At 43.0% G+C, this 57671-nt stretch carries 55 protein-coding genes and 1 riboswitch; of the genes, 41 read left to right on the top strand and 14 right to left on the bottom strand.

What is annotated here, in order from left to right; all coding sequences use genetic code 11:
• Positions 1-170 precede the first annotated feature (170 nt).
• The 3 genes from yjbH to HPK16_RS00015 form a co-directional block, all read right to left on the bottom strand.
• Positions 171-974: a protease adaptor protein YjbH gene (gene yjbH, locus HPK16_RS00005; protein ID WP_181674979.1), complete on the bottom strand. Its 804-nt coding sequence runs from the start codon at positions 972-974 to the stop codon at positions 171-173.
• A 274-nt stretch (positions 975-1248) separates the two neighbouring features.
• Positions 1249-1830 (bottom strand): CYTH domain-containing protein, encoded by a 582-nt coding sequence (locus HPK16_RS00010; protein ID WP_181674980.1) that lies wholly within the window; start codon positions 1828-1830, stop codon positions 1249-1251.
• 19 nt (positions 1831-1849) lie between these two features.
• Positions 1850-2332 carry a tetratricopeptide repeat protein gene (locus HPK16_RS00015; protein WP_181674981.1) on the bottom strand — a complete coding sequence of 161 codons (483 nt, stop codon included), beginning with the start codon at positions 2330-2332 and terminating at the stop codon, positions 1850-1852.
• A gap of 166 nt (positions 2333-2498) precedes the next feature.
• On the opposite strand from HPK16_RS00015, the gene yjbM reads away from it, so the two are divergent.
• The 4 genes from yjbM to fabI all read left to right on the top strand — a co-directional run bounded on the left by yjbM (position 2499) and on the right by fabI (position 6150).
• Positions 2499-3161 carry a GTP diphosphokinase gene (gene yjbM, locus HPK16_RS00020; protein ID WP_036091480.1) on the top strand — a complete coding sequence of 221 codons (663 nt, stop codon included), beginning with the start codon at positions 2499-2501 and terminating at the stop codon, positions 3159-3161.
• A gap of 48 nt (positions 3162-3209) precedes the next feature.
• Positions 3210-4001 (top strand): NAD kinase, encoded by a 792-nt coding sequence (locus HPK16_RS00025; RefSeq protein ID WP_181675312.1) that lies wholly within the window; start codon positions 3210-3212, stop codon positions 3999-4001.
• Positions 4002-4398: 397 nt separating this feature from the next.
• Positions 4399-5289, top strand: a complete 891-nt coding sequence (locus HPK16_RS00030; RefSeq protein ID WP_181674982.1) for an RluA family pseudouridine synthase — start codon at positions 4399-4401, stop codon at positions 5287-5289.
• A 72-nt stretch (positions 5290-5361) separates the two neighbouring features.
• Positions 5362-6150 (top strand): enoyl-ACP reductase FabI, encoded by a 789-nt coding sequence (fabI, locus tag HPK16_RS00035; protein WP_181674983.1) that lies wholly within the window; start codon positions 5362-5364, stop codon positions 6148-6150.
• Between the two features lie 682 nt (positions 6151-6832).
• Here the strand turns inward: fabI and HPK16_RS00040 are convergent.
• The 3 genes from HPK16_RS00040 to HPK16_RS00050 form a co-directional block, all read right to left on the bottom strand.
• On the bottom strand, positions 6833-8983 hold the full coding sequence (locus tag HPK16_RS00040; RefSeq protein ID WP_181674984.1) for an ATP-dependent Clp protease ATP-binding subunit: 2151 nt from the start codon (positions 8981-8983) through the stop codon (positions 6833-6835).
• Between the two features lie 140 nt (positions 8984-9123).
• The gene (locus HPK16_RS00045) at positions 9124-9558 is read right to left on the bottom strand and encodes a GNAT family N-acetyltransferase (RefSeq protein ID WP_181674985.1); all 435 of its coding nucleotides are present in this window, start codon (positions 9556-9558) and stop codon (positions 9124-9126) included.
• A 15-nt stretch (positions 9559-9573) separates the two neighbouring features.
• Positions 9574-10323, bottom strand: a complete 750-nt coding sequence (locus HPK16_RS00050) for an alpha/beta hydrolase (RefSeq protein WP_181674986.1) — start codon at positions 10321-10323, stop codon at positions 9574-9576.
• Positions 10324-10560: 237 nt separating this feature from the next.
• Between HPK16_RS00050 and HPK16_RS00055 the strand changes: the two genes are divergently transcribed.
• A complete protein-coding gene (locus tag HPK16_RS00055; RefSeq protein WP_181674987.1) occupies positions 10561-11583 on the top strand; it encodes a branched-chain amino acid aminotransferase in 1023 nt (340 codons plus the stop codon).
• A 129-nt stretch (positions 11584-11712) separates the two neighbouring features.
• Here HPK16_RS00055 and HPK16_RS00060 read toward each other — a convergent pair whose 3' ends face one another.
• Both HPK16_RS00060 and HPK16_RS00065 read right to left on the bottom strand, forming a co-directional pair.
• Positions 11713-11814, bottom strand: a complete 102-nt coding sequence (locus HPK16_RS00060; RefSeq protein WP_181674988.1) for a type I toxin-antitoxin system Fst family toxin — start codon at positions 11812-11814, stop codon at positions 11713-11715.
• 518 nt (positions 11815-12332) lie between these two features.
• Entirely contained in the window at positions 12333-13808 is a 1476-nt protein-coding gene (locus tag HPK16_RS00065; RefSeq protein WP_181674989.1) for an LM6179_1298 family efflux MFS transporter, read from the bottom strand.
• 131 nt (positions 13809-13939) lie between these two features.
• Between HPK16_RS00065 and HPK16_RS00070 the strand changes: the two genes are divergently transcribed.
• From HPK16_RS00070 to HPK16_RS00110, 9 genes are all read left to right on the top strand, one after another.
• The gene (locus HPK16_RS00070; RefSeq protein ID WP_181674990.1) at positions 13940-14992 is read left to right on the top strand and encodes a M42 family metallopeptidase; all 1053 of its coding nucleotides are present in this window, start codon (positions 13940-13942) and stop codon (positions 14990-14992) included.
• A 12-nt stretch (positions 14993-15004) separates the two neighbouring features.
• Entirely contained in the window at positions 15005-15478 is a 474-nt protein-coding gene (locus HPK16_RS00075; RefSeq protein WP_181674991.1) for a glutathione peroxidase, read from the top strand.
• Between the two features lie 351 nt (positions 15479-15829).
• Complete coding sequence (locus HPK16_RS00080; RefSeq protein ID WP_181674992.1) at positions 15830-16372, top strand: NfeD family membrane protein; 543 nt, start codon at positions 15830-15832, stop codon at positions 16370-16372.
• 75 nt (positions 16373-16447) lie between these two features.
• Positions 16448-17992, top strand: a complete 1545-nt coding sequence (gene floT / locus HPK16_RS00085) for a flotillin lipid rafts scaffold protein FloT (RefSeq protein WP_425487906.1) — start codon at positions 16448-16450, stop codon at positions 17990-17992.
• A gap of 161 nt (positions 17993-18153) precedes the next feature.
• The gene (locus tag HPK16_RS00090) at positions 18154-18939 is read left to right on the top strand and encodes a hypothetical protein (protein WP_181674994.1); all 786 of its coding nucleotides are present in this window, start codon (positions 18154-18156) and stop codon (positions 18937-18939) included.
• Positions 18936-20027 (top strand): S8 family serine peptidase, encoded by a 1092-nt coding sequence (locus tag HPK16_RS00095; RefSeq protein WP_181674995.1) that lies wholly within the window; start codon positions 18936-18938, stop codon positions 20025-20027. The genes HPK16_RS00090 and HPK16_RS00095 overlap by 4 nt, the downstream gene beginning before the upstream one ends.
• 205 nt (positions 20028-20232) lie before the next feature.
• Positions 20233-24057, top strand: coding sequence for a type I pullulanase (gene pulA / locus HPK16_RS00100; protein ID WP_246369199.1), 3825 nt, complete (start codon positions 20233-20235; stop codon positions 24055-24057).
• A 145-nt stretch (positions 24058-24202) separates the two neighbouring features.
• Positions 24203-25771 (top strand): peptide chain release factor 3, encoded by a 1569-nt coding sequence (locus HPK16_RS00105; RefSeq protein ID WP_181674997.1) that lies wholly within the window; start codon positions 24203-24205, stop codon positions 25769-25771.
• Positions 25772-25858: 87 nt separating this feature from the next.
• Positions 25859-27238, top strand: a complete 1380-nt coding sequence (locus tag HPK16_RS00110) for a collagen binding domain-containing protein (protein WP_181674998.1) — start codon at positions 25859-25861, stop codon at positions 27236-27238.
• A gap of 46 nt (positions 27239-27284) precedes the next feature.
• Here the strand turns inward: HPK16_RS00110 and HPK16_RS00115 are convergent, their stop codons facing one another.
• Entirely contained in the window at positions 27285-28247 is a 963-nt protein-coding gene (locus HPK16_RS00115) for a hypothetical protein (RefSeq protein WP_220132206.1), read from the bottom strand.
• 161 nt (positions 28248-28408) lie between these two features.
• Positions 28409-28581: riboswitch (yybP-ykoY riboswitch) on the top strand.
• 33 nt (positions 28582-28614) lie between these two features.
• On the opposite strand from HPK16_RS00115, the gene HPK16_RS00120 reads away from it, so the two are divergent.
• The 4 genes from HPK16_RS00120 (at position 28615) to HPK16_RS00135 (ending at position 32751) form a co-directional block, all read left to right on the top strand.
• Positions 28615-29373, top strand: a complete 759-nt coding sequence (locus tag HPK16_RS00120; protein WP_181674999.1) for a TerC family protein — start codon at positions 28615-28617, stop codon at positions 29371-29373.
• 538 nt (positions 29374-29911) lie between these two features.
• Positions 29912-30673: a TerC family protein gene (locus HPK16_RS00125; RefSeq protein WP_181675000.1), complete on the top strand. Its 762-nt coding sequence runs from the start codon at positions 29912-29914 to the stop codon at positions 30671-30673.
• A 46-nt stretch (positions 30674-30719) separates the two neighbouring features.
• Entirely contained in the window at positions 30720-32057 is a 1338-nt protein-coding gene (locus HPK16_RS00130; protein ID WP_181675001.1) for a TrkH family potassium uptake protein, read from the top strand.
• Between the two features lie 181 nt (positions 32058-32238).
• Complete coding sequence (locus tag HPK16_RS00135) at positions 32239-32751, top strand: VanZ family protein (RefSeq protein ID WP_246369185.1); 513 nt, start codon at positions 32239-32241, stop codon at positions 32749-32751.
• Here the strand turns inward: HPK16_RS00135 and HPK16_RS00140 are convergent.
• Positions 32741-33904: a VanZ family protein gene (locus tag HPK16_RS00140; protein ID WP_181675002.1), complete on the bottom strand. Its 1164-nt coding sequence runs from the start codon at positions 33902-33904 to the stop codon at positions 32741-32743. The two genes, HPK16_RS00135 and HPK16_RS00140, sit on opposite strands and share 11 nt — an antisense overlap.
• Positions 33905-34053: 149 nt before the next feature.
• On the bottom strand, positions 34054-34413 hold the full coding sequence (locus HPK16_RS00145; RefSeq protein WP_181675003.1) for a DUF4064 domain-containing protein: 360 nt from the start codon (positions 34411-34413) through the stop codon (positions 34054-34056).
• A 238-nt stretch (positions 34414-34651) separates the two neighbouring features.
• Between HPK16_RS00145 and HPK16_RS00150 the strand changes: the two genes are divergently transcribed.
• Both HPK16_RS00150 and HPK16_RS00155 read left to right on the top strand, forming a co-directional pair.
• The gene (locus tag HPK16_RS00150; RefSeq protein WP_246369187.1) at positions 34652-35131 is read left to right on the top strand and encodes a methylated-DNA--[protein]-cysteine S-methyltransferase; all 480 of its coding nucleotides are present in this window, start codon (positions 34652-34654) and stop codon (positions 35129-35131) included.
• Between the two features lie 85 nt (positions 35132-35216).
• Positions 35217-35555, top strand: coding sequence for a hypothetical protein (locus HPK16_RS00155; RefSeq protein WP_181675004.1), 339 nt, complete (start codon positions 35217-35219; stop codon positions 35553-35555).
• A 40-nt stretch (positions 35556-35595) separates the two neighbouring features.
• Here the strand turns inward: HPK16_RS00155 and HPK16_RS00160 are convergent, their stop codons facing one another.
• The gene (locus HPK16_RS00160; RefSeq protein ID WP_181675005.1) at positions 35596-36294 is read right to left on the bottom strand and encodes a DsbA family oxidoreductase; all 699 of its coding nucleotides are present in this window, start codon (positions 36292-36294) and stop codon (positions 35596-35598) included.
• 163 nt (positions 36295-36457) lie between these two features.
• On the opposite strand from HPK16_RS00160, the gene HPK16_RS00165 reads away from it, so the two are divergent.
• The 19 genes from HPK16_RS00165 (at position 36458) to HPK16_RS00255 (ending at position 53731) form a co-directional block, all read left to right on the top strand.
• Positions 36458-37216: an adenylyltransferase/cytidyltransferase family protein gene (locus HPK16_RS00165; protein WP_181675006.1), complete on the top strand. Its 759-nt coding sequence runs from the start codon at positions 36458-36460 to the stop codon at positions 37214-37216.
• A 388-nt stretch (positions 37217-37604) separates the two neighbouring features.
• On the top strand, positions 37605-38084 hold the full coding sequence (locus tag HPK16_RS00170) for a DUF6530 family protein (RefSeq protein WP_181675007.1): 480 nt from the start codon (positions 37605-37607) through the stop codon (positions 38082-38084).
• 79 nt (positions 38085-38163) lie between these two features.
• Positions 38164-38517: a GIY-YIG nuclease family protein gene (locus HPK16_RS00175; RefSeq protein WP_181675008.1), complete on the top strand. Its 354-nt coding sequence runs from the start codon at positions 38164-38166 to the stop codon at positions 38515-38517.
• 138 nt (positions 38518-38655) lie between these two features.
• Entirely contained in the window at positions 38656-39480 is an 825-nt protein-coding gene (locus HPK16_RS00180) for a hypothetical protein (RefSeq protein WP_181675009.1), read from the top strand.
• Complete coding sequence (locus tag HPK16_RS00185) at positions 39477-40271, top strand: SGNH/GDSL hydrolase family protein (protein WP_181675010.1); 795 nt, start codon at positions 39477-39479, stop codon at positions 40269-40271. Before HPK16_RS00180 ends, HPK16_RS00185 begins: the two co-directional genes overlap by 4 nt.
• Positions 40268-41173: an ABC transporter ATP-binding protein gene (locus HPK16_RS00190; protein WP_181675011.1), complete on the top strand. Its 906-nt coding sequence runs from the start codon at positions 40268-40270 to the stop codon at positions 41171-41173. Before HPK16_RS00185 ends, HPK16_RS00190 begins: the two co-directional genes overlap by 4 nt.
• On the top strand, positions 41166-42146 hold the full coding sequence (locus HPK16_RS00195) for an ABC transporter permease (protein ID WP_181675012.1): 981 nt from the start codon (positions 41166-41168) through the stop codon (positions 42144-42146). The genes HPK16_RS00190 and HPK16_RS00195 overlap by 8 nt, the downstream gene beginning before the upstream one ends.
• A gap of 449 nt (positions 42147-42595) precedes the next feature.
• Positions 42596-43462: a VOC family protein gene (locus HPK16_RS00200; protein WP_181675013.1), complete on the top strand. Its 867-nt coding sequence runs from the start codon at positions 42596-42598 to the stop codon at positions 43460-43462.
• Positions 43459-44415 carry a ring-cleaving dioxygenase gene (locus HPK16_RS00205; RefSeq protein ID WP_181675014.1) on the top strand — a complete coding sequence of 319 codons (957 nt, stop codon included), beginning with the start codon at positions 43459-43461 and terminating at the stop codon, positions 44413-44415. The genes HPK16_RS00200 and HPK16_RS00205 overlap by 4 nt, the downstream gene beginning before the upstream one ends.
• Positions 44416-44422: 7 nt before the next feature.
• Positions 44423-45031 (top strand): alpha/beta hydrolase, encoded by a 609-nt coding sequence (locus HPK16_RS00210; protein ID WP_181675015.1) that lies wholly within the window; start codon positions 44423-44425, stop codon positions 45029-45031.
• Positions 45024-45641 carry a flavin reductase family protein gene (locus HPK16_RS00215; protein WP_181675016.1) on the top strand — a complete coding sequence of 206 codons (618 nt, stop codon included), beginning with the start codon at positions 45024-45026 and terminating at the stop codon, positions 45639-45641. Before HPK16_RS00210 ends, HPK16_RS00215 begins: the two co-directional genes overlap by 8 nt.
• 93 nt (positions 45642-45734) lie before the next feature.
• Positions 45735-46244 carry a GNAT family N-acetyltransferase gene (locus HPK16_RS00220; protein ID WP_181675017.1) on the top strand — a complete coding sequence of 170 codons (510 nt, stop codon included), beginning with the start codon at positions 45735-45737 and terminating at the stop codon, positions 46242-46244.
• Between the two features lie 457 nt (positions 46245-46701).
• Complete coding sequence (hflX, locus tag HPK16_RS00225) at positions 46702-47973, top strand: GTPase HflX (protein ID WP_181675018.1); 1272 nt, start codon at positions 46702-46704, stop codon at positions 47971-47973.
• A gap of 50 nt (positions 47974-48023) precedes the next feature.
• Entirely contained in the window at positions 48024-48893 is an 870-nt protein-coding gene (locus HPK16_RS00230; RefSeq protein ID WP_181675019.1) for a metallophosphoesterase, read from the top strand.
• A 67-nt stretch (positions 48894-48960) separates the two neighbouring features.
• On the top strand, positions 48961-49950 hold the full coding sequence (lplA, locus tag HPK16_RS00235) for a lipoate--protein ligase (RefSeq protein WP_181675020.1): 990 nt from the start codon (positions 48961-48963) through the stop codon (positions 49948-49950).
• A gap of 90 nt (positions 49951-50040) precedes the next feature.
• The gene (locus HPK16_RS00240; protein WP_181675021.1) at positions 50041-50661 is read left to right on the top strand and encodes a PepSY domain-containing protein; all 621 of its coding nucleotides are present in this window, start codon (positions 50041-50043) and stop codon (positions 50659-50661) included.
• An 815-nt stretch (positions 50662-51476) separates the two neighbouring features.
• Positions 51477-52226, top strand: a complete 750-nt coding sequence (locus HPK16_RS00245; RefSeq protein WP_181675022.1) for a hypothetical protein — start codon at positions 51477-51479, stop codon at positions 52224-52226.
• A 22-nt stretch (positions 52227-52248) separates the two neighbouring features.
• Positions 52249-52896, top strand: a complete 648-nt coding sequence (locus tag HPK16_RS00250; protein WP_181675023.1) for a GntR family transcriptional regulator — start codon at positions 52249-52251, stop codon at positions 52894-52896.
• 22 nt (positions 52897-52918) lie between these two features.
• Complete coding sequence (locus tag HPK16_RS00255) at positions 52919-53731, top strand: polysaccharide deacetylase family protein (protein ID WP_181675024.1); 813 nt, start codon at positions 52919-52921, stop codon at positions 53729-53731.
• A 494-nt stretch (positions 53732-54225) separates the two neighbouring features.
• On the opposite strand, the gene HPK16_RS00260 is transcribed toward HPK16_RS00255, so the two are convergent.
• The gene (locus HPK16_RS00260) at positions 54226-54987 is read right to left on the bottom strand and encodes an alpha/beta hydrolase (protein WP_181675025.1); all 762 of its coding nucleotides are present in this window, start codon (positions 54985-54987) and stop codon (positions 54226-54228) included.
• 166 nt (positions 54988-55153) lie between these two features.
• Between HPK16_RS00260 and HPK16_RS00265 the strand changes: the two genes are divergently transcribed.
• On the top strand, positions 55154-56041 hold the full coding sequence (locus tag HPK16_RS00265; RefSeq protein ID WP_181675026.1) for a diacylglycerol/lipid kinase family protein: 888 nt from the start codon (positions 55154-55156) through the stop codon (positions 56039-56041).
• Positions 56042-56360: 319 nt separating this feature from the next.
• Here the strand turns inward: HPK16_RS00265 and HPK16_RS00270 are convergent, their stop codons facing one another.
• A complete protein-coding gene (locus tag HPK16_RS00270) occupies positions 56361-57092 on the bottom strand; it encodes a sirohydrochlorin chelatase (protein ID WP_181675027.1) in 732 nt (243 codons plus the stop codon).
• A gap of 215 nt (positions 57093-57307) precedes the next feature.
• On the opposite strand from HPK16_RS00270, the gene HPK16_RS00275 reads away from it, so the two are divergent.
• The gene (locus tag HPK16_RS00275; RefSeq protein WP_181675028.1) at positions 57308-57649 is read left to right on the top strand and encodes a GRAM domain-containing protein; all 342 of its coding nucleotides are present in this window, start codon (positions 57308-57310) and stop codon (positions 57647-57649) included.
• The last annotated feature ends 22 nt before the right edge of the window (positions 57650-57671 follow it).

Raw genomic sequence — 57671 nt, forward strand, 5'->3', positions numbered from 1 at the left:
CGAGCCAAAATACTAGCCCAACACTTTATCAAAGATTTTGACATCTCTGTAGGTTAAGAAAAGGCACGAGCTATTGACTCCCTAGCTCGCACCTTGATATTTCACCCCAACAATTGACATAGAGCCAGAAAAAAGCTGCTCCGATAAAGAACAGCTCACAAAATGGTTAATTATAAGGCGACATATTTCCAAAGCGTTTGACCATCTTTAGAGTCCACCATCGTGACTTTTTGCTGTAAACGCCATTTCTTCATTTGTCGTTCTACTTGTTTCTCAGGCAAAGCATACAAATTTGCTATCTCTTTCGTTGTAGAAATTTGGACTTCTTCCATGTATTCTTCAAGCGTTGGCGTTTCTTTCGGTTCTGGGAAATGATTGAGTAATTCGGAAAGAATGTGCACGTAAACATCATAACGATGCAACCCGCTAATCTTAAGGCCCTCATCTTCAATATTTCGATTGAAAAAGACAACGGTTGGATTCTCATCAATTTCCATCTCATGCGCTACTTTTTGATCACCAATATAGGCCCGTTTGGCAAGGTTAGATTGTAAATCGTTTTTGAATTCAATCAAATCAAGGCCAACTATTTTGGCTGTTTCATATAGAACGCTAGATTCAGAAATATCCTTTTCGTCGATGAAATGGGATTCTTGGAGTTTGCGCAAGAAATCAATGCCTTGTTTCTTTCCTTGGAGTTCGGCAGCTTTCACTGCTAGACAGGAAATGTAAGACATATGAGCCATTTCAGGTTGGGGAATCGTACAGGCATTTCGCTTCTGTCGATTCATCACCGTTTGTAGGTTATTATGCAGGACATAGCGCAACTTAAAGTAGTTGCCATATTCCATCTGCAACCTCCGTATAGTATGTTCCATGTTCCAACAATCCGTACAAGCCGGGTCGAAAAATAGATAAATCTCAATAGGCTTGCTATTACAGACCGATTGAAGATATAGATTTTGGTTTATCATTGCTATCACCTGTTTTTCAGATTCTAATCTCTCTTTTGATTAGACAAAGTATATGCGAATGGTTCCATTTTTCTAAGGGGCATTTGCTAGACATGTCATGACACATTCATACTACCATAACTATATTTTAGCAGTGGAAGGGTAAATTAACAAATGATTGCAATCAAAAATATAAAACTTCCTTACCTAAATTTGACGAAACTGTAACATTTTATGCGAATTCCTATGTGTGTGTATTTCAATGAGTACGCTAACATCAAGCCATATCAAGGCTTTATTTATCTTTGTAAACAGCTTCATAAAAACGTAATATTTTATTCTTTGTCGGGCGCTGCGGAATCTGTCGGTCCTCTAAAAAACGATGGAAAACTAATTTTCCTTTTTCAAAATTAGCGACTTCGTATTCTAATTCAAAATCATGTGTGTCGCCATAGAAGCTTTTATCGAAAACAAGCAGTCCTTTTTTATACTCTTTTTCAGCGCGGGTAGTTGTTAAGGAGCCAAACATGACAAGTTCTTCGTGGTCGATGCCAAGCGTATGTAGTGCGTCACGAACGTGTCCGACTGGGATATTAGCGCCGTCTAGAATCGCTGTGACTTGCTCTTCTGCTAGTATTTGTGTTGTTTCGAGTAAACCGATTTGTTCGGGTGTTTTTAGGGTGAGCTCATAATGTAATTCCCGTTTTCGGATTCTTAAAGCGGCTAAACGTGCTTTCAACTGAAAATCGGTAGTATCAAAATAATAATTCGTTTGCGTGAAGAAATCAGATTCCTCCAAACGGAATTCATTAATTAGTAAATCATATTCGCTTGCAGTTAACATATTTTTAAATTCAATTTCTAATTCCTGGCTCATGGACAAGCCCTCCTTTTTATTAATCCCAGACAGCATCTAAGTCTTCTGAGTAGTTGATAATCGCTTTTTTGTAAGCAATAATGGTTGGATCGTTCGATGTTTCGCCAATAATTTTGATCGCGAGTTGCATCGCTTCTTTATAATGCTTCTCGTTATAGAGGGCCATACTTGCAAAAACGGTAATTGCTCGATTTTCTGGGAAGGCGACGCGAGCTTTTTGAAAAGTTTCGTTTGCTTTTTCGTAGTTACCGATGGCGCGATAGGTGCTACCAAGACCAATGTAAGCATCGGCTAAGTCATCTTCTGGAAGGCCAATTTCGAGTGCTTTTTCATAGTAGGAAATAGCTTCGGTTTCATCGCTTAAACCATCGCAACTCCAAGCGGCATAGTAGTTTAAGAGGGCATTTTCTGGCTCTGATAGTAAGGCCTTTTTGGCGGATTCTTTGGCATCTTGATAGTGTCCATTTTCGAGCAATGCAAGAATTTCTGCTGTTTTCATCATCGTTCTCCTCCTTGGATTGTATATTCATTCATTTTAACATAAGAAGGCAGAATAAATGAAATCAAAAAAGATAGATGTAAATAGGAGAGAAAGGCGTGCGAATATGCTAAAATAGAAGGCGAGCAAGTTTATCACATAATGAAAATCGACATATGAGGTGAGTGTTTTGAATCATTGGGAAGATTTTTTAGCGCCATATAAACAAGCAGTGGAAGAACTGAAAATTAAATTAAAAGGGATGCGTTCGCAATTTCAGCTTGCAAATAACCATTCGCCGATTGAGTTTGTGACCGGCCGTGTGAAGCCAGTTTCGAGTATTTTAGATAAGGCGAACAAGAAGGATATTCCGCTGGACAGACTCGTTGAAGAAATGCAGGATATTGCGGGACTTCGGATGATGTGCCAGTTTGTGGACGATATTAATGTGGTCGTGTCGCTTCTGCGTCAACGCAACGATTTCCGAATTATTGAAGAGCGCGATTACATTACGAATAAAAAACCAAGCGGCTACCGTTCGTACCATGTAGTGATCGAGTATCCTGTTGAGACGGTGCAAGGCGAGAGAAAAATCTTAGCTGAGATTCAAATCCGAACGTTGGCGATGAATTTTTGGGCGACGATTGAGCACTCGTTGAACTATAAATATCAAGGAGAATTTCCTGAGGACATCAACGTTCGACTGAAACGCGCGGCTGAAGCGGCCTTTCGTTTAGATGAAGAAATGAGCGAGATTCGTGAGGAAGTACAGGAAGCGCAAGTGTACTTTACCAAAAATAAAGAAGTGCCAAAAGACAAGAATGCGAACCACCATACATTGCCGAAGAATTAGGTTATCGTGGTGGAATTTGCGTGCACATAGGATAGGGGAGAAGTAATGATGAAGTATGCAGTCACTTCTAGAGGGGATGAAAAATCCAATCTGTTACGGCTCAAAATGATTGGCTATTTCGATGATTTTGATATGGTATATGACGAATCCGAGCCAGAGATTGTGATTTCTATCGGTGGAGATGGCACATTACTAGCGGCTTTTCATGATTATCAACACCGATTAGACAAAGTAACATTCGTCGGCATCCACACAGGCCATTTAGGTTTTTATGCGGATTGGCGCCCATCCGAGGCGGAAAAACTGGTTTTCGCTATTGTGGAAGGGAAATACGATACAGCAGCATATCCACTTTTAAAAACGACGATTAAATACGGTGGGAATAAGGAGAAGATTTACCTAGCCTTGAACGAATCAACTATCAAAAGTTCGGGTGGACCGTTTGTTGTCGATGTTGCGATTAATGACGCCCACTTTGAGCGATTTCGAGGGGATGGCTTGTGCATGTCGACACCATCAGGCACAACGGCGTACAATAAAGCGCTTGGTGGTGCGTTGATGCATCCATCGATTGAAGCGATGCAATTAACCGAGATGGCATCGATTAATAACCGTGTGTACCGAACGATTGGCTCCCCACTTATTTTACCAAAACATCATTCCGTGACATTGAAGCCGGTAAACGATAAAGATTTCCAAGTATCGATGGATCATTTGAGCATCCTACACCGCGACGTCCGCGAAATCCGTTACGACGTCGCCCAACAAAAAGTAATGTTCGCACGCTTCCGCTCCTTCCCATTTTGGAAGAGGGTACATGATTCTTTTATTGAAGAATGAAAAGCTGAAAGAGCCCGTTTAGCCTCGACAGAAATTGTTAGAGGGCGCAGGGAAAAACCGTTCTTGTTTTTTTCGGAGGTCACGAAATTTCCGAGAGGCTGGCTCTTGAAGCTAGATCGCGAAAAGATGATACGTCGAAACCCGTAGCGTTCCCGCAAGCAAGATTGCGAGTCAACGAACAAATAGAAGACTAAGATTAGCCGCTAAACCAATCTTTAAAACAGGGATTAGTACGCTTTCGCTCGATTTGTTGGTAGCAGAATTTAGAGCTTACGCCAAAGAGATAAAAACAAAACATAAAAGCAAAACATAAAAGCAAAACATAAAAGCAAAACATAAAAGCAAAACATAAAAGCAAAACATAAACATTAGTGCAGGACATGTGAGGTATATAAGTATGTATTTAGAATGGAATGTCGCGGTGGATGAGGAGAATCTGATGCTGCGTACTTTTTTGCGAGGGAAATTTGTTTCGAAATTGTTGCTTACTTCGGTGAAATTTTCGGAGGATGGTAAGATTGAAGTGAATGGGAATGAGGAGAATGTGCTTTATCGTGTGAAAGCGGGGGATCATGTTCGGATTACTTTTCCGAGAGAGCAGGAGAATGAGCGGTTGATTGCGGAATATGGCGAGCTGCCGATTGTTTTTGAGGATGATTTTATTTTGGTGTTGGATAAGCCGGCGGGGATGACGAGTATTCCGTCGCAGTATCATCCGAGTGGATCGGTCGCGAATCATTTGAAGGGTCACTATTTGCGGAATAATATTGATTCGGCAATTCATATTGTGACGCGACTGGATAAGGAGACGTCTGGCTTGATGCTGATTGCGAAGACGCGTTATGCGCATGGCAGGCTCAGCACGCTGCATCAGACGGGGCACGTGACGCGTAAATATCAGGCGCTTGTTTCGGGTAATATGGAGACGAGGTCGGGAAGTATTGTGGCGCCAATTGGTCGGAATCCGAATAGCCTCATTGAACGCGCAGTTGTTGCGGACGGAAAATATGCGAAGACAAACTATGACGTTTTGGCAAGCTATCCGACATTCGATCATGTGAAAATTCAACTGGAAACTGGTCGTACGCATCAAATTCGTGTTCATTTTGCGCACGTTGGGCATCCGCTGATTGGCGATAGCATGTATGGCGGTCCGACAGAATTGGTGCAGCGACATGCCCTACATTCCTGTCATCTCGAGTTAATCCACCCATTCACCGAAGAAAAGATGGCTTGGGATAGCGAACTGGCACCAGATTTGGCGGCAATTTTGGCACAGTATAAATAATAACGGTTTTAAAATGGCAAGCATTCGTGTAAAATGAAAATAAGCGCGTAATTTTAAGGAGGAAATGAACAGATGAATTTATCTTTAGAGGGAAAAAACTATGTCGTGATGGGCGTAGCAAATAAAAGAAGTATTGCATGGGCGATTGCTCGTTCCTTGAATGAAGCAGGGGCTAATCTGATTTTTACATACGCAGATGATCGTTCGAAGCGTAGTATCGAGGAGCTTGTTGGTTCTTTAAATGAAAATAACCAAAACCCACTTATTATTGAATGCGATGTGAATAAAGAAGAGGCGATTGTAGCTACTTTTGAAACGATTAAAGCGAAAGTTGGACAAATTTCTGGGATTGCGCATTGTATCGCGTTTGCTAATAAAGACTTTTTGGCGGGCGATTACTTGGAAGTGAACCGTGAAAGTTTCCTACAAGCGCATGAAGTTAGCGCGTACTCATTCACAGCGATTGCGCGTACGGCGAAGCATTTGGAAATGTTAACAGACGATGCGAGTTTAGTGACATTGACATATCTTGGCGGCGAGCGTGTTGTGAAAAATTACAACATCATGGGCGTTGCAAAAGCAGCACTTGATGCAAGTGTGAAATATTTAGCGATGGATCTTGGGAAGCACGGCGTTCGTGTTAATGCGATTTCGGCAGGCCCAATCCGTACTGTTTCCGCGCGTGGCGTTGGAAGCTTCAGTGAATCGTTAGCGGTAGTAGAAGAAAAAGCGCCATTAAAACGCGCAACACAAGCCGAAGAAGTGGGCGATACAGCACTATTTCTATTCAGTGGTTTATCTCGCGGCGTGACTGGCGAAATGATTCATGTGGATAGCGGCTACCACATTATCGGATTTTAAAAAAGGATAGAGTTTTGGCCAGATAAATCGGCGACAAGCGTTCGCACTGTTGGGGCTGTTCGAAACAAAGTGAGTTACAGACCCAATATGCCTGTGCGTAGCGCGAATAGGCGGTCATTCAGAGTTTGTAGAACCAAGGATTGTGCTACCTACATCTTTAAGGTTCTGCTACAAAAGAGTAGTTTCGCTTAACTTCTCGCATGGCCGGGGATACGACTCCCTTCTTACTTTTGTTGTGGTTCTTTGAAGCAAAGCGAATTAGAACCTCAATATGCAGAGGAACGCAGTGAGTCTGCCTTCTCTCCTCTGTTCCACCGAGTCTCCTGAATACAAACGCTTTCGCTCGATTGGTTTAAAGCAGGATTCGTGTCTTATCCAAAGAAACGACAACAAAAAAAGGAGCGTTGTCATTCATGCTTTTAGGGATATCTGTCGGAGTATATGTTTTAGCTTCAGCGTTCGTACTACTATTTTGCAAGAAGTATGGATTTCGAATGGTCATAGCTCTAAGCTTGATTATGTTGTTTTTATTCGATGCAGCACCTTTTAACAGTGCGCTAAGTATCGGGCTTTCGATGTTAAAGACACTGATCTTAATTGGAATTGTGTTACTAATCGTTTCATACTCTAAGAAGCGACAACAGAAAAAATCGCCCTGAAAAAATTTTCAAGGCGATTTTTATTATGCTTTGGCTTGGACAGAAATCACGTCATCCTCCAGAATGGCAACGAGTGCTTTTGCTTCTGGTCGTTCAATCATGAAGTCAGCGATCGCGTCCTCTAGTTGCGCTTGAATCGTTCTGCGTAATGGTCTTGCGCCAAAATTAGGGTCATAACCGATCTCGGCAAGTTTTTCTTTTACGGCTGTATCCACTGTCAAATCGATTTCTTGTGGTGCTAGCATGTTGTTTAAATCAGCGAGCATCAAGTCCACGATAACAAGCAGATGTTTTTTATCCAAACTTTGGAACGTCACGATTGCGTCCAACCGATTTAGAAACTCTGGTTTGAAGTAATCGCCTAGTTTATCAAGGATTTCGGATTCTTTTTTCACCGCTTCGGCAGCAGTTGTTGCAAACCCGACGGAAGCCTCAGATAGCGTCGCACCAGCATTACTCGTCATAATAATCACGGTATCTTTGAAACTCACCGTACGACCTTGACTATCCGTTAAGCGTCCATCCTCTAAAATTTGCAGGAACATATGCTGCACATCAGGGTGGGCTTTTTCCATTTCATCGAGCAAAATAATGCTGTATGGATTGCGGCGAACTTTTTCCGTTAATTGGCCAGCTTCTTCATGGCCAACGTAGCCAGGAGGGGAACCGATGAGTTTGGAAACGCTGTGTTTTTCCATGTATTCACTCATATCCAGGCGAATCATCGCGTCTTCTGAGCCAAACATTTCAGAGGCAAGTGTCCGACCGAGTTCTGTTTTGCCGACGCCTGTTGGACCGACGAACAAGAAGGAACCGATAGGACGATCTTTTTGCTTCAATCCAACACGGCTACGGCGAATCGCTTTTGCAACCTTGGTAACAGCTTCTTCTTGACCGATAACCTTTGATTTCAAATTCGCTTCAAGGTTCTTCATCTTAGACTGCTCATCTTCTTGTAAACGACCAACTGGAATACCTGTTTTTTCTTCGATCAGGGCTTGAATATCAGCCGCATGAATGGTTGGTATATCGGATGACGTACCTTCTGTTTTGCGCTCTTTTAGCTTTGTAATCTCATCTCGAACCGACGCAGCTTCTTCATAATTTTCATGGCGAAGTGCCGCATCTTTTTGTTCTTCTAATTTAATAATGCGCTCATTAATCGTATTCGGATCGATGTGCTCCAATGTTAAATTATATTTAGAACCAATTTCATCCATCAAATCAATCGCTTTATCCGGCAAATGACGATCTTGAATATAGCGGTCACTTAGTTTCGCAGCCGCTTCTATCGCATCCTGTGCATAGTGAACGTGATGGAATTCCTCATATTTTGGCTGCAAACCTGCGAGAATCGTAAGCGTTTCATCAATCGTTGGCTCATCAACTAGTACCGGCTGGAAACGACGCTCTAAAGCCGCATCTTTTTCGATTTTGCGGTACTCTTTTAACGTTGTAGCGCCAATCATTTGAAGCTCCCCACGAGCAAGCGCGGGTTTTAAAATATTTCCGGCGTCCATCGAACCTTCCGCAGAGCCAGCTCCAACAATCGTATGCACTTCATCGATAAATAAAATCGTGTTTTCATCGGCTTGCAATTCGCTAATCAGTTGTTTCATACGCTCTTCAAATTGTCCGCGAATCCCAGTATTGGAAACGAGGGAAGCAACGTCGAGCAAAATAACTTCCTTGTTTTGGAGTTTTGCCGGTACATTTCCAGCGACAATCGCATTGGCCAAGCCTTCCACAACCGCCGTTTTACCGACACCAGGTTCCCCGATAAGCACAGGATTATTTTTATTACGCCGATTTAGAATTTCAATCATACGCTGAATTTCTTCATCACGACCGATGACAGGATCTAGTTTTGCGTCCCGAGCCATTGCCGTCAAATTCGTACCATATTCATCTAGTAAACCACCGCGTCCACCGCCAGCAGTTTGTGTTTTCACGGCTGTTTTGCGTTCAGGTTGCGCGTTTTGTTGGTCACCAGCGATATTCGCAAAGAAATTATCCATTTGTGAGTAAAAATCATTTTGGCCGCGAGGTGTTCCGGCAGATGCTCTGAATTGCGCATAACAATCGGGACAGAGTGGCATCTCCATTTTCTGACCATTCATGCTCATATATAGTTGGATTGTAGCTTCGTTTTGATTACAATTTTGACATTTCATTTGAAAACCTCCCATAAGTTTTGAGATTAGGTCTGACTTTGACTTTATTTGACCTTATGTCGTTATTATACTCTGACCAATATTGACTTTCAAGAATTATGCTCAAAAAAAGAATTCCGGTTAGGGAATTCTCATGGTCACTATTTTAACGTTTTCTGCATATCCTTATGCTCGATTCCTGCATCCATGAAGGTGTCAGAACACACTTCGTATCCTAGTTTCTCGTAGAAGGGAATAGCAGTTGTTTGTGCGCCGAGCTTCAATAAAGTAACGTTTTGTACGCGTGCTTCTTGCTCGATAGCTTCGATAATACGGCGGCCGCTTCCTTTTTTGCGGGCAATTTTGCGGGCGCAGATGCGTTCTACTTTCCCGTATTCTGGCAATGCGCGGAATCGCCCAGTCGCAAGTGCCGTGCCGTCTTCATCATAATCAACAAACATCACGGTAGAATCCAGCGCGTCGAACTCGTCCCATTCTAACGCTGGATCTACTTTCTGTTCGAGGACAAATACCTCATTTCGAATATCAAATGCATCTTGTTTCCCTTTTTTATCTGATACTTGCTTTACTGCCATGCTCCTTAATCCTCCTTAAACGGTCATATCTTCTGTTTCAAATTGCTCTTTATCTAACATAAATTGCAACGCTTCTTTGACGAATGGTTGCCAGTACTTCCAGCGATGTTTCCCTTCGAACTCTTGGAAATAATACTCAAACCCACGCGCTTCTAAAATGCGATGAAGTGCCAAATTAGGCTCTAGAAAATTCGCTACATCATTATCGGTCGTAGGAACTTCTGTTTCTTCACTGCCAATCACGTGGAAAACTTTAACGAGTGCAGGATTGGCTTTATTCGCAAGGTCCATCAGCTCGTCTGTCACAAGTGGGGAATGCAAAATCGCGTTGCCAAACGTGTGTGGATATTTCAGAGCAGCCTTCAAGGACACGCTGGCACCAAGGGAATCGCCCATTAAGAAACGACTTGCTCCCATATGATACGTCGGAAAATTAGCCTCGATATAAGGCACGAGTTCATGCGCCAAAAAGCGAATATAAGCCTCATTTTGATCCCCATTAGGATGGTACTTTGCCCGCCGATCTTCCACTGTTTTATAGGGAATCCCAACAAAAATAGCTTCCTGAATCTGTTTGCTTTCCGCCAATTCATCAGCGAAACGTGCTAACTTACCAAACTGAAAATAGTCTTTGCCATCTTGTACTAAGAAAAAAGGGTACTTCGAAAGTGGCGAAAACGTTGGCGGTAAATAAATTAATAAGTCCAATTCCTCGTTTAAAACATTACTCCAAATTTTCTGTTCCAACATTTTTGCGTCTGCCATATGTGTAGTCCCCCTTCTTTATTCGTTGTCCGAATTATTAGATAATAACTTATGAATAAGACAATGCGGCTATATTTCGATAACGTATTTATATTCTACCACAAAATGAAATCAATAGGGAAGCTTTTGCTTAAATAATCAGTTTTTTTTCAAAAGATTGCGTGTCTTTTTTCAAATCGCATAGAGTTATGATATAATGAACAAATCAAATAATAGAAGAAAAAGGGTGGGAATCGCATGAGTAATAAGGATATTGATTGGAGCACACTGGGTTTTGAATATATTAAAACGGATTTGCGCTATGTATCTATTTGGGAAAATGGCAAATGGGATGAAGGGACGTTAACAGAAGATAATGTCGTTCATATCGCAGAGGGCTCCACGGCGATTCACTACGGACAACAGTGTTTTGAAGGCTTAAAGGCATACCGCTGTCAGGATGGTTCAATCAATTTATTCCGTCCAGATCAGAATGCAAAACGGATGAAGCGTAGTTGTGATCGTTTATTGATGCCAGAATTTCCTGAGGATCGCTTTATTGAGGCGTGTAAACAGGTTATTGCGGCAAACGAAGACTATATGCCACCATACGGTTCAGGCGGCACGATGTATTTACGCCCTTATTTAATTGGAATTGGCGATAATTTAGGAGTTCGGACGGCGCCTAAGTTCATGTTCTCTGTATTTTGTTGCCCAGTTGGACCATATTTCAAAGGTGGCTTAAATCCAACAAACTTCATTATCTCCGAGTACGATCGCGCGGCGCCAAACGGTACCGGAGCTGCAAAAGTTGGCGGTAACTACGCAGCCAGCCTTTACCCAGGAAAAATAGCGAAAGATCGCGAGTTCAGCGATTGTATTTACCTCGATCCTGCGACGCACAAAAAAATTGAAGAAGTAGGAGCGGCGAATTTCTTCGGTATTACAAAGGATAATCGTTTTGTGACACCATTCTCGCCATCTATTTTGCCAAGTATTACGAAATATTCGTTGCTTTATTTGGCAGAACATCGCTTAGGAATGAAAGCGGAGGAAAGCGATGTCTACATTGATAAGTTGGATGAGTTTGCGGAAGCTGGTGCATGTGGAACAGCAGCTGTTATTTCTCCGATTGGTGGGATTCAAAACGGGGATGACTTCCATGTGTTTTATAGCGAGACGGAAGTTGGGCCGGTGACGAAGAAATTATATGATGAACTATGTGGTATCCAGTTTGGCGATGTGGAAGCGCCTGAGGGTTGGATTTATAAAGTGAAGTAAGTTATTTGAGGTTTACGAGAAGAGATAAGTATGTTACAATGAATTTGGAAATAGTATGAGCATGAGCTCACCAAAATCCCCACGTTGGCCTACAACATGGGGATTTTTTGACGGTGTTAGAGATGTCGCCTATTTGTTATCATTGCTCCGACTCTCTAACATGTGTTTGAACCATACAATGATACAGCCAGCCACAGCCGGTGCAATAATACTGGAGAATAGTATGAACATGGAACTCACCTCCTTCCAGCGAAGTATTCGCTTGAGGATAGGCGACGCTTCATTATAGCATGGTATGGTTTGTGGTGCAGATTGGGGAAAAGGGATTTTAAAGCTATTTTCAGAGGTTTTTAGATTGAAAAGTGCTGTAAAAATCATTTTTAGCCTCAAAATGTATTATAAAAAAGGAAAGTATACATTCAAAGAAGATTTGTAGGTGAATAGAGATGGGAAGTTATATGACACTAAAGGGAGCATCTTTAAGTTTAGTTTTACTGAGTGTACTAGCTTGGGTTCCAAATGTTGTATTTCAAATGGTGGGACTATGGTTTTTAATGAGTTTTCCGTTGGCGTTAATTGGTTTTTGTTTGGCATTGACGGTTAAATCGAAGGGCCTAATCATTGCTAATGCTGTGATGATTTTTAGTATACCGATTGTGATATATGGGGTGTATATATTGGAATGGATTGAATCTACATGAAAAAAGCGATACAAAATCTAACATAAGATTTTGTATCGCTTTTTTTGATTAGTTTCCTGAAATATGTTTTTTCGGTAAGATGAAGTGAATTGCGTAGCTGAGTAGGCAGCAGGCAAACATGGCCCAAAATACCATGTGGAGACCGCTGTATAGGACATCTCGCAGTGGTTCAATCATTGCTGCGTCCACGTTTCCTGAGGTTTGTGGACTAATAAGTTGATTTAGATTATCACGGTTCACACCAGTTGTGGCATTCTTAAATCCATTCGCTAAAACCGAGTTGAAAATCGTTCCGAATACAGCAACACCAATCGTTTGGCCGACTGTTCGAAATAGCGTGTTGGAAGCTGTCGCGATTCCGGTTTGATCTTTTCGCACGGCGTCTTGAACGGTGACAGTTGTAGTCGTGAAAATAATTCCGAATCCAAAGCCCATCAAGGCGCTGTCGAGATAGAAATAAAGGTCTGGCGTCGTGCTTGGAAATAGCGCCAAGAAAAGTCCGCTGACCGTTGCGATAATCACGCCAAGCCCAACCGTGTGGCGATTTCCAATCGACATTAGTAGCCGTCCGCCGATAAAGGAACCGATAATCCAGCTTACCGATAATGGCGCAATCATCAGACCGGCAATCATGGCGCCGTGCCCCATCATGCCTTGCGCCCACATCGGAATGTACACGTTGATACCAATCAAGAAGGCGCTCACGAGAAAGCCAATTAGGTTTCCAATCAGCACGACTGGATTTTTAAAAAGGACGAAAGGCATAATTGGATCTTGCGCGCGTTTTTCGGCGTAGTAAAAACCGACAAATAACGCAATCGATACGATGAGTAACACGACAACGAGTGGCCCCAGCCAATTTAGCGTTTCGCCAGCGCGCTGCAAAGCGAATAATAGGCTCAAAAGTGCGACCGTGAATAGCGTTGTTCCTAAGTAATCGATAGGCAGTTTGACTCGGACGAGATGTTCCTTTAAGTACATCGAAATCAGGATAATCGTCGCGATTCCAACAGGTACGTTGATGAAGAAAATCCAATGCCATGAAAGCTGATCGACTAAAAAACCACCAAGTAATGGTCCGAAAACGCCAGCTATTCCCCATGCGGCTCCCATAAAACCAAGCACTTTTGCACGTTTTTCGAAAGGATACACATCGGCGATAATCGTCATCGTTGTTGGTAAAATTCCGCCAGCCCCGATACCCTGGATTGCTCTAAAGATAATTAACTGCTCCATCGTTTGCGCAAAACCACAAAGGGAGGAACCGATAATGAAAATAATGGTCGCGATGATAAATATTTTTTTGCGGCCGAATAAATCGGATAATTTTCCGTAAATTGGGACAGTAACGGCCGAAGTAAGCAAATAAATCGAGAAAATCCAGTTCATGAGCTCAATGCCCTCTAAGGCGCTGACGATCGTAGGCATTGCCGTACTAACAATCGTTCCCTCAATTGCAGCCATAAAAGTAGCCACAAAAACAGCAATTGTGACGGCTGTTCTTTTTGTATTCGTTGTTTCCATTTTGATAAAAACTCCTTTCACACATCGTTAAAATTATAACATAACTCGAAATGGAAAGCAGGATAGCCGTCATTATTTTGAAAAAGGGGTATAATGGAACGTGAGAAGAGAGTGTGAGGAGGAATAGAAGCATGGCGTTTGAACCAAATACGTTAGAGACGATGGAATTAATCAAGGAATTGACATCGATACCGAGCCCAACTGGGAACACGGAGCAGGTACTGGCCTTCGTCGAAAAATACTTAAAAGAGGCAGGAATTGCGAGCACGCGAAATAATAAAGGAGCCCTACTAGTTAGCGTTCCCGGAAAAGATGACACGAAACAGCGGATGTTGACAGCGCACGTGGATACGCTCGGTGCAATGATTAAAGAGGTGAAATCAGATGGTCGTTTGGCGATTAACCTCATTGGTGGATACCGTTTTAACGCGATTGAAGGCGAGTATTGTACGATTGAAACGAGCGCCGGCAAGCGTTATACGGGGACTATTTTGATGCACCAGACGTCGGTTCATGTGTATCAAGATGCTGGAACGGCGGCACGTGACGCGAAAAATATCGAAATTCGCTTGGATGCTAAAGTGTTTAACCGTGAAGATGTAGCCCAACTTGGAATCGGTGTTGGCGATTTTGTTTCGCTTGATCCGCGCGTGGAAATTATCAACGAAGAGTTCATTAAATCGCGTCATCTGGACGACAAGGCGAGCGTGGCAATTTTGTTAACGCTTTTGAAAAAATTACAAGAAGACGGCGCAGAGTTACCATATACGACTAATTTCTTGATTTCAAATAACGAAGAAATAGGCTATGGCGGGAATTCGAATATCCCACCAGAAACCATCGAATACCTGGCAATCGACATGGGCGCGCTTGGCGATGGTCAAGCATCCGACGAATACACTGTTTCGATTTGTGCCAAAGACGGTAGCGGTCCATATCATTATGGTTTACGCAAAAATTTAGTCAAGCTTTGCGAGGAGAATGGCATCGATTATAAAGTCGATATTTATCCATTTTACAGTTCTGACGCAAGCGCTGCAATCAAAGCCGGTTTTGATATCGTGCATGGCTTAATTGGACCAGGAATCGATGCGAGTCATGCGTACGAGCGGACACACCGAGATTCTTTATATCACACAGAAAAATTAGTATACGCGTATTTATTTTCTGAAATGGTGAAATAGGAGGAGAAGGATATGTCAATTTTTGAATTAGAACAAGAAACGCTTCACGGTGAAAAAGTATCATTAGACAAGTATAAAGGCGAGGTTGTCGTTGTCGTTAATACGGCGAGCAAATGTGGCTTTACCCCACAATACGAGGAATTGGAAAAACTCTATCAAGAATACAAAGATAAAGGATTCACCGTGTTAGGATTCCCATCGGACAGCTTTATGAACCAAGAACTCGATACATCCGGTGAAATCGAGGAATTTTGCAAAATTAATTACGGCGTGACCTTCCCACTTTTTGCAAAATCAAAAGTACGCGGCTCCGATATAAACCCCGTATTTGAAATCCTAACAAAGCAGAAAAAAGGCTTACTAGGCGGCGGAATCAAATGGAATTTCACGAAGTTCCTACTAGACCGCGACGGCAACATAGTAGAACGCTACGCCCCAAAAGCCAGCCCACTTGAAATGAAAGAAAAAATCGAGAAATTATTATAGCAAGTTTCGAGTCGAACTGTTCGTGGTTCGACTTTTTAATTTTAGGTTCAAAATCAATGAAAAATCACCATTCATGATTTCCCTGCTGAATCCAAGCGCCTCGGGAAATGCTTAATTCCTAAGGAAAAGCGAGTACCAGCGCGGAGTGTACGATTTGTACAAGAGCACTGGAATGGAGCTTTTTTAAGGATGGCAGACTCACTTTGTTCCTCTGCATATTGAGGCTTTAATTCGTTTCACGTCATAAGAGCCACAACAAAGTGAGCGTTTCTCGAGGTGCTTGTGACTATGGATATTATTTGGTAGAATGGTAATGAGGCTTTGTTCTCGTATTGGAATGGAGGTATGATGATGACACTATTTGGATATCCAATCGAGACGGTGTATTTCACAGTGCTGGTGGTTGTCGGGATTATTATTTTGATCGATGTTTTGACAGCGCTTATATTTTCTGTTGGAATAATCAGTTTTGTGCTGGATTTACTACCGATTCCAGGTTCGATATTACTTTATTTTCTGGGATTTGCAGCGGCGACGGGATATTGTGGTGAAAGGTATACGTCTTTTTCCAGCCTGAGTATTCTTATTGCAGCGATTGTGGTGGGAATTACTTTTTCATCGATTCTGTATTTCGGAATTCTTTTGCCACTTTCTAAAAAGAGCGACTCGATTGCGTATGAGACGAAGGATTTAGAAGGTAAAGTTGCAAAAGTGATTACACCTGTTCCAAAAGACGGTTTTGGCGAAGTGATTGTCGAAATGAATGCCGGCAATATTTCCAAGGCCGCCAAGAGTGATGAAAACGAGCCAATCGGACGGGATGAAACGGTGTTGATTATCGATGCCACGGATTCTTTTGTGACGGTTGTGCCGTATGAGCCATTTTTGAAGTAGAGAGAGCCTAGTTTTAAAAACAGAGACGACAAGGAGGAATTACTAAAAATGGATTTACTTACGAATGGTGTGACAATGATCGTCATTATTGCAGTCGCGATTCTGGTATTGTTTTTGATCGTATTTATTACGAAATACAAGACAGTTGGGCCAGATGAGGCGTTGATTGTTTCAGGGAGTTATTTAGGGAGAAAGAATGTTTTCACAGATGAGGGCGGCAAACGGGTGAAAATTGTGCGTGGTGGCGGTACGTTCGTTATGCCGGTTTTCCAGCAGTCTTCCCCATTAAGCTTACTATCGAGCAAGCTGGAAGTGCGGACGCCGGAAATTTACACGGAGCAAGGTGTTCCGGTGACGGCAGATGGAACGGCTATCATCAAAATTGGTGGTTCGATTTCGGAAATTGCGACAGCAGCCGAACAATTTTTAGGAAAAACAACGCAGGAGCGCGAAAATGAAGCAATTGAGGTCGTGGAAGGGCATCTGCGTGCGATTCTAGGTTCGATGACCGTGGAAGAAATATATAAAAATCGGGATAAATTTTCCCAAGAGGTACAAGGTGTGGCGACGCAGGATTTATCGAAAATGGGACTTATTATCGTATCGTTTACGCTGAAAGAAGTGCGTGACAACAATGGTTATTTGGACGCATTAGGGAAGCCTCGGATTGCGCAAGTGAAGCGTGATGCGGATGTTGCCGAAGCCGAAGCGACAAAAGAGACGCGGATGAAACGTGCGGAGGCGGAGAAGGAAGCTACGCGTGCGGAACTGGAGCGTAAGACAGAAATCGCGGAAGCCGAGAAGCAAAACCAATTGAAAGTTGCGGAATATCGTAGCGAACAAGAAACGGCGAAAGCGATTGCCGATCAGGCGTATGACTTGGAATCGGCACGTTCGAAACAAGAGGTTATCGAGCAACAAATGCAAGTGCAAATCATCGAGCGTGAGAAGCAAATCGAATTGGAAGATCGCGAAATTAAGCGTCGGGAACGTCAATATGACGCCGAAGTGAAGAAAAAAGCGGATGCGGATCGTTACTCGATTGAACAAGCCGCGGCTGCCCGTAAGAGTCAAGAGTATGCAGAGGCAGAAGCGAATCAATACAGAATCGAAACGTTGGCAAAAGCCGAAGCCGAGCAAGTACGTGTACAAGGTATTGCAAAAGCTGATTCGGAACGTGCGCAAGGGACAGCGGCGGCCGAAGTCATTAAACTGCAAGGTCTTGCCGAAGCCGAAGCAAAACGCAAAATTGCGGAAGCCTATGAGTTGTATGGCCAAGCAGCGATGCTCGACATGATTGTGAGCATGCTTCCTGAGTACGCGAAACAAGTGGCAGCTCCGATGGGGAATATCGATTCGATTACAGTTGTGGACACTGGTAGCAGTGAAAGTGGTGGTGGTGCGAATAAAGTCAGTGGGTATGCAACGAATTTGATGGCGACAGCGCAAGAAAGTTTGAAAGCAACGACAGGCCTTGATATCCGCGAATTGTTGGAGAATTTCTCGGGCAAAGGTAATGTGAAAAGCAGTATTGAAGATTTGACAGATGCTGTGAAGTCGCAGAAACCTGTGGAAGTTGTTGAGGTGGAAACGACGAAGGAGAAGGTAGAAGAAGTTTAAAATGAGATATCTAAGAATATCCTGATTATGTAGGATATTCTTAGATATTTTTTATTAGCGATTCCGTGTAAAAAGTTACATAAATAGGATAATACTTGTATTTTATGAGGTCATAAGATATGATTAGGCTATAAAAATAAAAAATGGGAGTGTGTAAAAAAATGAACGAGAAGAAAATGCGCTTTTTGAAGATTTTTTCGATAGCTTTAATTACTACGCAAGTTTTTTCTTTTTCACTGCATGTGTTTGCTAGTGAGCATGATGAACACAATAGTGAAACGGGGTCAATAAGTGAGGAGCAAGTAGAGCAATTAATTTCAAACTATGAACAGCAAGAAAATGAAGTAACAGAAGAAGTTGATACCGATGATAGGTATGTTAATGATATGGTTTTGAGACAAGAAGAAGCCATGGGAGAGATTGAGCAGATTATAGCTGAGGCTGAGGCGAATGGAGAAAAATTATACACGCAAGAAGAAATACTCAACTTAAGTGCAAAGAAAATAGGGATTTCAGAAGCAGATATGAAGCAAGTGAAAGAATCGATTGCGCAAGAACAGCAAGAATTAAATAACATAAAAGCAGTATTTGACGATATTGGGGAAAGTGAACATCCGATAGTACAGCAAATAATTGAAGAACAACAATCGTTTAGAATACCATTATCTCTTGTTTATATGGACCATGAACAAGATAACAAAGACGGCGTAATATCAGGTGGAGGATGGCCGTACTGTCTAGATGACAACGGTTATGGATACAGAAATTTTATTACATCAGATTGTTATAAGGCACTCGTTTTTGTTTTGGTATGTATGTTAGATTCTACAGCTGGGAAGAAATGGCCTCACCTAAGATATTGTAAAGCATATACAAAAAATTGCTCACCGCTAATTGGGCACAGTAAGTACAAACATTCGCATGCCTGGTGGCAACGGATCCCATGATGAAAATAGGAAAAAGAATAGTTATTACATTGTCCATTTTATGCATGACAGGAATTCTATTTCAGACGCCAATATTTGCGTCAAAAATAGTACAAACGGATAGGGAAATAAATCAATTAGACGAAGCTGGAAGTGTGAGTAAATATCACACAGAAGGTATTATGGGAAAAGGAATCAAAATTGCCATTTTAGATACGGGTGTCGATTTAAAGAATGAGGATATTACGTTTAAAAAAGGGATTAATTTCACATCGGGTGAAGCGACTGATTTTGCTGATAGAAATGGGCATGGAACGAAGGTTGCGGGGATTATTGGCGCGCGTAAAAATGGTGAGGGACTTATTGGAATCGCACCGGAATCGGACCTTTATATTTGTAAGGTCGCCAATGATAGTGGAAAAGTTAGCTTTGATGGGCTCATTAAAGGATTAGACTGGGCAGTGGAGCAAGAAGTGGATATTATAAACATTAGCTTGGAGTTTGGAGCAGGAGATAAGGCATTAAAGAAGGCGATAGATAAAGCAATGAATCAGCATATTATCGTCATCGCATCGTCTGGAAATATTCGAGCGGAAGGTGATACGTTTAAAGCTTATCCGGGTGCATATCCTGAGGTGATTTCTGTTGGAATGCTGAATCTGCAGGGGGAAATATACGCGGCTGAATTTAAGGAAAAGAAAGTGGATATGTATGCGCCAGGGGAGGATTTGACTAGTACTTACTTCCATAATAAGTTGACGCTCGATACAGGTGTTTCCTATGCTACGGCTTATGCTTCTGGTTTTGCGGCATTGGTTATTGAAGGAAAGCGAGCGGATGGAGATGTGGTTAATCGGGATAGTATTATTAAAACGATGAAAGCGGATTTAAATCAAGGAATTGATGGTGCGCCATGGTATATTTATACTGGTCTTGTTCTTAATATAGCAACGTTCGTCGGACTAATTTTACTAGGAATTTATAGTGTGATTTATTATCGTAAAACGTTACCGAGAGGGTGGCCGGTACGAATGATTTGGTCTATTTTGATTATCATCCTATTGGCGAATATCATCGGAAGGTTAATGGTGTATTTTTTAAGTAAATAAGTTTTTTCCCAGATGTGGTGTTCGCTATGTCTGGGCTTTTTGTCTGCCAAAAGGAGTGAAGAAAAATCTGAATTATAGGACGATGTTACAAGTTGTTATCGTTAACAGTTAAATTTAGGTTGATTTAAACAGCCCTGCTTGCTTATACTTTAGAATGAGTAAGCGCTTTCCAATAAAAAGAAAAGGGGTTTGGGATTTGAAAAACATGTGGTGTAAGTATTTAGTCTCCATCATGATTGTGTTGTTTGCTGTACAAAGTTTTAGTTTTGGTATTCAAGGATTTGCGGAAGAGACGGTAACGCCGAAATCGGACGCGACGCAACAGGCGGCATTAGCCAGTACCGTGAATGATAGTGTTTTATCGGAAAATAGGGAGAGTAAGACAAAGGTCATTGTGCACTATAATCCAAAAAGTCAAGCGAGTAAGGCTTGGCAAATGTGGGTGTGGAACAATGACGGTGTTGCTGGGCATGAGGTTGTTTTTGAGGATACGAATGCTTACGGTGATTATTCGAAAGTTGCGGTCATGGACGTGGATGGCGTGCAACCCGAGCTCGGTTTTCTTATTAAAAATGGCTCTGGTTGGGGCGGTGATCGTGATATTAGTGGCGACCGTTATATTTCCACAAAAGAGGGAATTACGGAGGTTTGGCTGAATTATGGCGAGGAGGAAATTGCGACAAAACCGGCGAATTTGGCGGTTTTACCGAGCCATGAGAATTTGGAAGTGACGTTTTATTATCACCGCGACGATCAGGATTATAGTAATTGGTTTGTTCACTCGTGGGCGGATGGCGCAACGGGAACGCAGACGGTTAATTTTTCGGATGGACAAACGGATGGTGATTGGCAGTCTGTGAAGGCGATTTTTGAGGCTACGAGTGGGGCGAGTCTGTCGAATCTGGGCTTTACTGTTGCGAATAATGCGAACGGGAACTGGGAAAAGGACGGGACGGAGGATGATCGTTTTGTTTACCTGTTTACGGATGATGGCAAAGCGGAGGTTTGGATTGTAAGTGGCGATTCTACTGGGTATCGGAATCCGAATTTTGCGGATGCGACGAAGCAGATAAAGACGGCGAGTTTGACTGGTTTTAAAGAGGTGAAGGTGACGCTGAATCGGGACGCGACGGGGCTTGATTTGACGGCGGACGTGACGCTTACTGAGGACGGGAATGCAGTTGCGATTTCAAATGTTAGACGGGACGCAACGAATCCGGCTGTTTTCTATATTGAAACGGCGCAAGATTTGCCGATTCAGGCGGCTTTGACGGTGAAGACGGCTGGTTTTGGCGAGAAACTAGTGGATACGACGAGCATTGTTCGAAATCCGGAATTTGATGCGAAATATGCGTACACGGGAACGGAGCCGCTTGGTGCAACGTATAACGCGGAACAAAGTGTGTGGCGACTGTGGGCACCGACGGCAGCGAGCGTGAAGTTGACGACGTATCAGGATAATTTACCGAACAGTCCTGTGGCACAAAGCTATGAAATGACGCCAAAAGCGCAAGGTATCTGGGAATTCAACGCAAAAATTCCTTCTGGAACGGCGTACACGTATGATCTTGTTTTTGCGGATGGGAAGAAAACGGTGTCTCAAGATCCGTATGCAAAAGCTGCGACGGCGAATGGGAATCGTTCGGTTATTTTGGATCCTGCCGTGATGGTTCCTGCGAATTGGGAGACGAACCGGATGCCAGCATTTACGAACCCGACGGATGCGATTATTTATGAAATGCACATTCGGGATTTCTCGATTGCAAACAAGGATACGGTGAATAAAGGGAAATACTTAGGCGTGATTCAAGAGGGAACAAAGACGGCAAATGGGAATGCAACGGGAATCGATTATTTGAAAAAACTTGGCATTACACACGTGCAAATTTTGCCAATGTTTGATTATGCGTCTTTAAATGAAGAAAACCATGAAAGCGCTTCGGAGCAGTTGGGCGCGTCGCCTTATAACTGGGGTTACGATCCGAAAAACTATGATGTTCCAGAGGGCAGCTACAGTACCAATCCGTACAATCCTGTGACGCGAATTCAAGAGGCGAAACAGATGGTACAAGGGCTTCATAGCAACGGTTTACGTGTGATTATGGATGTTGTGTATAATCACGTATTTGACGCGGGGGCTCATTCTTTTGAGAAGACGGTGCCTGGTTATTATTTCCGATATGGTGATGACGGCAAGCTTTCTAATGGAACGGGTGTCGGAAATGATACGGCGTCCGAACGCGCGATGATGCGTAAATATATGGTTGACAGTGTCGCTTATTGGGCGAAGGAATATCATATGGACGGCTTCCGCTTTGATTTAATGGGCATTCATGATGTGGATACGATGAACGCGATCAAAGCTGAGTTGAACAAAATTGATCCATCGATTATCGTGCTTGGCGAAGGCTGGGATTTAGGGACGCCGCTTGCAAGTGACGCGAAGGCAAATCAAAAAAATGCCTCCAAAATGCCAGAAATCGCCCATTTCAATGATTCAATTCGCGATGCTATCAAAGGCAGCACGTGGGGTGGTCAAGAGTCAGAGCCGGGTTTTGTGAATGGAGCGGCAGGAAAAGAATCGCTTATTGCGAAAAATTTACTTGCTGGGAGTCTCCGAGATCAGGGACAAGGTATTTACGATTTTGCGAAGCCGAGCCAAGTGATTCAGTACGCCGAGGCGCATGATAACCTGACACTTTGGGATAAGCTATCGTATTCGAATCCAAGTGATTCTGAGCAGGATAAAAAGAAAATGCAGAAAATGGCGACGAGTATGGTACTACTTTCGCAAGGTGTGCCGTTTATACATGCGGGACAAGAATTTTTTAGGACGAAGGATCGGGATGAGAACAGTTACCAATCTAGTGATGCCATTAACAAACTCGATTGGGATCGTTATGCGGAAAATATCGATTCGGTGCAAGCTATCGAAGCCGTTATGCAGCTCCGCAATTCCGAACCGCTTTTCCGATTGACAAATTATGCGGATATTAATCAAAAAATGAAGATTATCAAGCAAGATGAGAATGTGGTGGCGTATGAGCTAAAAGATGGTGCTACGTCCTATGTGGTCCTTTTTAACGCGAATAAAGCGGAAAAAGAAGTTGCGATTCCAACGAATAAATATTGGGCAAGAATCGGCGAAACAACGACGGATTTAACAGCAGAGACAGGCACGGTGAAGGTCGGCGCGCTATCGACACTTGTTTTGAAAAATGGCGAGGTGACGTTTGATATTGAGGCATCAGCAGGAGCTGGCGGAACAATTACGCCGAGCGGGAAACAGGCTTATGTGGCTGATGAAAAACCGAGTTACAAGGTGACCGCGGATGCCGGATATCGCGTGCAACAAGTGTTAGTGGATGGCAAAGCAGTGATGCTTTCAGGAGACAGCTATACATTCGAAGCGTTAGCGGCGGGACATACGATAGAGGCAACTTTTGAAGCGATACCGAAGCATAATGAGATTGAGAGTTTAGACAAAATTTCGTTGCCACTAACAGAACTAATAGCGCAACCTGGGCAAAGCGCGAAGGAATTCTACCTCTTACAAAAATTAGCGGCACGTGGCTATTATCAATTAGATGGCGATGCGCAACAACATGATTTGGACGTCGCGTTGACAGTTGCGAATTTGGATTGGGAATCACCGAAAGCTGGTGTCTATGAAGGCATGATCCAGTTTGCCAGCGAAATGCAGAGTAGAGTAGCAGGAACAACAAAGCCGGTTCAGATCACATTAACTGCAGCCGCGCCAGCACCAGGCGAAACCGAAGTAGTCAAACCGATAAAGCCAACCAACCCATCTGGGAATGTGGATGGCGGCGTAACAACGACACCACCGAAGAAAGATACAAATCAGCAGATAAATAAGATCGAAGCTAAGCCAGTACAAGAAGTGGTGAAACAAGAATTACCGGCAACTGGGGACAGTGACTTTTCGCTGTGGATTCTTTTACTCGGCAGCGCTTTTATTATTGGCAGTTTAATACTCATGACTGCTACACGTAGAAAACCGCATCACTAAAATCTGAAATGGAGCTAGGCAAAGTCAGTTTGTACTTCGTTGTCTAGCTCCATTTTCTACATATATTTTTCACCAAAAACTATCTCAAAAACGTCTGGATATGATATACTAAAGAAATGTGAGTATGTCTAGGAGGAATTTTAAAATGGTGCAGGATTTGAAAAAAGAGGTTGCTTCGCGCAAAACTTTTGCAATTATATCTCACCCCGATGCGGGAAAAACAACGATTACAGAACAATTACTGCTTTTTGGTGGTGCGATACGCTCGGCAGGAACAGTAAAAGGGAAGAAGTCGGGCAAGTTTGCGACAAGTGACTGGATGGAAATTGAGAAACAGCGTGGGATTTCGGTAACGAGTTCTGTGATGCAATTTGATTATGATGGTTCGCGAATTAATATTTTGGATACACCGGGTCACTCGGATTTCAGTGAGGATACGTACCGGACGTTAATGGCAGTAGATAGCGCCGTGATGGTTATCGATAGCGCGAAAGGAATCGAGGCGCAGACCTTGAAACTATTCAAAGTTTGTCGGATGCGCGGTATTCCGATTTTTACCTTTATTAATAAAATGGATCGCCAAGGAAAGGCACCGCTCGAGTTGCTTGCTGAATTGGAAGAAGTTTTGGGGATTGAATCGTATCCGATGAACTGGCCAATCGGGATGGGAAAAGAGCTTGGTGGTTTGTATGATCGCTATCACCGTCAAGTCGAACAATATCGTGTGGACGGGGATGAACGCTTCCTGCCACTTGGTGAAAATGGCGATTTAGCAGAACCTCACGCCATTCAAAATTCGAGCTATTATGAGCAGGCGCTCGACGAAATTATGTTGCTAGATGAGGCCGGCAATGATTTCAGCGAAGAGCGAATCGCAGCTGGTGAACTAACGCCCGTATTTTTTGGTAGTGCTTTGACGAATTTTGGCGTGGAAACATTCTTGAAAACATATGTAAACTTTGCGCCAGCACCACAACCGCGTCAATCGAATGAAGGCGAAGTAGATCCTTACATGGACAAATTCTCTGGATTTATCTTCAAAATTCAAGCGAACATGAACCCAGCCCATCGTGATAGAATCGCGTTTGTGCGTATTTGTTCAGGTGAATTTGAGCGTGGCATGTCTGTGAATTTAACGCGAACCGGTAAACCGATCAAGCTTGGTAATTCGACGCAATTTATGGCGGATGATCGGGAAACGGTGAATAGCGCTGTGGCGGGAGATATTATCGGTTTGTATGACACGGGGAACTATCAAATTGGAGACACGATTACAAATGTTAGCAAGACGCTTCAATATGAGAAATTACCGCAATTTACACCGGAGCTATTCATGAAAGTTTCCGCGAAAAACGTGATGAAACAAAAACATTTTCACAAAGGTGTCGAGCAACTTGTGCAAGAAGGCGCGATTCAACTTTTCAAAACGTGGCGCATGGAAGATTATATTATTGGCGCGGTTGGTCAACTACAATTTGAGGTATTTGAGCACCGGATGAACAACGAATATAATTCCGAAATACGCATGGAGCCAATCGGTTCTAAAATCGCGCGTTGGATTAAAGAAGAAGACGTGGACGAAAAACTTTCTTCCGCACGTAGTATGCTGGTAAAAGACCGTTTTGATAAACCACTATTCTTATTTGAAAATCAGTTTGCTTTGAACTGGTTCCACGATAAGAACCCAGATATTGAATTAACATCTCTACTATAAAAATACGAAGAGCCCGATTTTTGGGTTCTTTTTTTGTTTACTAAAAACAAATAAGGGAAAAAGAATGTCAGATTCAGAAGGGGTGAAATGAATGAAAAAAAGATGTATTTTTTGATGGGTTTGCTACTGCTCGGCGTTTCTTTAGTAGGACTAGGAGGACACGAGGCAAAAGCTGCGACGGATTATGGTTCGCAATTTTTTACACATGTGGAATTACAAAATAAAAATAATGTTGCATCTACAGATTTTAAAGAAAATGATCGCGTGAAAGTTGTTTATAATTGGGAGTTGACGCAAGCGGTACATAGTGGTGAGACGATGACAATACCGCTACCTGCAGAGCTTGAATATGTTAGTTTTGCGCCATTTTTATTGAAAGATAATAGTGGAAATACAGTGGCCGCGGCAGTTGTTGATCCGATTAATAATAAAATAACCCTGACTTTTACCACATTTGTCGATACACACACAGATATTAATGGATCGATGTTTTTCTATGCGGATTTTAATAAAGATAGCATTGTAACGGATCAGACGAACTCGATTGCTTTTCCAGTAGGTGGCGATTATACAACGCTTGGTGTGATGATTCATAAAGTGACAAGTGGTGGTGGCGGAACAGGTACGCCGACTGTTGTTTTTAAACAAGGACGAATCGACGCTAAGGATAGTAGTCTGATTAATTGGACGGTCACGCTGAATAATGCGCTTGTGGATATCGATAACGCGTATTATACGGACATTATGGGCGCTGGGCAGACGCTTACCGGGCCTGTGAAATTGAAATACCGCGATGCTGATAAAAAGGAACGTTTTTCGAGGAATGAGAATGTGGCACTGGACACGAATCGCAGTTTTCGCTTAGAGCTGGGCGACCTTCAAGATACTTCGGTCGTCATCACGTATCAGACAAAAATGGCAGGTGGTCAGTTTAGCTATAAAAATACAGCTAAGATCGGTGGTACAAACATCGAAGAGCAAACGCGAAACGCGACCGTTAATGATTATTCAGGTGGCGGGGAAGGGGAAGGCAATAATCCGCCACCAGTGGACCCTCCAACAACGCCTGATCCACCAGTAACTCCTGAGCCAGAAACGGATCCAATCGTTGTGACACCAGCAACGCCAGAAGTAAGCACGATGATAGATGGTGATAACGAAATACAAATCTACGTCGTCAAAAAAGGAGATACCCTTCCAAGCATTGCTGAAAAATTCGAAACAACGACACAACAATTAAAAATATGGAACAACCTCCCAAGCGACGACATCAAAGTCGGCCAAAAGCTAATCGTCAAAGTAACACCGAGAAAAGTAACTGTGACAAGTCAAAATAATGTAAGTGCGACTCCAACAACTACTATGAAAACCTTACCGCAAACAGGCGATACAACGAGTGGTGTTGCGGAATTAATTGGCGCACTATTAGCTTTAACATCGGGTGCCTTTTTAACCCGTAAAAAATAACAGAAACCTAGCAGCGAATCTGAATTTTGATTCACTGCTAGGTTTTTCATTTGCCCATTTCCATTTGAATTCGCTGTGCAAGTTTTTCATAGTTTTGAAAGCTTTCTGTATTCTGTTTTGGAACAGCAAGCAAATCTTGTGTTTTCAAAACCTGCTTTTCAACACCATCTGCGAATTTTACAAAGGAATCTGCTGTTTCTTTCCCATAATCAAGCGAGAAATACTTCGATTGGCGATAAAAAGCTTGGAGATTAGGATCTGTGATTTCCTGCTTTTGATCCGCGAATATTTCATCATATTTGACCGAAATAAGTTTACCTTTCTCTGTAATCACTTGAAGGCGTGCAGTTAAGCCATTTCCTAGCGGTTCCGCGAGGCCATAATAGTAAAATCCAAAGGGCTTCTTAACCCAGTCTTTCATTTCCTCTGCCAGGGGCATCATACCGTTTCGCGCGCTAGTAGAAGAACCTTTAACTGTTTCGAAATTACCATCTAACCGATTTTCTGCGAGCATTTGCCCCTCCAAAAACGTAATGCCATTCACCCAAGTCACAAGTGTATCATCCGTTCGCGTATTGCTAGCTTGGAAAAAAGCATAGTCAGAAAGGCGCTTCGATGCATTCGCGTACTTTGGTTCATAGTAGTTTGCCGAAGCCATTTCGTTAAATTCTACATGAATTAGTTTGCCAGCATCGTCTGTCACTAATTCCAAAATGCCACGATTTCCACCATCAAATTCATTTTCATTCTTATAGTAATTTCCTTTAATCAAGCCAGTCGGTGGTTGGACAGACCAGAACATGCGAGCTTCTTTTTCCGCTGTTGTATATTTTGCCTCAGGATGCGTGCCGAATGTCGTGGTCGTTGCAGAAGTTACCACATCATAATTATAATCATGCCCCCGCGACTCTACAGCTACTTTTTTCGCTTTCGGCTCGTCAGGTTGGCTATTCTCATTGGAGCAAGCAACTAATGCGAGCGATGCGAGTACCAATATTATTTTCTTCAAGTTGAATTCCCCCTCTACGCTTTCTAGTATCTCAAAAGAAAATAAAGTGCACATAAACAAAATATGAAAAAAAGATAAACATTCGAGATAATCAGCAAGTGTTGTTGACAGTTAACCCAGTTCTGTGATATTATTTCCCTATCAATCAAATATCACTTTTGACATTCGTCAAGGGGGAGTAGCGTTAGCCTTATTTGGAGGCTAAGATAAAGTCGTCATTACATGGATGCGAGTCCATCGGTTTTATCAACATTTTTTGTATGAAAATGTCAGCGAGACCTTTGCCAAACTACTGGCAGGGGTCTCGTTTTTTCGTGTTTAAAAAGAGGCGCTTTTGGACGGTTGAAAGATGAAGGAGGAATTTTATTTGGATACAGCAATGATTTTGGAGTATGGGTGGGTTTTACTTGTCCTGATTGGTTTGGAGGGGATTCTCGCTGCTGATAACGCGGTAGTTATGGCCGTTATGGTGAAACATTTACCTGACGAGCAACAGAAAAAAGCCTTATTTTATGGTCTAATAGGTGCATTCGTCTTCCGTTTTGCAGCCCTTTTCTTGATTTCCTTTTTGGCCGAAGTTTGGCAAGTACAGGCACTTGGAGCGGCGTACTTACTTTACATCTGTATTAGCCATATGTGGAAGCACGCAAAAGGCAAAGACGATGGGCACAAAGTCAAAGAAGGCAAAGGTTCAAGCTTTTGGATGACCGTTTTAAAAGTCGAAATTGCAGACATAGCATTTGCGATTGATTCGATGTTGGCAGCAGTAGCACTTGCGATCACACTTCCAGCAACAGGCTGGGGAACAATTGGCGGACTCGACACAGGGCAATTCAGCGTGATGTTCGTCGGTGGTCTGGTCGGACTAATCTGTATCCGTTTTGCCGCAACACAATTCGTAAAACTACTGAAAAAATATCCATCACTGGAAACAGCCGCTTTCTTAATCGTCGGTTGGGTCGGCGTGAAGCTAGTTGTTTACACATTAGCACATCCAGAATTAGGCGTTATTCCAGAACACTTCCCACATTCTACCGTTTGGAAATTAACATTCTGGGCAGTCATGATCGGAATTATTATTTGGGGATGGCTCGTATCAGTACGCGCTGCAAAGAAAGAAGCCTAAGCGATATAAATCGGCGGCAAGCGTTCGTATTGTTGGGGTTGTTCGAATGAAATGAGTTACAACCCCAATATGCATGAGAGCAGAGCGAGCATGTAATCCTTCCTGGTTGTTCGAATGAAAAGAGTTACAACCCCAATATGCCTATGAGCATCGCGAATAGGCATTCCTTCAGGAGATTTAGAACAAGGATGCGGTAAAACTTTGTGGTTCTGCTACACAAGAGCAGTTTCGCTTAACTTCTCGCATGGTCGAGGAAACTACCCCCTCCCTGTTTTTGTTATGATTCTTTGAAGCAAAGCGAAATTAGAACCTAAATATGCAGAGGAACACAATGAGTCTGCCTTCCGTCCTCGGTTCCACCGAATCTCCTGAATACAAACGCTTTCGCTCGATTTGTGGAAAGCCGAATGTACGTCTTACCCCTAGTAAGGGGTTAAGTGGACTTCGGCTTATTTTTCCGTTACATATAGTAACAAAATAATAGCAAATAGACTAGTAAATATGGTAGAGTGGAGAGTAAAGAAATGGTGGGGTGAAAATGGATATATCGATTTGGGGAGAATACATCTGGGTATTCTTAATTTTGATTGTGTTAGAGGGCGTGCTTTCTGCGGATAATGCTGTGGTTATGGCTGTCATCGTTAAAAAGTTGCCGCATGAACAACAGCGTAAAGCCCTATTTTATGGGTTAGTTGGAGCTTTTGTTTTCCGGCTGATTGCAATGCTTATTATTTCATACTTAGTTAATTTTTGGGAAATTCAAGCGATCGGCGCGTTGTACTTACTTTACTTGGCGGTCAAGCATATTTGGGATAAGAGAAAAGGCAAGGACAAAGTGGAGAAACAGGAGGCTGAGGCAAAACCAACGTCCTTCTGGGGAACAGTGGCGCGTGTGGAGTTAACTGATATCGCGTTTGCCTTAGATTCGATGTTAGCGGCTGCGGCCTTGGTTGTGTCATTGCCAGCGATTGGTACATTGGAGATTGGCGGTATGAATGCAGGTCAATTCACTGTCATGTTCCTAGGCGGTTTGGCAGGACTCGTCGTTATTCGTTTTGCAGCGACACAAGTTGTGAAATTGCTAGAGCGTTACCCTACGTTAGAAACAGCCGCCTTCTTAATTGTTGGTTGGGTTGGGGTGAAAATGGCCGTGCTTACAATGGCTAACCCGCAAGTAGGTATTTTACCAGAGAGTTTTCCGAATTCAGCAGCGTGGGAAATCACCTTCTGGGTTGTGATGATTGCTCTTGGTTTAGGTGGTTATATCATTGCTAGAAAAAAAGAGAAACAAAAGAGATAACTATATGATTGGCGGGAACTCGTGGCGTGGAAGAGCGCGCGCGAGAATGTCCAGGCTAACGCCGATTCAGGTCATTATCACGTTCTATTTCCTGTCAATCACATTTGCGACGGCGCTCCTGAGCATGCCATTTACACAAAAACCTGGCGTCAAAATTTCGTTCATCGACACATTATTTACAGCGGCGAGTTCGGTGAGTGTGACAGGGCTTGCGTCCGTCGATGTCGGAGAATCTTATAGTCGCGCAGGAATTTGGGTTCTGATGGGGATTTTCCAAGTTGGTGGACTCGGGGTTATGATGCTGAGCACGTTCTTCTACCTCGTGTTGAAACGTCGTGTAGGCTTGCGTCAGCGTCAGCTAATCATGACGGATACGAATCAATTTTCGATGAGTGGTATGGTTCGGATGCTGCGCGAGATTCTCGTGTTGATTTTTGGTATTCAAATTATCGGGGGACTTATTCTGGGGATTTATTTCATTCCGTTTTATGATGGCGATGTCGGCGAGGCGATGTTCCAAGGGCTATTTAACTCGGTTTCCGCGGTGACAAATGCTGGTGTGGATATTACTGGTTACTCGTTGACACCGTTCGTGAAGGATTATTTCGTCCAGTTTATCACGATTCTGCTCATTATTGCGGGTGGAATTGGCTTCCCTGTATTGATTGAAGCACGCCGATTCCTATTCGAAAAAAATACACTGATCCCGTTTCGCTTCTCCCTTTTTGTAAAAGTGACGACGGTGACCTACTTAGGGTTACTCGTGGTTGGCGGATTGCTGATTTGGGCAATGGAAAGCCAGCATTACTTTAGTGGAAAATCGATTGATGAGGGTTTCTTTAACTCGATGTTTTTATCTGCAACGTCAAGAAGTGCTGGTCTGTCAACGATTGATACATCGGCGCTGACAGATCCGACATTGCTCGTTGTTTCGGGATTAATGTTCATTGGAGCATCGCCGAGTTCTGTCGGTGGCGGGATCCGGACGACAACATTTGCGATTACGATTTTGTTCCTATATTCTGTGATTCGTGGCCGGAACCATATTTACATTTTTGGACGTGAATTGTATCAAGAAGACGTCCGTAAAGCGCTTGCCGTTGCTATTTTTGCAACACTTCTGTGCGTTGGCGCGATCACAGTGCTAGGCTTTACAGAGCAAGCCGAACTGATGGCAATTGTCGTCGAAGTATTCTCAGCGTTCGGAACATGCGGTTTATCCATGGGATTGACCGGCGATTTGAGCTATTTCGGCAAAATTATTATCATTTTATTAATGTTTATCGGTCGCGTTGGGATTATGTACATGATGCTATCCTTCCGCAGCAAAGATGGTAAGAAAAACGCGATTAGACTGCCAAAGGAGAAGATTATTACGGGATGAAAAGGGTCTCATGACTTACACTATGACTCCCATATCGAAAATATAATCAAAAAAAGGACTCGGCGTTTAATCTGAGTCCTTTTTACATGCCATGCCTAAATCCCAAACAAATATAGCTTTTTCATTTAATTTTAATCTTCATATGATAAAGTTATGAAAAACACGTAAGGAAGTGGCTTTTTTGCAGCGAAGATTATCTTGGTTATTTATGGGTATAGCTTTGGCGATGATTCTTATTCTATTCTTCTCCTCCTCGCAAACCTACGAGCAGCAATCAATGACGTCTGGTTTGGATAGATTGCTAGCCAATAAACCATTTGAAAAACAATTATCAGCAATATCTTTTCCCTATGCTGGTTCAGAAATTAGTATTCAAGCGAAAGGTTATAGCTCGTTTATCGAATTCTTCATCCGAAAAGGCGCGCATTTCTTTTCCTATGCATTGATGGGCTTCAGTTTGTTTATGGGCTTCAGCGCTTTTATCAAAAGACGATGGTTAGTCACGGCTTTCAGTGCGGGAATTCCATTAGCCTACGCGGCGTTTGACGAGTTTCATCAAATGCTCACAGGTGGCAGAACACCGCTTGTCCAAGACGTAATGTTAGATTTTACGGGAGCATTGTTCGGTATACTTTTGGCGTATTTCCTAGCGAAATGGCTTATAAAAAAAGATAAAGCGTTAATCACTCCGTGATCGACGCTTTATCTTTTTGTTTGAAGGTACTAACATGCGCGGTATGACTCAATTTTTCATAAAAAAGCTGGCGGTCTTTGGAGAAAAAGTTGATACAAATATGGATGAAAAACATAAATCCGGCAACAAATCCAATTCCAATCACTGTTAAGAATAGGACTGGTGACAAATGGTCAACGAAAAACGGGTTTTGCGGAAAGAGAATGATTGCCAATGTTACATAATAAAGTAGACCGTTTCGAATCATCAGTTGTCTGAGTTTCAGGCGTTCGGAGTTGGTAGATTTGATGCGAATTTGCACAAGCATTTTTCCGAAGGTGCGACCTTTTGTGAATCTCGGTAGGAGCATGAAGTATAGGAAGACAATCAAAACAAGCCACCAAAGCTGTGTAAAGCGGGTACCGCCGTTTGTTTCTAGGTTTTTAAATGGCAGTAAGTGGATTACGCCGAGGATTGCTGTGATAACTTCGAGCAGGAACCAGTCGACGAGAAAAGCGATGAGTCGGCGTAAATAGCTTACCTGTTTTCCCTGAATATATGTCATCTCGTCCATTTTTGTGCGTGACGGTAGAAGGCTTGTAAATAGTGGTGCAATCGCGAAACCAACGATGCCGCCGAGCGTGTTTAACATCAAATCATCTACATCAAATAGTCGATAAGCGTGTGGATAAATGCCGTAAATACCGGTTAATTGTGTTATTTCAAAGAATAAGGATAGTAAAAAGGAAAAGAGTGTCGTTTTCCAAAAAGGATAGCGGAAATAATAGCGTAAATAAATACCGAATGGGATGACTAAAAGTACGTTAAACACTGGTTGCAAAACAACGGCTTGTGTTAGGGCTGCCAAATATGTACTTGGATCATTCCAAACGAGTACGGTATGTGTTAAAAAATCGTGAACAAACTTGAAGGGCATTAACTGTACGGCAGAGCCGGTCATTTTTGCGACATCATCTGGGTCTGGTAATGGCAGTAGAATAAGTAGGAAAGCGCATAATAAGTAAAAGATAAACGTGTACAAAACCACATTACGCAAGAAGTTCAAGCCGCCGAATTTGCGGTATTGATAGATAGCAAATGGTAGTGTTAACATAAAGGCGAGTACTGGAAAAATCAGAACAGCGACTTCAATGGGAAACAAATAAGCGTGCATAAATAGAACCCCCTTTCATCTAGAGTACAATAAAAATGTAAAAAAGACGAGCCTGAAACACAGCTTTGTTAGGGAACGTGCGTTTTGGGAGGCGCGCGTTCACTAAGTACCGCTACATTTTAGACTCGTCCTTTGATTTAAAAAGAGTATTAATATTTTGGCGATGGTACTCGGAAAAGTGCCATTAAGCCCGCTAGAATGATTAAAATTCCAGAAATAATCCAAATTTGACCCACTACAAAGAACATGACGATACCGATAAGCGTGAGTACTACACCCCAACCGCGCGGGCTTTTTTTGATAAGAAGAGTTGCGATTAAAGCTAGTGCGGATGCAATGACGGTAATCCAACCGAGTGTCGCAATGCTATCCCCAACTGCTCCGTTTAGATACGTGAATGTTTGAATGTAATCCGTTACGTCATTACCATACGCAATAATCCAAAATCCAGCTACCAAACCAACAATCGAACCAATTAAACCTAAAACTAATTCTGCTGTTCTTGACATGTTTTTATCCCCCTGTCTGATGGACTCTCTTGTTAGCAAAGCTTGAGCTAGCGAGTAGAAGTCCTCTAATGTCTCGTATAGTAAATATACGTACAGAGTATTTTACCCCAATTTGAAAAGAATAACCTTTATTTTGGAATATTTATAGAAGAAATTAGCGATTATAACTAAATGTGAATGATATTTGTTATCTGGATTAGAAAATGCTATGTTGGAAAGAGAAATGGAGGAGATGTGTATGCAACTTTATGTGAATGAAATGGAGTCGCCACTGGGGAAGCTATACCTTGGTGTTTCAGAGGTGGCGGTGAAATATATTGCGTATGATGAGGCTTCATTTTTAGAAAGGGGAGCGGATTTTTCGGTAGAGGAAAATGAGATGATGCGGCGTTTGAAGATAGAGTTGCAAGCGTTTTTTGATGGGGAGATACAAGCTTTTACAGTGCCATTAGAATTACGCGGGACAGATTTTCAGATGCGGGTTTGGCGTGCTTTGCAGGAGATTCCGTACGGGGAAGTCGTTTCATATAAAGAGATTGCGGAAGCTGCTGGCAGTCCGAAAGCGGTGCGTGCTGTGGGTCAGGCTAATCGTGCGAATCCAATTCCCATTATTATTCCGTGTCATCGCGTGATTCAGGCTGGCGGGAAATTAGGTGGTTATAATGGTGATGATGTTGATCGCAAAATCTGGTTATTGAATCGCGAAATGCCTTTTTAAACGTTATCATAAATTTCATGACTCGTTCATAGTTTTTTCTTATTTATCGGATAAGATAAGAATAAGTGAAAGGAGCTGGAATAGAATGAATAATGAGATGGAAACGGCACCGAAGAAGCAAGTGAACAAATGGAAATGGAGCACTATTATTGTAAGTATACTTTCAGTTGTAACGATATCATTTATGGGTTTTGCACTATTTAATCAAAATCAGGCAGGGATGAATGGGCCGGGTAATATGTCTGGCAATAATCAGTCGCAGATGGGTGGCACGGATGAATCATACGGAACGCCGCCAAGTGGTGGACCAAACAGTCAACAAGGTGGGACATCCGATTCTAGCGGAGATACAGATGCGAATTCAGGTGCGTCATTGAATCCAGATACAGATTCTTCGACAAGTTCTTCGTCAAATTCTATATAAAAAGAAACCCACATTCCGCGTTGAATGTGGGTTTCTAATATTAGCAATTACATGAGCCGCCGGAACAACATTCTCCATCTGAATCTGATTTATTCAGCATCGTTAGCGGATTTTCTTCGTTCCAAACTTTGGTTAAGACTTCTGTAAAACTCGCTGCTGGTTGGGCGCCGGAAACACCGTATTTTTCATTGATAACAAAGAATGGAACGCCTTGAATTCCTAGGGAAGCACCAGTTTGTTCATCATCACGAACGTCCGCTGCAAATGCGTCACTGGCTAGCATGTCAAGAACTTCGGTTTTGTCGAGTCCTGTGGATGCTGCAATGGTTGCTAGTGTTTCATGGTCGCCTAAATTCTTTGATTCAGTGAAATAAGCATGGAGCAGTGTTTCTTTTAACCTTTCTGCCGTTCCTTTGGTTTTCGCAAATTGGAGCAAGCGATGGGCGTCGAATGTATTTGTTGGGATCATCGTATCGAAGTGGTAATCAAGGCCGACCGTTTTGGCTTGAGCACTGACTTGATTGTTCATGCTTTTTGCTTTTTCAATAGTCATACCGTATTTCTCAGCTAGAATTTCATCCATTGTCTGGTCATATTGAACGGGCGCGTTGGGATCGAGTTCAAAACTGCGATATTCAACCTCTACATCCTTACCAAATTCCTTTAAACCTGCCTCAAAATTACGTTTTCCAATATAACAAAACGGACACGCGAAGTCCGACCAAATTTCTACTTTCATACTTGTTCCTCCTAAAAGATAATTTGTGCATCTCTGATCAGTATAGCGTGTAGATGAGCATAATTCAATTAAGTTGCTTACTATTTGTTAGTAACTCGAGCAAAGCAGTTGAGAAAAGATAGGGAAATGAGTTATCTTTGTATGGTAGAGGAGTGAAACGGAAATGGAGATTTTTCAAGTGAAGGATAGGTTACCGGATAGCGAGGAACCGATTGTTTTAGTGATTGGCAAATTTGATGGTGTGCATAAGGGACATCAGCATTTGTTAAAACGTGCGAAATCATTTTGTGAACCGGGTGAAAAACTGGCAATCGTATGTTTTACGCCGCATCCGTTGTGGGCGCTAAAAAAAGATCCTATTTATCAACGAGCAATTACGCCTGATGCGGAAAAATTTCGCTGGTTGGCGTATTTTGGTGTGGATAAGGTGTACAATGTTGGCTTTACTGAAAAGTATGCAGAAACATCGGCGGAAACATTTATTAGAGAGCACTTGAATGGTTTGAATTTGACGCATATCGTTGTGGGCGAGAGCTTTAACTTTGGCAAAGGGCGGGATTCGGATGTCGATTTACTGATGGATTTGTGCGGTGAGCGTTCGGTTCCAGTGACGGAAATTCCGTTTGTGCGAGATGGCACTGATCATAAAGTGAGTTCGACGGATATTCGTGCAGCCATATATGAAGGAGACTTTGAGGAGGCAGAGCGTTTACTGGGGCATCCTTATTTTATCGAAGGAGATGTTCGGACGGAAAATGGGACGTATTTGCTAACTGGGTTGGAGGAGTTTGTGATTCCGAAAGTCGGTAAATATCGAATTTTTGTGGACGGAGACCGTGCAGAAGTTCACGTTTTAGAGAATGGGGAAATCATTATACCACAACCAGCAACTCATATACGAATACAGTTTGACACTATCTAACAGGGATGGTTCAGCGTGTTGACAAACGCTCATTTTCGTCGTTGAAGGCTTCGTTCCAGTGCTCACGTACCCTAGTACGCTCCGCTCTGGTACTCGCTTTTGCCTAGAAACTAAGCATTTGTCAACACGCTGAGGTTTTGTGGGAAATCATGTGAAGCGGGTTTTCTACAATTGGACATAAAGAACTCGAAAACAAGTAGGGATATTATATAATCCATTTGCTCAAGTGGATTATATAATATCCCTACTTGTTTTTCATTTTGAGCCCTATTTATCCTAGCTGTTTTTTTAGTGGGTTGATTTTCCATGAGAATGATGTTATACTACGTTAGTAAGTTTACTAGTTTACTAATTTACTAATTTACTAAATTACTAAAGGAGAGATACCATGAAAATCCCAACAAATTTAAAACACAAACCAGTTATTGTCGCTGAAAACTATGAAGAAGTGGACGGTAAATATGCCTACAATTCGGATGCAAAAGGCTTGTCGCTTGGCTTAGCGCAATGGAATGATCGCGGCAAAGTGGATATTTCAGCAAAAGTGTGGCGGCACACTGGCGACAAATGGTCTCGCCAATCGGAGGAATTACCGTTACATCGTGTGCTGGACTTGGCTATTTTAATTGGGCGGTCGAAGCTTTATTTTAAAGATGCTTATAAATATGAAGGTTTATATGATAAAGAAAATCCGCAAATTGATCGGATTGGTTTGCAGGGCGACGCGATGACGGTTTCGGTTTGTGAGGATAATCAGATGATTGGTGAGGATATTGAGTTGTTTCAGCAGGCGCTTGCGGACAGTGATGAGCTTTTGAGTGAGCGGTTGCGGACGTTGAGTCGAATTCTAAAGGAAGCAGGCTATTAGCAGCGTAGCGACAAACGCTGAGGTTTCGTGATAAATCATGAGGAAATTTTTAGAGTCTGATTACAAGGAGGTTTTTTTGATGACATCGGAGAAGGAGACGCGTAAGGAAAAGATTAATGCCTATAAGCAAATGAAGCACCGCGCTGGTGTATATCGTTTTGTTAGCCAGGAAACGGGTGTTTATGCATTAGCGGCGAGCATGGATTTGAAGGGTATTCAGAATAAGTATGCCTTTGCGAAAAAAATGAATATGCCGGGTGCGTTGCCGTGGACGATTGCTGATGAGGCGAAGAAACACGGAATGGGTACGATTGTGCTTGAGGAATTGGAACTCGTTGATATAAAGGACGAGATGACCAATCAGGATATTAAGGAAGAATTGGATGTTTTGCTTGAACTTTGGCAGGAAAAATTAGCATCTGAGAACGAATAAAGGAAGTCGGAATGGGAGAGGATCGCCGAACTGGTTGATTTTCTTGCTATTTCGGCTTTTTTGTTTAGCTTTGCTGGCAATTCTGCTATACTTAATCAAAAGTGGCGTGAGGCTATCGCGGGAGGGGTTGGTGAAGGAATGAGGAAATATTATACCCATCAAATTGGGATGGCGCTGATGTTGATTTTTGGTGTGATAACGGGGCTTGGTGCTGTTCGGCGTCTGATGTATCTGCTGTTGCTAGATCAGGAACGGTCCAGTATTTATTGGATAGTGGAGCTGGGGCTTGCTGTTATCATGATTGTGACGGCCATTTTATCCTATTCTGATCGCCGGCTGAAGGGTACGGAAGTGGCGGTTAGCTTGTTGTTTGTCACCTACTTCACCTATTTTGTGATTCGAGCGGTTATCGGGATGGAAGAGACTGTGAATATTCAGAATGCCAATATTTTATCGATGTTAGCTGGACTCGCGATGTTTGCATCCTTTATTCTGTTTTATACGTCGGATGATGGGGCTATTGTCGCCAAACCGGAGCAGCGGATTGTGACAGTTAGCGGTTTTGTTCTCGTTTTATTAGGCGCTGGACTTGGCCTTGTGGTAGCTATTTTGAGATATCAGGCGTATGCAACGATGCAAGGATGGAATGGACAAGATTTTCGAAAAATGGTTTTTTATCCGGCGATGATTTCTATGGGTGAATATTTATTCGTGTCTTTGGCCTTTATTTTCGTGTCTTTTTTACTATTCCAAAAATGGCAACCGCTACTCGCGTATATTGGAATGGGTATTGCGATGCGAGAATTGCTTTTTGGCTGGCTACAAATGCGGGCGTTGCAAGGGGATGATATGGAGTTAACGATTCTGGGGCTATTGCCATTATTTGTTGGTGTGACTGGATTTATTGGGTTCCTTTTATTTTTAGGAGGGGCTAAAAGAGGCGAACAGGAGGAACGGACTTGAAACGAAATAAATGGGTAATTGTGATGACGTGGATTTCAGTATTGGCGCTTCTTCTCTGCGTGGCAGGCTTAATTGCTGTGGCGCAAGGTCATACGAAATCGGGAACGAGTACGACGGAAAAAACAGAAACAAAAACGGAAACGAAGAAATCAGATCGGTTTCAAGTGACAGGCCTCGGCGATTCGTTGACGGCAGGCGTTGGGGATACGGATGGAAAAGGTTATGTTCGTCGTGTAGTTGATACGCTAGAGAAGAATGGTACGAGTGTGACGCTGTCCAATTTAGCGATTAGTGGTGCGCGTAGTAATCAGTTACTGGGCCAACTTGGTCAGAAAGAAATTGCGCAACAAGTGACGAACGCGGATGTGATTTTCATGACGATTGGTGGGAACGATTTGTTCCGTGGTGGCGCAGCGCTAGAGGATTTGAATGCGGCGGAGATTCAGAAGAACGAGACGGCGTATTTAAAAAATTTGGAGCAGACGTATAAGCGAATCCGGGCGCTGAATAAAGATGCTGTCGTGTATCATCTCGGTTTGTACAACCCTTTTGTGGATGTGAAAAATCGGGCGGAATTGGCAAGTATTGCGGCGAAATGGAATATGGATACGCAGAATTTGGCGAGTAAATTTTCGCGTGTGGTGTATGTTCCAACGTATGATTATTTTATTTTGAATGGGAAGAATTATCTGTCGAGCGATCATTTTCATCCGAACGGAGCGGGTTATCAGTTGTTTGCGGATCGGGTATCGAGTGTCATGACAACGGACGGGGAGAGTGATGCGAAATGACGACGGCACTATTAGTACAGGATTTAAATAAAAAAATCGGCAAGCGGCAAATTATTAAGGATTTGAGCTTCGAGGTCAATGAGGGCGAAGTATTTGGTTTTCTAGGGCCTAATGGAGCGGGGAAAACGACGACAATCCGGATGCTGGTTGGTCTGATTAAACCGACTTCGGGCACAATTCTGATTGGTGGTAAGGACATTCAGAAAAACTTCACGGAAGCGATGAAGAGTCTAGGGTGTATCGTTGAGAATCCGGAGTTTTATCCGTTTTTGACTGGTTGGGAGAACCTTGCCTATTTTGCGCGGATGGATCGTTCGATTCGGCCGGAAAGGTTGCAGGAAGTGGCGGAACTCGTTGGGATGACGGCACGCGTGCATGACCGGGTTTCGACTTATTCACTTGGGATGCGTCAACGTTTAGGCATCGCGCAGGCCTTGTTGTCGAGTCCAAAACTGCTGATTCTGGATGAGCCGACGAATGGTCTTGATCCATCGGGGATTCGCGAAATGCGGGACTTTATTCGTTATTTAGCGAAAACGGAAGGGATTAGCGTCCTGGTTTCTTCGCATTTACTTAGTGAGATTCAATTGTTGTGCGATCGTGTGGCAATTATGACGAATGGCGAAATTATTGCGACGGATGATGTGGATAAGCTACTTTCTGATCGGGAAAAAACGCGGTGGCGCTTCGAACCGATGGCAAAAGGTGCGGCAATTTTGGCGGAAATGACAGCAGTTACGGAGCAGGATGGTGCTTATTACACGAGTTTTGAGGCGGATAAATTACCGGTTTGGAATAGTCGTGTCGTGCGTGCTGGCGTACAAGTACTTGAGATGCAGAAGATTACGCCGTCGCTGGAGGACTTATTTATTGAATTGACAGGAGGGCAAGGCATTGATTAACTTAGTTTATAATGAGCAGTTGAAGCTTTACAGAAAACGCCGACTCCTGATTATTTTATTTTTGGTCGCGATTATTGTGGGAATTTTTACGTATGCGCAGTTTAGGCAACATCAGGAGGATGAACAGAAATCGGGGACGACGGATTGGCATGTGCAGGTGCAGCAACAGATTGTGGACATTGAGAACCGGCTGAGTTCGAACCGGATTCCGGATGAGTATAAGAAATATATGCGTGTGACGCTGGGGCAGTTGCAGTATTATCTGGACGAGGATGTAAATCCGAACGCGCCGGGAGCACCGACTTTTCTGAAATCATTTGTTGAAAATGGAATCGGATTGCTGTTTCCGCTGTTTGTCATGGTGATTGCGGCGGATCTTATTTCTTCGGAGTCGGGCAGCGGGACGATTAAATTCTTGCTGACGAGGCCGGTGAAACGATGGCGAATCTTGACGAGTAAATTCATTTCGATGATGCTGTCGGTGTCAATTATTTTACTAGCATCGGCGATTATTGCGTATGCGATATCGGGTGTCGTGTTTGGGTATGGTGGCTGGACGGCGCCGATTCTGACGGGATTCGATGTGAGTGGAGATGCAGTTGGAACAGCGGGCGTGTATTCGTTGCCGATGTGGCAGTATTTATTGATGGAATTCGGTTTGGCGTGGTTGGTCGCGATGGTGATTGGCGTGCTGACGTTGATGTGCTCGGTATTAGTGAGAAGTACGGCAGCCGTAATGGGAATTATGCTGTCGGCGCTGATTACGGGATCAATTTTGAGCAACCTTGTATCGTCTTGGCCGAGTGCGAAATATTTATTCATGGTTAATTTGCAGTTGACGAATTACTTGAACGGGACGAGTCCTCCAGTAGACGGCATGACGCTTGGATTTTCTGTTGTGACGTTACTTGTATGGATGGTTGCAGGATTAATTACATCCTATTGGGTGTTTATGAAACGCGACGTATATTGAAGTTGTGGGTTACTCAAAATAAATTGGCGTCAAGCGTTCGCATTGTTGGGGCTGTTCGAAATGAAATGAGTTACAGCCTCAATATGCCTATGAGCATCGCGAATAGGCGATCCTTCAGGAAACTTGGAATGAGGCCGTGGTAAACTTTACGGTTCTGCTACGCAAGATAGCTACGCTTAACTTCTCGCATGGTCGGGGATACGACTCCCTCCCTACTTTCAGTCATCATGTACAGTCGTACACTCCGCTTCCGGGTTCCGCCAAACTTGTGGAATACAAACGCTTTCGCTCGATTTGTATAAGGCTGTATTTTCGTCCTACCCAAATAATGGGCTGGGCGATTTTTTCATATTCATTTTTGTCGCTTACTTTTTATAAGCAAAGTTCTTTCTTTTTATATAGTTTAGTGTTAAACTGTTTTTAAAGATAAAGAGAGAGGGTGTGAGGATATGATTACAGGGATACATCATGTGTCGGCTTTTACGAAATCGGCGGTTGAAAATCGGGCTTTTTATACGGAAGTGCTTGGTTTGAGGTTGGTGAAAAATACGGTGAACCAGAATAATACGCGAATGCGGCATTTATTTTATGGGGATTATCGCGGGAATCCGGGGACGTTGCTTACTTTTTTTGAAATTAAGCGGCTTGGTCGGGCTCGACGGGAACAGGATTTTTATGGGACGACGTATTTGGCGGTTCCGAATGGTGCGCTTGATTTCTGGGAGGAGCGGTTGACGCCGCACGTGACGGAGATGGAGCGGACGAACGTAGGCTTGGTTTTTGAGGATGCGGATAGTTTTCGGATAATGCTGGTTGAGATGGATGAGGGAATTTTGCCGGAGAATGCGACACGGCATACGGATATTCCGGCTGATAAACAGGTGATACGGATTCTCGGGATAGATTGGCATGTGCGGGATACGGAGCGCTTAGCTGATTTTATGAAGCAGTTTTTGCAGATGGAGTCAGAGCCTTTGACGCATTTTATTCCAAGTGGATCGGATGCGAAAACAAGGATGGGCCGTGGCAGTATTGATCATGTGGCTTATCGGGTTACGACGAAAGCAGATGTGGCAAAATGGCATCAGAAGGCTGTGGATGCAGGTCTGGAAATAGTGGAATTCGTGGATCGGGCTTATTTTACGAGTTTGTATTTCCGCGAACCGAATGGACTTTTGATTGAAATTGCGAGTGACACGCCAGGTTTTGCGATTGATGAAACGGTGGAGACGTTGGGTGAAACGCTTGCCTTGCCGCCATTTTTAGAAGGAAAACGTGTAGACATTGAATCTAATTTAAAGGAGAATGACAAATGAAAGAATTAAAAGGAATCCACCATGTAACGGCGATGACTAGTAGTGCGGAGAAGAATTATGCGTTTTATACGGAAACGCTTGGGATGCGACTTGTGAAGAAAACGGTGAATCAGGATGATATTCAGACGTATCACTTATTTTTTGCGGATGATGCAGGTTCTGCGGGAACGGATATGACGTTTTTTGATTTTCCGAATTTGCCAAAAGGGTGTAAAGGAACGGATAGTATTTCGAAAACATCGTTCCGTGTGCCGAGTGATGCGGCGCTGGATTATTGGGTGAAGCGTTTCGACGAATTGGGCGTGGATCATGACGCCATCAGCGAAAGTTTCGGTAAAAAAGTGTTGGCGTTCCGCGATTTTGATGAGCAGTCGTTGCAACTGATTTCGGATGAAAAAAATGAGGGTGTGGCGCCTGGGATTCCGTGGAAGAAAGGGCCAGTTCCGGCTGAGTTCGCGATTTATGGATTGGGTCCTGTGTATTTGACTGTGCAAAATAAGGAGAATATCGGCTTAGTGTTGACAGTCATTCTTGGATTTAGAGAAGTGGCGACGAGTGGCGCGGAGCATTTATATGAGGTTGGCGAAGGTGGAAACGGGGCGCAAGTTATTGTTGAGGAGCGCAATGATATATTGCCTGCGATGCAAGGATATGGAAATGTGCACCATGTTGCGTTTCGTGTCGAGGATCATGCGGAATTGGAGAAATGGATTGCGCGTGCGAATGAGTTTCAGGCGCCAAATTCGGGTTATGTGGATCGTTTCTATTTTGAATCGCTGTACATGCCGGTTTCGCAACAAATTTTGTTTGAATTCGCGACGGATGGACCTGGTTTTGCGCAAGATGAGCCGTATGAAACGATGGGTGAGAAGCTTTCGCTACCACCATTTTTAGAGGCAAAACGAGCAGCGATTGAGGCAGAGGTTCGCCCGCTGGATACGAAAAGGAGCTGAGGTCGAGATGGAACATATTTTTATACAAGGGGAAAATAAGGATTTGATGCCGCTTGTTTTGCTTCATGGGACGGGTGGCGATGAGCAGTCGTTATTACAGTTAGCGGAAATTATCGCACCGGACGCAAGTGTGTTATCATTTCGTGGTGATGTGTCGGAGAATGGGGCAAATCGATTTTTCGCGAGGTATGCGGACGGCTCGTTTGATTTAGCAAGTTTGAAGGAGAAAACGGGAGAATTAGTGTCGGAAATCAAGGTATTGGCTGGAAAATATGATTTTGATGCGGCAAATGTGGTTGCGGTCGGTTATTCGAACGGCGCCAACATTGCAGCGAATGCGATTCTGACGGATGCTGCGAGTTTCCAAAAAGCGATTTTGTTTCATGCGATGCCGTCTGGTGAGGCGATGCCTGATTTCACGTTGAATCGGGCGGCTGTTTTTGTGACGGCGGGCGTGAATGATCCGTTGGTGACGGCGGCAGGATCTCAGTCTTTGATTGATGCGCTGAGTCATCGAGGGGCTGCGGTCGAGTCGCTTTGGACGCAAAATGGGCATAATTTGACGATGGCAGAAGTCGAAGCAGCGCGTGATTGGTATGTGGCGCAACATGATTAGGATGGATGCAACGGAGCTATCGCCGCAGGACAATTATAAGTTTTTGAGTGGGGCGATTATTCCGAGACCGATTGCTTTTGTGACGACGATATCGGAAAATGGTGTGTTGAATGCGGCGCCGTTTAGTTTTTTCAATGTGGTGTCGAGTCAGCCGCCGATTGTGTCGATTGCGATTCAACGGGATAATGGGCAGATGAAGGATACGGCGCGGAATATTCTCGAAACTGGTGAGCTGGTGATTCATATTGTGGATGAGGATTTGACGGCGGAAATGAACAAGACGGCGGCGAGACTGACGCCAGAGGAAAACGAGCTAGATGCGACGAATTTGACGGTAGTCCCGAGTGAAAAAGTGGCGGTTCCGGCGATTAAAGAAGGTAAGATTCGCATGGAGGCAACCCTGTTTCAGCACATTCCCATTTCGAATGATGAGGGAAATCCCGTCACTGATTTGATATTGGCTCGCGTGGTATTTTATCATGCGGATGCATCCGTTTTTGATGTGGAGAAGCAGTACGTTTTGACGGAAAAACTGAAACCTGTGGCGCGTTTAGCAGGGAATAATTACGCAAAATTGGGCGAGACTTTTATAGTGGAACGGCCCAAATAAGCAACCTATTTGAAAAACGCAGCGCATCCACCTAGGCGCTGCGTTTTTTTTTCTGTTATAATGAAAAAGAATTAGCGAAAGGGGGCGTGGGCGATGATTCAGATTCGGGAAGCTTGCGAATATGACGCGAAACGATTTGCAAAGATGCAATTACAAATAGATGGTGAGACGGATTATATGCTCTACGGCGCTGGGGAGCGGGAGATATCGACGAAGGATGCGCGAAAACGGATTGAGTATTTTGCGGATTTGCCGTATTCGCTTATTTTAGTGGCGGAGGATATGGAAACGGAGGATTTAGTTGGATTTTTGATAGCAGATGGAAACCCACCGAATCGGATGCAGCATAACGTGTATATCGCTGTCGGTGTTGTGAAATCGCACTGGGGACAAGGTGTGGCGACACGCTTATTTACGCATATGGAAACGTGGGCAAAAGCGCGTGGTGTGGTGCGTCGGATCGAATTGGGCGTGTTGTGTGAGAACCAGACCGCCTTGCGTTTATATCAAAATCTTGGCTATGAAATCGAAGGCACACATCGTGATTCCTTCATGATTGGCACCGATTATTATGATACATACTGGATGTCAAAATTGATTTAATGACTTGCAAACCGTTTTTTACCATGTTACAATGTGACTAATTAAAATGATCGGAGGGTTGTCCAGATGTGGTATGTTAGACTTAGAATTCCAAATTCGCTAAACGTAACTAAATAGTGCGAGAATGTGTTCAGGACAAACGGAGGGACAATTCGAAATGTACCTATCTATACTCGACGAAACGTGAATCGAGCGGTTGCCGCCGATTCCCTCGAAGTATGTGCTGAACTCGAAACGGGATTGGTCTGCCTTTCACGAAGGACCCCATTTTAGTGTGATACTAAAACTAAATATTTTCGCGTACCTAGATTTTTTCTTGGGATACGTGTCGATATTGACGGGGAGCAGATGAATTGTCTGCTTCTTTTTGGTGTGCCTAGAACTTCCTATTTTGGGGCACTGGCCGTCTCTATACCCTCGCACGTGTAAAAATAAAAAAACACTGGAGGAATGAATGATGACTAGAACAGCAATATTAGTAGGAATTACAATGCAACAGGCAAACTTTGAATATTCAATGGCGGAACTTGCCAATTTGGCGGAGGCTAACGCAATTAAGCCAGTTGGTGAAATTACGCAAAAGTTGGATCGCAAAAATAAAGCAACCTATGTCGGCAAAGGAAAGGTAGATGAAATCAAGAGTTTGGCGGATTATGAGGATGTTGATCTCGTTATTTTTAATGATGAATTGGCGCCTTCACAGATTCGAAATTTAGAGGAACTACTAGAAATTGAAGTGATGGACCGGACGCGCCTTATTTTAGATATTTTCGCGGAACGGGCAAAAACGAGAGAGGCGCAGCTACAAGTGCAAGTTGCTCGTTTGAAATATGAGCTGCCGCGTGTTGTGGGACAAGGGGAAGGCATGGATCAGCAAAGCGGAAAAGGTGGACTGAAAAACCGCGGTGCTGGTGAAACGAAGCTCGAAATGGATCGGCGCCGGATTAAAAATCAAATCAGTCAGTTGAATAAGGAACTGGACGGACTCGTGGCGGAGCGGCAAGTACAACGTCGTCAGAGGCAGAAAAATGAGATTCCAGTTGTGTCGCTTGTCGGGTACACGAATGCTGGGAAGTCGACAATCATGAATGCGATGGTCACAGCGCATAGCCAGACAGCGAACAAGCAGGTTTTTGAGAAGGATATGTTGTTTGCAACGCTTGAAACGAGTGTTCGTGAGATTGTTTTGCCAGATAAAAAACAGTTTTTGCTTACAGATACGGTTGGTTTTGTCAGTAAATTGCCGCATAACTTGGTGAAGGCTTTCCGTTCGACGCTCGAGGAAGCAGCCGAAGCGGATGTGTTGATTCATGTTGTCGATGTGTCCCATGAACATTTTGAGGCGATGATGAAAACGACGGAGGAGACGCTAGCGGAACTGGATATTACGGATCGGCCCATCATTTTTGCTTATAATAAAGCGGATTTGGCGACGAATGTGATGTTCCCAAGGCGCGAGGGCGATAGCTTGTATTTGTCTGCCAGAGAGGACACAGGGCTTGAATTGCTCATCGATATGATTAAAGAGCAGGTATTTAATGATTATAAAACGGTGACTTTCGTGATTCCGTTTGACCGTGGGGACGTGGTTTCCTATTTAAATGAACACGCGGATGTACTCGAAACGACCTACGAAAATGAGGGAACGGTTCTGCGGGTGAATGCCCAGGAATCTGATCGGATGAAATATGCCGAATTTATCGGTGAGGATACTCAAAAAGAAGGCTAAGAAGCGATATCTTTGTTATAATAGGGAAAAAGATGTGAAGGATAGAAGCTATGAAAAATAATTTTTTGAAGGTTACAGGTTTTGCCGCGCTAGCTTTTACGGGCTACGCGTATTGGTCAACGAAGCAACTTAGAACAACGGATTACAACATTGTTTCGGCTAAAATTGCACCGGAATTGGACGGATTTCGGATTTTACAATTATCAGATATGCATGGCGATACGTTTGGTCGCTATAATCATCGCTTGATTAAGAAGATTTGGGCGATTGATCCGGATATCATTGTCGTGACAGGTGATTTGCTAGATGGCGATGAGGGGATTAATACGGCGATAACGTTGATGCGTAAGCTTGCGCGCCGCTATCCGATTTATTATGTAACGGGCAATCACGAGGCACGAAGCGCGAATTTGGAAGACCTTTTGCCGGAATTAGAAAAAGCTGGGATTACCTATTTGAAAAATCAACATGTGTATATCGAGCGTGATGGAAAATCTTTCGCATTGGCTGGTATTGATGATCCGAGTATGCTGATTCAAAAACCTCACCAGCTTACATTTGCCGAAGAAATAGCCTGTGAGGAAGAAATTGTCGAGGCTGAATTGAAGGAAGCGACGACTGGAATTCCAGATTCGATTTTCACGCTTTTACTATCCCATCGACCAGAGAAATGGCCACTATACCAACAAGCCTCAGTTGATCTGGTTTGTTGCGGACATGCCCATGGCGGACAAGTGCGATTCCCTTTTACAGAGGGTTTATATGCGCCACACCAAGGTTTTATGCCAAAATGGACCGCGGGCTTGAAAGAGGCGAACGGTAAGGCGATGATTATCAGTCGCGGAGTTGGAAATGCAACACTTGTACCGCGCATTTTTAATGAACCGGATTTACCAATCATAATATTACGACATAAATAACAAGAAGGGCTTGAAGCGCAGTTGGAAAACGGATGTTTCAAGCCCTTTTATGGATGGAGAGAAGTTCGTGATTTATATCGATACGAAAGATTGTTTGGATCAGACGGAGAATTTCGCGATAGAGGAGTTTGCGTTGCGTCATTTAGAGGCGAATGAGACGTATGTGATGTTTTACAGGATGCATCCGACGGTGATTGTTGGCAAGAACCAGAATACGTTAGCCGAGATTAATCACGCCTATATAGAAGCGCAGGATATCCCAGTTTTGCGTAGGCTTTCCGGTGGTGGCGCGGTTTATAATGACCAGGGGAATATTAGTTTTAGTATCATTACAAAAGATGATGGAGCTAGTTTTAATAATTTTGAACGTTTCACAAAGCCGGTGATCGATGCGTTGATTGGGCTCGGTGTGGACGCAAAATTGAGTGGCCGTAATGATATTGAGGTGGCAGGTCGAAAAATATCTGGAAATGCGCAGTTCTCGACGGGTGGCAGGTTGTACAGTCATGGAACATTGCTATTTGATGTGAACCTAGCTAATGTTGAAAAAGCGCTACATGTGAATCCATTGAAATTACAAGCGAAAGGCGTAAAATCCGTTCGATCGCGCGTCACGAATATACGCGAACATCTGTGTGAAGATATGGATATCCATGCATTTCAACAAGTCTTGCTACAATCTATTTTCAAAACAACTGAGATACCTAGCTATGTTTTTTCCGAGGAAGATTGGATGCAGATTCGTACAATTCAAAAAGAACGCTATCAAAATTGGGATTGGAATTATGGGAAATCTCCTAAGTTCAATGTTAAAAATGTGCAGAAATTTTCTGGTGGACTGGTAGAAATATTATTCCAAGTCGAGAAAGGACGTATTACAACAGCCCAAATTTTCGGAGATTTTTTTGCAACGGGAGATATTAAAGAGGTTGAAAATAAGCTGTTAGGAGTAGCTTATACACGAGAAGCGCTAGATGCTTTTTTAGAAGGAGTCGATGTGCCGCGTTATTTTGGTAAAGTCACAAAAGAAGAGCTTCGAACGATTATTTTTCAGTAGAATTAGGAATCTAAGTCTTAGGTATGATGTATTGCGCAGTAGTGATATGTTAGACTGTGTCTATAAACTAAAGAAGGCAGGGAATAAAATATGTGGAAAAAAATTAGTGTAATTGCAATGACAACGGTAATGGTAGGGACGCTCGCAGCTTGTGGAGATGACGATGCGAATGATAACAATAATTCAAACAACACGCAACAAACAACAGACTCAGGTACAAACAGTAACTCTAATTCGAACACATCGACAACAGATTTGAATAACAAGAAATTTTCGATGAGCTATACGGACGCTGTTGAAATTTTCAAGAATAAACACCCTGAAGCAGACGTGACATCGGTCGAATTATCGCAAGAGCTAGGAAAATTCGTTTATACGATTGATGGTGTAGATGATTCTAACGAGTTTGAAATGAAATTCGATGCGGATACGAAAGCAATTTTACAAGATAACAATGAAAAGCTTGACGCAGAAGATGCAAATGGCAATGAAAGAGCAAACGAAAAACTTGATTTAACAGGTATTAAAACACCACAAGAAGCGATGACAGTAGCACTTAAACAACAAGCTGGAACAGTGAAAGAATGGACGATTGAACGCGAATTAAACCAAACATACTACAGTGTTCAAATCATGAATGGCAACCAAGAGGTTGAAGTGAAACTGGATTCCAAAACGTTAGAAGTGCTATCCACCGAACAAGACGACTAAGGCTCAGCGAGCCAGCAAACGCTCATCTCTGTCGTTAAAAGCTCCGTTCCGGTGCTCATGTACAAATCGTACATTCCGCTCCGGTACTCGCTTTTGCCTAGGACCTAAGCATTTGCTGTCTCGCTGAGGTTTGGCGGCACGGAAGTGCCGTATAAGGAGTATCGAAGATGGCTTGGAGATAAACAATGAGTGAGAATATCGTACATTCCGCTCCGGTGCTCGCTTTTGCCTAGGATCTAAGCATTTGCTGTCTCGCTGAGGTTTGGCGGCACGGAAGTGTCGTATAAGGAGTATCGAAGATGGCTTGGAGATAAACAATGAGTGAGAATATCGTACATTCCGCTCCGGTACTCGCTTTTGCCTAGGATCTAAGCATTTGCTGTCTCGCTGAGGTTTGGCGGCACGGAAGTGTCGTATAGGAGTATCGAAGATGGCTTGGAGATAAACAATGAGTGAGAATATCGTACATTCCGCTCCGGTACTTGCTTTTGCTTAGGATCTAAGCATTTGCTGGCCGGCTGAGATTCGATGGCACGGAAGTGTCATCAGAGCTACCTGAAGGTGGCTTGAAAACATACAATATGTAAGAATCACAAACTATTTTTATGGATAGGATGTGATTCTTTTTTATACAATTTAGGTGGAAGTGTTTGTTTTCAAGGGATGGGACAGGATTTATTAACTAGTCGTTTTATTCACGTTTGGTGTGGGTTTCTTTTGTTTAAGCTGCAGACTTTTTATAATCTGTGGCTTTTATTATTTGGCTTTACGTGATAAACTAGGATGAAAGAATGAGAAGGAATGAGTGTTGGTTTATGGCGGGTGAAAAGCTGATTCGGTTTTATCGGACGAAACTTAGTAATTATAACTTAATATATGGATTTATGACGCAACGGATTTGGGCTTTTTGCTTGTTGATGATTCTTTTGTTGGCTTTACCGACTGCTTTTGGATTGGCTTTTGGTGTTGGCGGACTTTGGACGGGACTTATTGGATATGCGGTGCTTTTTCTGCTTTTTTATTACCTATTGATTGCTAAAAAGGCACAGAAGGAGTTGTGGAAAAGGTATCATATACGTGACTTAAAAAAATTGCATATGTTGAAACTTTGTCTGCTGCGGAATTACTTGGCGCGCAATGGATTCACTTCTCCAGAAGAACTAGGAATGTTACAAAAAGTGTTGGAAGAGGATGATTCATTTTTAAAGAAGAATTTCACCATTAAAAATATGGCGATATTGCTTGTTGTACTTATATTTGCAGCGCTTGGTGCTGTTTTTATTTTAGAGGCAAGTCCAGAGGGGCATCGTATTTTTCTAGTGGTTATGCTGGCTTTATTTGTTTTATTTTTGGCGGCGGTTTTGCGAATTATTGGGTATGTTATTTCGCATTTTTCAGATGCTAATAAGCGTAGTGCGCGAGCTTTGATTCGTGATATGCAAGAACTTAGTGCGAGTTATATTATGGAGCAAAATACGGATTATCAGCCATATCGTGAAATGGAGTTAGTGATTGCAAATAATGATATTTTAAAAGAAATCATTGATGGGAAAGCGATATTTTAAATCAATCAAGGGGAGTCAATGAATGAATAAACCTGGGAATGAAACACTGGAAAGCAAGGCGTACCGAATGATCAAGGAGAAGATTCAGCGCGGAGAATTTCAAGTGGGGCAACGTCTGATTGAGGCGGATGTTTCGCGAGAACTTGAATTGAGCCGGACTCCGGTTCGGAAGGCTTTTGCGATGTTGACGGTGGACGGATACTTGGAATTTGAGGATTATAAAGGGGTCATTGTAAAAAATTGTGCGATTACAAAAGAACGGTATATAGAAATGCTAGATATTATGGAGTTGCTCCTAATAGGTACCATCGATAAAATAGAGGCGAAATCACTTATATTTTCGAATCGCCGTGTGCTTGAGAAAGCTACTGATTTTTTGAAACTGGAAGAGGCAACAGAGCGACAATGCATGGAATACCAACGTTGGTTTTTAAATGAGATTTTGAGTTATGCTAAAAATGAATATTATTTGCAGGTTGTCAATCAATTTTATGACGATTTATTGGAGTTTGGTGAGCCAGATGTTTTTCAATCCGCGACCAAACTCTTTGATAAAACCCTCGATAATTATGTAGCTTGCGGTCGCTGTATGGAAGCACGTGATTACGTGGAAGCTCGCGCTATTGTAAAGCAAATTATTAACGACCGGATTTTATTTATTTTCAGATAAAAAAGGCAAAAGGAGTTTTTACATGAAGCAATATTTACGTATAAGTTTTGCTATTTTTTGTTGTTTACTGATCGCGGCATGTGGTCAGAACGAAGCGAAGCCGTCAGAACCGGTACCGCAAAAGAAGCCAGCACCTATGACAAAAGAAGTAGAAGCACCAGTGCAACTCGGAACAGATATGAATCCAGAAACGCTGCAAATCCCTGTTTTGATGTACCATTCTATCAATACGAATGTGAAAAATAATCTGATTACTCCTCCGAATGAATTTGATACACAGATGAAATGGCTAGCGGATAATGGCTATCGTACGCTGACGCTTGCGGAACTTGCTCCTTTGCTCGAAACGGGTAAAAATGTTCCAGACAAGCCAGTCGTCATAACGTTTGACGATGGATATCAAGATAATTATACGAATGCTTATCCGATTCTTAAAAAGTATGGCTTGAAGGCAAATATTTTCGTGATTACAGATAAAATTGCAAAAAATAATCATTTTGATGAGGTCGCTTTGAAAGAGATGAGCGCGTATGGCATTGAAATGGAAAGCCACACGGTTCACCATCACGAATTAAATACGCTTTCCTATGAGGAGCAGTTGAAGGAGTTGCAGGACTCCAAGGCTGTTCTAGAGCATTTGACAGGCAAAAAGGTGAATAGTATTTGTTACCCAGTAGGGCGTTACAATGAAGACACAGTGCGCGCAGCAGGGGCAACGGGGTACACGATGGGATTCACGACAGAAGTTGGAAAAGCGAATAAAAAGGACGGGATGTACACATTACCACGCGTCCGAATGGTTCCAGGAATGTCGATGGAATCAGCTATAAAGTAAAAAATAGTCTGGGGCATAACCCAGATAAATCGGCGAGAAGCGCTCGTATTGTTGGGGCTGTTCGAAACGAAGTGAGTTACAGCCCCAATATGCATGAGAGCAGAGCGAGCATGTAATCCTTCCCGGCTGTTCAAAACAAAGTGAGTTACAGCCCCAATATGCCTATGAGCAACGCGAATAGGCGGTCATTCAAGGTTTGTAGAACAAGGATTGTGCTACTTCTTTAAGGTTCTGCTACACAAGAGCAGTTTCGCTTAACTTCTTACATGGTCGGGGAAGCTACTCCCTCCCTGTTTTTGTTGTGGTTCTTTGAAGCAAAGCGAATTAGAACTTCAATATGCAGAAGAGCACAGTGAGTCTGCCTTCCTCGTTCTCACCAAATCCCCTTTATACAAACGCTTTCGCTCAATTTGTATAAAGCAGAATTTTCGTCCTACCCGAAGAAAGGGGAGGGCGCTTTTGCTTTGTCTTGAGTTTTGTCTCAACCTCTTTTTTTACTTTACAGAGAAATGCTCATGCAACCAATGAAGGCCAAGCGTTTCAATTTCGTCTAACTGCTCCATAAATCCGTGATCAGCGCCGTCAAGCTCGATTATTTTTGTGCCGTCTGGAAACAGTTCGGAGCCTTGCTTTGTAATCTGTGCAAGCTTCTGTTCTAAATCGCCCTCTGTACCGTGAATCACAAGAACTGGACAGTGAACATTTTTCAGGGTAGCAGCTTGGTCCATATGATCAAAATCGGTCAACATTTGCTTATCCAACACGATTTCAGAACGCCAAGGATCATCGACATAAAAAATCATGCTACCATTGCATTCACATTGCGCGACCTGCTCTGTTGAAAAATTATCTACGTGTTGATAAGCAATAGCGCCAGTAACTGGTCCGGTCAACACCATGGTTTCAATGTCTGGTTCATAGCAAGTTAAGGATAACCGTCCGCCAAGGCTGTGTCCCCAAAAAGCGAATTTCTTCATTCCAATCTGGTAGCCATATTTTTTTGCGGCTTGTAAATCTGCCACTTGTTTTTCAAAATGGATGGCTGTATCATCACTTTCTCCGTAGCCACCGCAATCGTATGTTAGTACATTATAGCCGTTTTGTTGTAATTTTAAGGCGAAGCGATCGAACCGCCCGCTCGATGATTTATTAGATAAGAAACCGTGTGTCATAATGACGATAGACTCTGAAGGAGCGGCATAAAAATGACCAACTAGCGTCAATCCGGCTTCATTTTTGAATGTGATTCGTTCCATTTTTAATCCTCCTTACAATACCCAAGTAAAATACTATGTTTTAACTGTAACGCCAAATGAGCAATTTTTCAAGTAATAATTCCTCGAGTTGGTGTGTTTTTGCTGTTTTTATGGTGCGGGAACAGGGTATAATGAAAGGGAGTATATTGAAGGAGAGTGTTACATAATGGGAAAAGCATTATTGATTGTGAATCCTTCCTCTGGCAAAGAGAAAGGAAAAGTATACAAGGATCGGGCGCATCAAGCGTTGCTAAAGCGTTTTGATGAGGTGGAGGTCAAAGTGACACAAAAAGGCGGAGATGCAACGGAATTCGCTCATGAGGCGGCTGATAATGGCTATGAAGCGGTTATCGCGATGGGGGGAGACGGCACGCTGAATGAAGTCATTAATGGCATTGCTGAGAAGCCGCATCGACCAGCATTTGGCTTTATTCCACTGGGTACGGTGAACGATTTAGCTAGGTCTCTCGGCGTTCCATTACGAGCGGATCGTGCCATAAAAGCGCTTGAAACAGCTCGGAAACGGCCGATGGATATTGGTAAAATTGGTGATACATACTTCATGAATGTGCTCGCGGCTGGGATGATTGCGGAGGCTGTTGATAAAGTGAGTGTGGAGCAAAAGACGAAATTTGGTTCTGTCGCCTATTTTGCGGAAGGGTTAAAAGCATTTGCGCGTCACGAATTGCTAGAATTTGAAGTGAAATATGATGATGGGGAATGGGATGGTAAAGCGGGGTTAGTTATCGCCAGCTTGACGAATTCAGTTGGAGGTATGGAGCAATGGGCGCCAGAAGCCGAGGTGGATGACGGTCTAATTCATGTGTTTATTTTAACGAAACTGGGCTTAATTGATGCCGCCAAAATTCTGCCGCAAATCGCTTTAGGTACGCTGAAAAAAGCAGATGGCGTGATGTATTTTTCCACGACAAAACTGGACATTTCTTGCACAGATCCTGATGTGAAGGTCAATGTTGACGGCGATCCTGGAGATACGTTCCCTATCCAAATTGAAGTTTTGCGGGAACATTTGGATGTATTAGTGCCTAGTTAACATAGCTTACCATTCAAACATGAGTCCGGGACATAACCTAGATAAATCGGCGACAAGCGTTCGCATTCATGGGATTTGGCGGACTTCCGGCTCTTCTACACTGCGTTTCGCATAACTTCTCACATGGTCGGGGAAACTACTCCCTCCCTGTTTTCAGTCATCACATACACCAGTATGCGCAGCTCTCCGGTTTCCACCAAATCCCCTGGATACAAACGCTTTCGCTCGATTTGTTTAAAGCAGAATTTTTCGTCCTACCCAAAGAATTAGGAGGGCACTTTTGCTTTATCTTGAGTTTTGTCTCAACCTCATGTTTGAATCAACCGGTTAGTTCGGTGATTTTATGAAGAATGGCTTGTTCTAGCAATGGGTGATAGTGAAATGATTCGCAAAGTACGGTGTCGCAGTCTGGATATAATTTCTGTAAATGTAGCCGTTCTTGATCAATCGCAACGACGTGAGCGCCTGTGAATAGGAAATAAGGGAGAATATAGATTTTCTCGAATTTAGTGACCAGCTTTTCTAGTACTTTTGGATAGCATGGTTCGCCTTTGATTTCACTATGGAAAACAGGTAAGTGTAGCTGGGATTCTAGTAATTGAGCCACATTATAGAGGCGATTGGCGGGTTCATTATCGCGCTCATTGCCAAGCCCTACAAGCAGAACGGCCTCTGAATTCGTGAAATTGATATTGGTCTCTAATATTATTTCCTTAGCTAGTGCGATTATCTCTGGATCGAAGCCAAATGTTTTGGTCATTTTAATCGTTATTTCAGGGTGTTTCGTGGTAAGGGAGTCGAGAATTTTAGGGATTTCATATTTGATGTTTATCGCTGAAAATAGAAATACTGGAACGACGATGAGTTCATCTGCCCCAGCTGCGATAGCCTTCTCACAGGCGATTTCGATGGTAGGATAGCTCATGCTTAGAAAACCTAATTCTTGGATTGTTTCGGGTCTTTTTTTTCTAATTTCGGTAATAAATGTACGAAATTCTGCATTGCCCTCGGCTAGTTGTGTGCCGTTACCGATATAAATTATTGCGCGCAAAATGATTAACTCCCTCCAAAAGTGGTGTATGGCGTTGCTGTATACTCTACATTTTAACCTGCATAGAGGTGTAAGCCAAGTTGTTTGTGTAAAAAAACATTTTAAATGTCACCAAATTGTGACGGATGCTAAGATGTGACAAGAGTTGAGAAATCATAGGGAACGATTGTAAATAGATGGTGGAAGAAATAGGAGAGAATAAGGAGGAGCAATGTATGGGTGAGTCGCTAGATGTTGTCTACAAAGGGCTGGCGAATCTGAAAAATGGTTTTAAACCGGTTCCTGGAAAGCTTTATGTGACGCAAGAGTATTTGATTCACAAGCCAAATGATTATTTTGCGGAAGATGTTATGATTCCTTTTGAAGATGTGAGGCGGATTGAGGGCGTGATGACGAAAATTTTAGGACGGGATATGTTATCTAATTTACTTGAGGTGGAGACAAACGAGGGGCACATATTCCAGTTTGTGATTAATAAGCAGAAGAAATGGTTGGCGGCTTTAGAAGAAGTACTCGCAGAACGCGGGGAAGCGGAAAAATTGATTTGGATTAAGTAGAAGATAAGACCAAACGCTCGAA

This window comes from Paenilisteria rustica (genome assembly GCF_013820765.1).
GTDB classification, from domain to species: domain Bacteria; phylum Bacillota; class Bacilli; order Lactobacillales; family Listeriaceae; genus Listeria_A; species Listeria_A rustica.

Bases quoted from the DNA above. Each gene is read 5' to 3' on its own strand.
- yjbH (WP_181674979.1), bottom strand. From the start codon at position 974: ATGATAAACCAAAATCTATATCTTCAATCGGTCTGTAATAGCAAGCCT.
- HPK16_RS00010 (WP_181674980.1), bottom strand. From the start codon at position 1,830: ATGAGCCAGGAATTAGAAATTGAATTTAAAAATATGTTAACTGCAAGC.
- HPK16_RS00015 (WP_181674981.1), bottom strand. From the start codon at position 2,332: ATGATGAAAACAGCAGAAATTCTTGCATTGCTCGAAAATGGACACTAT.
- HPK16_RS00025 (WP_181675312.1), top strand. From the start codon at position 3,210: ATGAAGTATGCAGTCACTTCTAGAGGGGATGAAAAATCCAATCTGTTA.
- HPK16_RS00030 (WP_181674982.1), top strand. From the start codon at position 4,399: ATGTATTTAGAATGGAATGTCGCGGTGGATGAGGAGAATCTGATGCTG.
- fabI (WP_181674983.1), top strand. From the start codon at position 5,362: ATGAATTTATCTTTAGAGGGAAAAAACTATGTCGTGATGGGCGTAGCA.
- HPK16_RS00040 (WP_181674984.1), bottom strand. From the start codon at position 8,983: ATGAAATGTCAAAATTGTAATCAAAACGAAGCTACAATCCAACTATAT.
- HPK16_RS00045 (WP_181674985.1), bottom strand. From the start codon at position 9,558: ATGGCAGTAAAGCAAGTATCAGATAAAAAAGGGAAACAAGATGCATTT.
- HPK16_RS00050 (WP_181674986.1), bottom strand. From the start codon at position 10,323: ATGGCAGACGCAAAAATGTTGGAACAGAAAATTTGGAGTAATGTTTTA.
- HPK16_RS00055 (WP_181674987.1), top strand. From the start codon at position 10,561: ATGAGTAATAAGGATATTGATTGGAGCACACTGGGTTTTGAATATATT.
- HPK16_RS00060 (WP_181674988.1), bottom strand. From the start codon at position 11,814: ATGTTCATACTATTCTCCAGTATTATTGCACCGGCTGTGGCTGGCTGT.
- HPK16_RS00065 (WP_181674989.1), bottom strand. From the start codon at position 13,808: ATGGAAACAACGAATACAAAAAGAACAGCCGTCACAATTGCTGTTTTT.
- HPK16_RS00070 (WP_181674990.1), top strand. From the start codon at position 13,940: ATGGCGTTTGAACCAAATACGTTAGAGACGATGGAATTAATCAAGGAA.
- HPK16_RS00075 (WP_181674991.1), top strand. From the start codon at position 15,005: ATGTCAATTTTTGAATTAGAACAAGAAACGCTTCACGGTGAAAAAGTA.
- HPK16_RS00080 (WP_181674992.1), top strand. From the start codon at position 15,830: ATGACACTATTTGGATATCCAATCGAGACGGTGTATTTCACAGTGCTG.
- floT (WP_425487906.1), top strand. From the start codon at position 16,448: ATGATCGTCATTATTGCAGTCGCGATTCTGGTATTGTTTTTGATCGTA.
- HPK16_RS00090 (WP_181674994.1), top strand. From the start codon at position 18,154: ATGAACGAGAAGAAAATGCGCTTTTTGAAGATTTTTTCGATAGCTTTA.
- HPK16_RS00095 (WP_181674995.1), top strand. From the start codon at position 18,936: ATGATGAAAATAGGAAAAAGAATAGTTATTACATTGTCCATTTTATGC.
- pulA (WP_246369199.1), top strand. From the start codon at position 20,233: ATGTGGTGTAAGTATTTAGTCTCCATCATGATTGTGTTGTTTGCTGTA.
- HPK16_RS00105 (WP_181674997.1), top strand. From the start codon at position 24,203: ATGGTGCAGGATTTGAAAAAAGAGGTTGCTTCGCGCAAAACTTTTGCA.
- HPK16_RS00110 (WP_181674998.1), top strand. From the start codon at position 25,859: ATGAATGAAAAAAAGATGTATTTTTTGATGGGTTTGCTACTGCTCGGC.
- HPK16_RS00125 (WP_181675000.1), top strand. From the start codon at position 29,912: ATGGATATATCGATTTGGGGAGAATACATCTGGGTATTCTTAATTTTG.
- HPK16_RS00130 (WP_181675001.1), top strand. From the start codon at position 30,720: ATGTCCAGGCTAACGCCGATTCAGGTCATTATCACGTTCTATTTCCTG.
- HPK16_RS00140 (WP_181675002.1), bottom strand. From the start codon at position 33,904: ATGCACGCTTATTTGTTTCCCATTGAAGTCGCTGTTCTGATTTTTCCA.
- HPK16_RS00145 (WP_181675003.1), bottom strand. From the start codon at position 34,413: ATGTCAAGAACAGCAGAATTAGTTTTAGGTTTAATTGGTTCGATTGTT.
- HPK16_RS00150 (WP_246369187.1), top strand. From the start codon at position 34,652: ATGCAACTTTATGTGAATGAAATGGAGTCGCCACTGGGGAAGCTATAC.
- HPK16_RS00155 (WP_181675004.1), top strand. From the start codon at position 35,217: ATGAATAATGAGATGGAAACGGCACCGAAGAAGCAAGTGAACAAATGG.
- HPK16_RS00160 (WP_181675005.1), bottom strand. From the start codon at position 36,294: ATGAAAGTAGAAATTTGGTCGGACTTCGCGTGTCCGTTTTGTTATATT.
- HPK16_RS00165 (WP_181675006.1), top strand. From the start codon at position 36,458: ATGGAGATTTTTCAAGTGAAGGATAGGTTACCGGATAGCGAGGAACCG.
- HPK16_RS00170 (WP_181675007.1), top strand. From the start codon at position 37,605: ATGAAAATCCCAACAAATTTAAAACACAAACCAGTTATTGTCGCTGAA.
- HPK16_RS00175 (WP_181675008.1), top strand. From the start codon at position 38,164: ATGACATCGGAGAAGGAGACGCGTAAGGAAAAGATTAATGCCTATAAG.
- HPK16_RS00180 (WP_181675009.1), top strand. From the start codon at position 38,656: ATGAGGAAATATTATACCCATCAAATTGGGATGGCGCTGATGTTGATT.
- HPK16_RS00190 (WP_181675011.1), top strand. From the start codon at position 40,268: ATGACGACGGCACTATTAGTACAGGATTTAAATAAAAAAATCGGCAAG.
- HPK16_RS00200 (WP_181675013.1), top strand. From the start codon at position 42,596: ATGATTACAGGGATACATCATGTGTCGGCTTTTACGAAATCGGCGGTT.
- HPK16_RS00205 (WP_181675014.1), top strand. From the start codon at position 43,459: ATGAAAGAATTAAAAGGAATCCACCATGTAACGGCGATGACTAGTAGT.
- HPK16_RS00210 (WP_181675015.1), top strand. From the start codon at position 44,423: ATGGAACATATTTTTATACAAGGGGAAAATAAGGATTTGATGCCGCTT.
- HPK16_RS00215 (WP_181675016.1), top strand. From the start codon at position 45,024: ATGATTAGGATGGATGCAACGGAGCTATCGCCGCAGGACAATTATAAG.
- HPK16_RS00220 (WP_181675017.1), top strand. From the start codon at position 45,735: ATGATTCAGATTCGGGAAGCTTGCGAATATGACGCGAAACGATTTGCA.
- hflX (WP_181675018.1), top strand. From the start codon at position 46,702: ATGACTAGAACAGCAATATTAGTAGGAATTACAATGCAACAGGCAAAC.
- HPK16_RS00230 (WP_181675019.1), top strand. From the start codon at position 48,024: ATGAAAAATAATTTTTTGAAGGTTACAGGTTTTGCCGCGCTAGCTTTT.
- HPK16_RS00240 (WP_181675021.1), top strand. From the start codon at position 50,041: ATGTGGAAAAAAATTAGTGTAATTGCAATGACAACGGTAATGGTAGGG.
- HPK16_RS00245 (WP_181675022.1), top strand. From the start codon at position 51,477: ATGGCGGGTGAAAAGCTGATTCGGTTTTATCGGACGAAACTTAGTAAT.
- HPK16_RS00250 (WP_181675023.1), top strand. From the start codon at position 52,249: ATGAATAAACCTGGGAATGAAACACTGGAAAGCAAGGCGTACCGAATG.
- HPK16_RS00255 (WP_181675024.1), top strand. From the start codon at position 52,919: ATGAAGCAATATTTACGTATAAGTTTTGCTATTTTTTGTTGTTTACTG.
- HPK16_RS00260 (WP_181675025.1), bottom strand. From the start codon at position 54,987: ATGGAACGAATCACATTCAAAAATGAAGCCGGATTGACGCTAGTTGGT.
- HPK16_RS00265 (WP_181675026.1), top strand. From the start codon at position 55,154: ATGGGAAAAGCATTATTGATTGTGAATCCTTCCTCTGGCAAAGAGAAA.
- HPK16_RS00275 (WP_181675028.1), top strand. From the start codon at position 57,308: ATGGGTGAGTCGCTAGATGTTGTCTACAAAGGGCTGGCGAATCTGAAA.